The sequence below is a fragment of the Granulicatella sp. 20925_1_45 genome (assembly GCF_041433555.1).
In the GTDB taxonomy this organism is placed as follows: domain Bacteria; phylum Bacillota; class Bacilli; order Lactobacillales; family Aerococcaceae; genus Granulicatella.
The window spans coordinates 1-57,671 of the sequence record NZ_JAPWBR010000007.1; the positions used below are offsets into that span (position 1 = coordinate 1).

Here is a 57,671-nt window from a genome sequence, read left to right on the forward strand (position 1 = left end):
TGTTCAATTAGACGGCTCTTTAGTGAGTGAATCTATTGTTGGCGGCTATATTGAGTTTACTTATCCTACAGAATATATCGAGAAATTTACAGTTGCGACTGGTGGACCAGTGATGAGCGTAGATAATTCGACACCAGGTCTATTAAAAGTATACTTGTCAGACATTACGCAAACAACCACAGCAAGTTTTCCTTTTACATTTAAATTTAAGGACCGTGTAACTCCAGAAGGTTATACATTCTCTCCGAAAATCGTGTTAAAAGATAGTACTGGAAACACATTAAAGGAAGTAACGGATTCATTAATTTATAAAGTAAAAGTCGATAAACAGTCATTGTTTAAATATAACGGCACAAATACTACACAAGCGTATACTATTAATAACCGTGAAATTTATGGTGGGAAGGCAACGGGGGAAGCAATTACAAAAGCCTCAGATGTTACTTTCCAATTTAGTTTATCAACGAACACTTTAGGTGGTGGACAAACTCAAAACTGGGGAAATGGAAAAGCACAGACACGTGCTGCAAAAACAATTACAATTACCGACACATTACCAACATATGAAAAAGCTGACGGGACTACAGGAACAGCTGTCTTTGATCCTGCAAAAAATCCAGGATGGACATTAAATGCAGATGGTACTGTTAGTAAAACCATTACTGGTAGCGACACTCTAAATGACACAAATAGTGAAGCGGAACTTGCTTTACGCGAGGAGAGACTTGTTTTAAGTTTTCCAAATGCTAAAACAAAAACGAACATCGTTAATAACGCAAAAACAGAATTGACGTTTATTCAACACGGAGAATCAGAACCAAAATTAACAGTTAGCGATGATATTCAATTTAAACTCATTGGACAATTGATTAGTGATTCTTCTTTCCGTAAATCTAATAACGATAAACAAACTTTAAACGTTGATGCTGGTGCTCCAGATACATCTGTAGCGACATGGATTCTTGGGTTTACGAATACTTCTCCAAGTACAATTTCTAAATTAACATTAGTTGATGAAGACTTAGATGAAAGAATGTATTTCTACTCAGTCGGTTCTCCTGTTTCCAATGCACCATTTGATATGGATGTATATGGGGTAAAAGCAGATGGTACCGAAGTGAAATTAGGAAGTATTGCTAAAGGTAGTAAACAAATTGTGATTGTAGACGAAGATGCCTATAATAAAGTCACAAATCAAGCAAAACAAATTTATGCAGGAACTTTAAAGAAAGATGCCTATCAAAAAGTAAATCGTACTTATGACAGTATAAAAATAAAGCTTCAAGATGGGAAAGTTCTTCAAGCAGGAGAAATTACATCTACATTTATCCAAACGAAATTATTAAATCCATTTGACGAGACTGAACGTAAAGAACCTGTTAGATACAATAATAGTATGCATGCAGAAGGTTTAGTGGATGGCTATGGGGAAGACGGAAAATTCTCTACAAACAAGAGTGAATCATACGAAGATGTAAAAGTGAAAGAAGAAGAAATTCGTATTTCTAAGATTACTCGTTCAAATCCTACAGGTGATTTAGGAGAAGTTGTTGAATATAGTGTTACTGCTGATTTTAGTAACTTATCAGTCAACCGTCGTGTAAATGGAGCTCAAGTGATTGATGTCTTACCTGAGGGAATCACTTATGAAGGGTACTATATTGATAAAAAAGAGCATAGAAACATAGTGAAGGGTGAACCAAGAGTCGTTGAAAATTACAATGGAAGCGGTCGCCAAGCAGTAATTTTTGAGTTGAAGGATCTCGATTTCTACAATGACAAAACGATTGGTCGTGACTTTACAGCAATTGTTTCAGCAACAATTACGAAAGAGGCAATGCCAACAGCCATTCAGAAAGCTGATGATTATAAGAAAAATACAGATAACCATGTATTTCTAGTTGCAAAAGAGTTTTCTCCTTTAGCAAGTAATGTAACGTCTCAAACAATGTTAGACAATGTGTTTAAGATTAAGACACCAGATGGAAAAGTTCCAGATAAAATTGTAGCAGCAAAATCTTCTACGATTGTAAACTTACCGACTGAAATTCGTTCTGAGAAATTTATTTCGACAAAAGATGGAAGTTGGACGCAAGAGTTAGTTCAACACAACTATGGTCAAGAGTATAAATATCAGTTACAAACGAAAAACTATAGTACGTATGATATTGAAACATTTACGTTGTATGATCGTCTTCCGTACGCAGAAGATCAAAATGGTTCTGGATTCACTCCGGTTCTCACAAAAGCTTTAAACGTTGAAAGTAAATATACCGTTTATTATCATACGTCAACAAGCTTGCCAAATTCTCCATATGATGCAACGCAGGCGAGTGGCTGGGTCACAGCAGATCAAATTGCTGATTTTACAAAAGTAACATCCATCAAGGTTGTATTGAATAAAGGTGAAAAGATTGTTCCAGGAGAAGTTGTGAACTTCCTAGTGGATATGAAAACTCCGGAATATGCTGATGGCGCAACAGATACATTAACAGCAACGAATGTATTTTATACAAACCGTAATGCTGAAAATCCATCTGTTTTTGGTGAAACAAATACTGTCACAAATCAATTGCCACAATACATTCCAGTTGCCAAAATTTGGAATGGGGAAAAAGATGCTTCTATTTCAAGTATTAAAGTAGAACTAAGCCGTGCAAGTAATCCGGATGTTGTTCTTGCAACAATGGTCTTAAATGATGCCAACGAGTGGAAAGGTGTCTTTAAACTTACAATTGACGGTAAGGCACTTGACCCAACAGTAACTGATTATCAAGTGAAAGAAGTCATCGATGAAAACTATGGTAAAGATTATGATACAGTCATTACTGGTGAAGCCACTCAAAAAGAAGGATTTACAATCACAAATACACGTAAAACTACAATGCATACTGTTAAAAAAGTATGGGAAGATAATGACAATAAACTTGGCTTACGTAAAGCGATTAAAGTTCAATTGAAACAAAATGGTGAAAACTATGGTGAAGCCATTGAATTGTCAGAGGCGAATGATTGGACATACACATTCAAAGAATTGCCTGAGTCTAATAATAGTGTCGCTTATAAGTATACAGTTGAAGAAGTGGATATTCCAGAAGGATATACGCATGAAGTGACAACAGAAGGGACAAACTCTGTGATTACAAACCGTATTCTTTCAGGAGTTAAACAAGACCTAACATTCAAGAAAAAATTAGAAGGTCGTGAATTAGTTGAAGGAGAATTCACATTTAATCTATTAGATGAAAATGGAAATGTTATTCAAACGGCCAAGAATGCTGCTGATGGAAGCATTACCTTTAAAGATGTGGCATTCGACAAGGCTGGAACTTACAATTATTCAGTAGTAGAGGTTAGTGGTGATGATGCGCAAATCACTTACGATAAGAGCGTTAAAAAGGTATCAATTGAAGTGAAACAAGAAGATAAAGCGTATGTTGCTACTGTAACATATGATGCAGATACAACGTTTAAAAACAAGTATACGGCACCAGCTGTTCCAACTCCTGAACCATCAAAACCACAAAAAGATTTACCAAACACAGGTACATCACCACAACCATCAAAACCACAAAAAGATTTACCAAACACAGGTACATCACCACAACCATCAAAACCACAAAAAGATTTACCAAACACAGGTACATCACCACTTGTGAGTACAATGCTTATGGCAACTGTTCTTGTAATGATTGCTTTAGGATTTGTTTATACAAGCAAGAAAGAAAATTAATCATTTAATTTTGAAAACATCGATTAGTCATAAGACTAGTCGATGTTTTTATTTCGCTGTTGAAAGCCTTTTGATTTTTTGAAAAAAATTCTTTAAATGAATTGACTTTAGCACGTTTCAAGAATACAATAATATTATGTGTTAAATCACATTTAACCATATAAATTATCAATGCAATTTATTTTGATTAAAAATTAAATAGAGACGGAGGTGACTCAATGGACTCAGTAGTAGTAGGTGGCCTCGCGATCTTAGCTTTAATAATTGGAATTGTTGCTGGATATATTGGTTTCAAATCAAATTACGAGAAAAAGTTAGTAGCAGCTCGCGAATCGGCTGAAATGATTATCAAAGATGCAGAAAAAGATGCTGACCGTTTAAAAAAGGAAGTATTATTAGAAGCAAAAGAAGAAAATCATAAATATCGTGCTGAAGTTGAAAATGAGTTAAAAGAAAGACGAAATGAAGTACTTCTTCAAGAAAAGAGAATGATTCAACGTGAAAAGAATTTAGATCGTAAGGATGAAATTCTAGAAAAACGTGAACAATCAATTGAAGTGAAGGAAACAAAGATCCAAGAAAAACTTGAGAGAGTAACAGAAAAAGAAAATCAAGCTGAAGCTCTCGTTGCTAAGCAACAAGAAGAATTGGAACGTATTTCTACAATCAGTAAAGAAGAAGCACAAGAAATTATCATGAAGGACATGACTGAACAATTAAGTAAGGAACGCGCCATCATGATTAAAGAGTCTGAGCAGCTTGCAAAAGATGAAGCAGATAAAAATGCTAAAAATATTATTCTTCAAGCGATTCAACGTTCTGCAGCAGACTTAGTTTCAGAGAACACAGTAACGGTTATGACGTTACCAAGTGATGAAATGAAAGGTCGTATTATCGGACGTGAGGGACGTAACATTCGTACCCTTGAATCATTAACAGGAATTGATGTGATTATCGATGAAACACCAGAAGCGGTGGTATTAAGTGGTTTTGACCCAATTCGTCGTGAAATCGCGAAAATGACGCTTGAAAAATTAATTTCAGACGGTCGTATTCATCCTGCACGTATTGAAGAAATGGTTGAAAAATCTCGTAAAGAAATGGATGAGCGTATTCGTACAATCGGTGAACAAGCAACGTTCGAAGTTGGAATTCACTCATTACATCCTGATTTGATTAAGATTTTAGGTCGTTTATACTTTAGAGCTAGTTACGGTCAAAACGTATTGAACCACAGTATCGAAGTAGCTAAACTTGCTGGTGTAATGGCTGGTGAGTTAGGTGAAGATGTGAACCTTGCAAAACGTGCTGGTTTACTTCACGATATCGGTAAAGCACTCGATCATGAGATTGAAGGTTCTCACGTTGAAATCGGAGCAGAAATCGCTCAGAAATATAAAGAGAATAAGATTGTTGTTAATGCGATTGCCTCTCACCACGGTGATGTAGAAGCAACTTCAACAATCGCGGTACTTGTTGCAGCAGCCGATGCCTTATCAGCAGCTCGCCCAGGTGCTAGACGTGAATCAATCGAAAACTATATTCGTCGATTAGAAAGATTAGAAGCCATTGCAACAGAACACGAAGGTGTTGAACGAAGCTTTGCGATTCAAGCTGGACGTGAAGTTCGTGTAATGGTACAACCTGACAAGATTAGTGATGAAAAAGCGATTATTTTAGCGCATGACATCAAAAATCAAATTGAGGAAGAACTCCAATATCCAGGACATATTAAAGTTACAGTTATTCGTGAGACAAGAGCAGTCGAATATGCTAAGTAATCATTGATTGACTTTGACTCTACTGAAAGAGTAGATGTAAAACTGGAAACCCCATGACTAGCTGTCATGGGGTTTTATTTTACTTTTTATAGATATAAACAAGGCATTCTCTAGTAGAGAATGCCTTGTTTGTTTGAACTATTGATTACGAACTTCTTGAGTCGTTTGTTCATTGTTATTGTTGCTATTATTGTTGTTTTGCTGACGATTATTTTGTTGCTGGTTTTGCTGAGTCGTACGTTCCTCAGCTGTTGTTGGTTGTTCTAGTTGGAACTCGTTTGTAATCGGGTCAGAACTATCTTTACCAACAGTTACAACTAGAGTTACCGATACGCTAGGACCGCTGACGTTTTGGAATGTCACTTTATTTGTTGATACAGTTTGTGTTTGTCCGTTTACAGTGACTTTGTATTGTGGCTTGTCTTTGGAGTTTGTTTGATAATTATCCCACGTTACAGTCAGCGTCTTTTTACTCTTATCGTAAGTAGCTTTCATACCAGTTGGCCCTTCAATCTTCGTTCCATAGTTCTTAGATTGTTGAGTAGGGACGTGACCTTTAACAAATAACTCAGTTGCAATCATGTTCGCTGGAGTTCTTGGTCCAGGTAAGCTTAATGGATCTGAACCGATTTCGATTTGTTGTTTTACAACGCTGTCTGGTTGTACCCAATCTTCTCCGCTAGAAGATTCAGCCATATATTTCATTAAGTAATAGTAAATCAGTCTTGAGTATTCTTGTTCAGTAGTATCTACGCCACCGCCTTGTTCATAGGGGTTATCATAACCAGTCCATGCAGAAATGGTATAGTCGGTAGAGTATCCAATAAACCATGAGTCAGGAATGATATCTTCATAATCACTAGCTCCCATTGCACGTTTTTGTTCAACTGTGTAGTTCGATGAACCAGTTTTGGCAGCTGTAGGTAGTCCAGGAATAGCCGCTTGTGTTGCGAAACCATATTTGAAAGAGTCTTTTAGTACATCCGTAATCATATATGCTGTTGAATCTTTCATCGCTTGTTTTTGTTCAGGTTTAAATTCAGTCACTTGACCATCACGAGTTGTGACTTTTCTTACCGTATATGGTTTTGAATATGTACCATAATTACCAAATGTGGCATATGCTGCTGCCATCTTGATTGGAGAAATATCTGCACCAATCGAGTTGCTTTCTACTAAATAGTCTTGACCATCATTTTTAATTTGAATATCTAGATTGTTCAAGAATGACTTGATATTTGTTTCACCAACAGCTTTAAAGGTTTGTAAAGCTGTTGTATTTCTTGAGTAAACGAGGGCAGTACGTAATGTCATTGCACCTTTGTGACTGAAATCCCAGTTGTTTAATTCAACACCATTTGAATATGTTGTCCTTTGGTCCATGATGGTTTGACCAGTTGAATAGTTGAGGTATTCGATGGCAGGACCGTAGTCGATGACTGGTTTAATCGTTGAACCAGTACTACGTGTATTGTCAGTTGCACGGTTATAACCAAGTAGAGTCGTTTGCTTACGACCACCGTTGACGGCGCGAACTGCACCAGTTTTTGTATCGAGCATAACAACGGCATTTTGAATTTTTTCATTTACATATTGAATGTAATCATTTGTATTCACGATATCGTATAAACGTTGTTGTGCTTTAGAGTCGATAGTTGTTTCAATGGTAAGTCCATCGTTATAAGGGTCGAGGCCTGTTTTTTCTTGAACTTCTTTAAGAACCATTGTTACGAACGAATCGTAAACAAGTGCTTTATCATTACTGTTTACATTATTATCATGTGCGATTAAACCATCAGTGACTGGAGTAGCAACTGCTTGGTCATATTGTTCTTTTGTAATCTTTCCATTTTCTTTCATGGAATAGAGTACTAAGTCACGTCGTTCTTTTGCTTGATCCGCATTGGCATATGGATCGTATGAGTTTGGTGCTTGTGGCAATCCGGCAAGTAGAGCTACTTGAGGTAAGCTTAATTCAGATAATTCTTTATTGAAGTAGTAGTGTGAAGCAGTACCAAATCCGTATACATTATTTGCCATGTACACTTTATTTAAGTAGTACGTCAGAATTTGTTCTTTAGAGTAATTTCGCTCTAATTGAAGGGCTAGCATGATTTCTTGAATTTTACGTTTATAGGTTTGGTCTTCTTTTTTAGTAGAGAAGACCGCTAATTTCACTAACTGTTGAGTAATCGTACTACCACCTTGAGTGATTTGACCAGCTTTTGCGTTTCGTAGGAATGAACCAGCGATACGGATTGGGTCAATCCCCATATGAGAGTAGAAACGTTTATCCTCGATTGAGGTGATGGCATCTTTTAGTAATTGAGGGACTTGTTCACTAGTGATAATATCTCGTTTTTCACCACCAAGTGAATAAATCAGTTCGCCATCTTTATCAAGGATTTTAGTTTCAGTAGCTCCTTCTAAATCACTAGCTTGAATGGTAGGAGCAGTCGCACCGTAGTAAGCGAAGATTGCAACGATAGCAATAATAGCCACAGTCACAAAAGCAGCTATACCAATTAAAATTTTCTTCCACAATTTCTTTTTATTAGTAGAACTTGGGTGCTTCTTCCTTGAATTTCGATGCTGAGATGAACGACTTTGTTCAGTATTGTTTTCAGTCATAGATTGACCTCCTTTATAATAGAGCATCTACTGCGTCTAAATAATTTAGAGTCATTTGCAGCGATAGCTCGATTGGTTGACCGTGTTCTTTGATATAGGTCAACGGAATAGATTGACGTTTCGTGCTTGAATCGTGAATGAATTGTTCAATCATTTTGGATTCAAGTAAGTAATATTCTTTCAAACTAGAAAAATAAAAAATAACAAAAGCGATACCGCCTTGTTCACAGCACTCTTTCATATGTTCTAGTTGATGCGTATGAATATTTTTTAGTGGGAAAGAAGTTTTGTTCTTCGTTTCCTTTGCTTCAAAGTCGATGTATCTTCCTTTATACACACCGTTATAGTCGGTTGTAGACGCCTGACGAAAATAGGCTTCCGTAATCTGCGCTGCGCTTCTTGCAGGGTAGTTTACTTTAACGACTTGAATCGGTGTCGGTTTCTTGTGGATAACTGCTCGTTTTTGAAGGCGATAGAGTTCATTGGTTTGATTCAATATGTTCTCTAAACCCATACCGCGACTACTATAATTTGTTTGCATTGTTTGAGACCGAGTAGCTCGTGATAATTGTTTTTGACCTTTTGGATATTGAATCATTTTATCCCTCCTATGGCGTCTATTATAACATTTTGGCCGAAAAATGAGAAAAACTATTGCTTTTGTTACATTTTCTTAATCTCTATTCAAAATTCTTGTTAAATAACTGGCGTTTAAGTCAATTATGTTTTACAAAAGAGGAAGAGTATTGTAAAATAAATGAGTATGTAAATCCATTCATCTTTAAGGTGAATAATGAATTTATGGAGGAATAATATGACAGCAAAATTCGAAAAAGTTGAAACAAATAAAGTTGTTTTAACATTTGAAATCTCACAAGAAGATATTAAAAAAGGTTTGGACCAAGCGTTTAACCGCGTTAAAAAGAACGTGAATGTACCTGGTTTCCGTAAAGGTAAAGTAAGCCGTCAAGTATTTGAAAAAATGTACGGTGAAGAAGCTTTATACCAAGATGCATTAAACATTCTTTTACCAGATGCATATGATAATGCAGTTGAAGAAACTGATATTTTCCCAGTAACTCAACCAACAATCGATATCGAATCAATCGAAAAAGGTAAACCATGGGTTATTAAAGCAGAAGTAATTGTTAAACCTGAAGTTAAATTAGGTGAATACAAAGGCTTAACTGTTGAAAAACAAGATCGTACAGTATCTGAACAAGATGTTGAAAATCGCCTATTACAAGAACAAGCTCGTGCAGCTGAATTAGTTGTAAAAGAAGATGCAGCTGAATTAGGAGACACAGTTGTAATCGACTTCGAAGGTTTCTTAGGTGACGAAGCTTTTGAAGGCGGAAAAGGTGAAAACCACTCATTAGAATTAGGTTCAGGTTCATTCATCCCAGGTTTCGAAGACCAATTAGTTGGCGCTAAAGAAGGCGATGAAGTAGAAGTAAAAGTGACTTTCCCAGAAGAATACCATGCTGAAAACTTAAAAGGTCAAGAAGCAGTATTCAAAGTTAAAGTTCACGAAGTAAAAACTAAAGAATTACCTGAATTAACAGATGAATTCGCTAAAGATGTTGATGATTCAGTTGAAACATTAGCAGAATTAAAAGAAAAATTCCGTAAAGAATTAGAAGAAGCTAAAGCAGCAGCTGCTGATGAAGCAGTAGCAGACGAAGCTTTACGTAAAGCAGTAGAAAACGCTGCAATCGTTGAATTACCACACGAAATGGTTCACGACGAAGTTCACCGTCAAATGGAACACTACTTAAACGATATGCGTCGTAACGGAATCTCTCCTGAAATGTACTACCAAATCACTGGTACAACAGAAGCAGATTTACACAAAATGATGGAAAAAGACGCTGATGTTCGTACTAAGACAAACTTAGTATTAGAACAAATCGTTAAAGAAGAAGGCATCGAAGCAACTGATGAAGATGTAGCTAACGAAGTGAAAGAATTAGCTGCTCAATACGGTATGGAAGAAGATGCAGTTCGTGCTGCTGTTTCAGTAGATATGTTGAAAAACGATATCTCAATGAAGAAAGCATTAGCTGTAATTACTGATTCTGCTAAAGAAGCTTAATTTTATAAAATTAAATAGAAAAGCGCCGGTTTCGCTAGAGACCGGCGCTTTTTGAAACAACATTTCTTGTTGAATATAGTGACTTATGGTACTCTTAAATTGAGAAATCAGGAAAAGAATGGAGGTTTCAGATTGTATAAAGATGAAACAAAACAAGTAAGATGTTCATTTTGTGGAAAATCACAAGAACAAGTAAAGAAAATTATCGCTGGTCCTGATGTATTTATTTGTAATGAATGTGTTGATTTATGTAAAGAAATTATCGATGAAGAGTTTTCTTCTATGACAATGGATGAAATGATAGAGGTATTAAAGCCTCAAGAAATCCTAAAGGTATTAAACGATTACGTCGTTGGTCAAGATCATGCAAAGAAATCATTAGCAGTAGCGGTTTACAATCACTATAAACGTATTAATCACTTATTTAGTGAAGATGACGACGTTGAATTACAAAAGAGCAACATTTGTTTAATTGGACCAACTGGGTCTGGTAAAACTTATTTAGCTCAGTCATTAGCGCGTATTTTAAATGTTCCATTTGCGATAGCGGATGCGACTACGTTAACGGAAGCTGGTTACGTTGGTGAGGATGTTGAAAATATTCTTCTAAAACTATTACAAGCGACAGACTATGATATTGAACGTGCTGAAAAAGGGATTATTTATATTGATGAGATTGATAAGATTGCCCGTAAGAGCGAGAATGTATCTATTACTCGTGATGTAAGTGGTGAAGGGGTTCAACAAGCCTTACTGAAAATTTTAGAAGGGACTGTTGCGTCTGTTCCACCTCAAGGAGGACGCAAGCATCCACATCAAGAACTCATTCAAATCGACACTACGAATATTTTATTTATCGTTGGTGGAGCGTTTGATGGAATTGAAACAATTGTGAAAGAACGTCTTGGTGCTAAAGTAATCGGATTTGGATCTTCTAATAAAAACTTATCGAGTCACGAAAGTTTAATGCAGTTGATTATTCCAGAAGATTTACAAAAATTCGGACTTATTCCAGAGTTTATTGGACGTCTTCCAATCACTGCAGCGTTAGAACCGTTGAGTAAAGACGATTTAGTCGATATTTTAACGAAACCAAAGAATGCATTAGTGAAGCAGTATCAAAAACTCTTTGCCATGGATAACGTGGAATTAGAGTTTGAACCAGCAGCGCTTCAAGCAATTGCTGCTAAAGCGATTGAACGTCGCACGGGTGCGCGTGGTTTAAGAAGTATTATTGAATCTGTCATGATGGATTTAATGTTTGAAATTCCAAGTCGTGAAGATATTACAAAAGTGGTCGTTACAGAAGCTATTGTGAACGGAACTGGCGAACCTGATTTGTATGATGAAGAAAATCGATTGATTTCCTAGGGATTTTCAACAAAATATGTTAGGATAGAATGTGGTATAATGGGTGCATTATATTGCATTCTATTTTTATTTAAGAATATATGATTAAGGGAGATAACAGCATGAAAGGATTGAAATCCTTAATATCGAAACATTACACAAAAGAAGAATTCGCTTGGATTATGCAGGACTGGGCCAATTCAGTTTATTCTTTAATGATTACTACGGCCATTTTTCCGTTGTATTTTAAAACCGTATCTTCTAATGCTGGCCTTAGTGCGGCTGATTCTACTGCATTTTTAGGATATGCAAACTCGATTGCGACATTTGCCGTTTCTATTATGGCGCCGGTTCTTGGAGCTTTAGCGGATTATAAAGGTTATCGAAATCCGATGTTCACCTGGAGTACATTGCTTGGAGTATTTTCAGTTATTGGAATGATGTTTGCTGAAACAGATCAATGGATTTTATTATTAGCATTGTATACTTTATCGGCAATCGGATATTCAGCTTCGAACATTTTCTATGATAGTTCGATTATGGATGTAACCACTTATGATCGTATGGATAGAATTTCCGCAGCTGGATACGGGTATGGATATATCGGAAGTGTATTCCCGTTTGTATTATTTATGATGATTATGCAGTTTAGTGGATTGAATTCAAACGCAATCGTTATGGCTGGTTTCTTCATTACAGCCGCATGGTGGTTTATCTTTACGGTTCCGTACTGGTTGCATGTAACTCAAAAATCATTTATTGAAAAACCCGAGAAACCTATTAAAGAAAGTTTCATGCGTTTATGGGGAACGATTAAACGTATTGGAGAACATAAACAAGTATTCTTATTCTTACTCGCTTATTTCTTCTACATCGACGGAGTAGGTACGATTATTAAAATGGCAACAGCAATCGGTTCGGATATGGGACTCGATAGCAATAGCTTAATTGTTATCTTATTAATTGTTCAAATCGTGGCGTTTCCATTTAGTTTACTTTATGGATACTTATCAAAACGCTTTGGTAACAAGAAAACATTATTCCTAGGAATTGGTACGTATATTTTAATTTGTGTGATGGCTTTATGGTTAAATTCATACACAGATTTCCTTATCTTAGCGATTCTAATCGGTACTGCTCAAGGTGGGGTACAATCGCTCAGCCGATCATTATTCGGTCAATTGATTCCAGCCAACAGAGCAAATGAATTCTTTGGATTCTATAATATTTTTGGTAAATTCTCATCAATTTTAGGAACTACATTACTTGGGATTACCGCTCAAATGACTGGTAATTCATTAGATGGTGTCTTCTCATTAATTATCTTGTTCGTAATTGGTTCAGTCTTACTATTCTTCGTGAAGTTGCCAACTCAGAAAGGATTAGAAAATGAAGGTTAATAAAGCCGAATTTACAATTAGTGCTGTAGGACCAGCGCAATATCCTTCTGGAAACCTTCCAGAAATTGCATTATCAGGTCGTTCAAACGTTGGAAAATCATCTTTTATTAATAAGTTGATTCAACGTAAAAGCTTAGCACGTACCTCAAGTAAACCAGGTAAAACCCAAACATTGAACTTCTATCATATTAATGAACAGTTCTATTTCGTGGATGTACCAGGATATGGATATGCTAAAGTGTCTAAGAAGGAACGCGAAAAATGGGGGAAGATGATTGAGGAGTACATTACGACTCGCGAACCTCTTCGTTTAGTACTTATCTTAGTGGACTTTAGACATGAACCAAGTCAAGAAGATGTTCAAATGCGTGAATTTTTAGAGTATTACAATATTCCATATCGAATTGTGATGACGAAATGTGATAAGATTCCTCGTGGAAAATGGAATAAACATGTCAGCGTGATTCGAAAAGCATTTGGCAAACCACCAGAAGACTTATTCTTAACATTCTCATCTGAAACTGGTGAAGGAGTAGAGAAAGCTTGGGCGTGGATTGAAGAATTTATTGCCGACTAAAAAACAAGAGATACCGTATACGGTATCTCTTGTTTTGTTTAAAAGAAAAAGAAGGTCACTTGTAAGGAAAATAAAACTTGCTCCATTGCATTAAATCGCGAATTATGATATATTATATGCTGTATCATTAGGCGTAGTGTATGGAGGGAGTTTTTTTATGAGTCAACGATTATCAAAAGAAACGATTCAAAGTATACAATCGCAAGTGAATATTCTCGATATTGTAGGGCAGTTTGTCCAATTGAGAAAGCAAGGAAAGAGTCTTTTTGGCCGTTGTCCTTTCCATGATGAAAGAACACCTTCATTTACCGTCACAGAAGAAAAACAGTTATTTCACTGTTTTAGTTGTGGACGCGGTGGAAATGTTTTTAACTTCATGCAGGAATTGGAAAGTTTATCTTTCCCAGAATCGGTTGTTAGGGTAGCAGAACTTGCACATATTCCTCTCGATGTAGAAATTCCTTCTAGTCAACAAGCAATTCCTCAAAAAGAGAGAAAGTTGTTTGCGGCACATGAAAAAGCGAGTGAGTTTTACTCGCACGTCTTATTTAATACAAAAGGTGGACAAGAAGCACTTCATTACTTAACTGATCGTGGTTATACGATTGATACGTTAAAAGAATTTGGATTTGGGTTCTCGTTAAAAGACCGCACGCAGCTGACACAGCTCTTACAAGATTTAGAGCTAACAGAACAAGAAATGGAAGCGACAGGTCTATTCGTTGAAAGTCAAACTGGATTCTTTGATCGTTTTAATCAGCGGATTATGATTCCTCTTCGTAATGAACATGGGCAAATTGTCGGATTTTCTGGACGCGTGTTGCCAGGTTATTCGGATGAGTTCGCTTCTCAGGCTAAATATTTAAATAGTCCTGAAACACCGCTCTTTGCGAAAAGAAACTTCTTATTTAACTTTGATTTAGCAAAGAAGAATATTCGTAAAGAAAATAAAGTTATCCTTTTTGAAGGATATATGGATGTTATTTCTGCTTGGCAAGCGGGAGTTCAACTAGGAGTAGCTTCAATGGGAACGTCTCTAACACCAGAGCAAATTCAAAAGCTTCGTCATGTGACGGATACGATTTTGATTGCTTATGATGGTGATAGAGCAGGTTTGGAGGCAACAAACCGAGCGATTGAAATGATTCAATCCACGAATGCTTTTAGTATCGGGATTATTCCGTTTGATAATGGTCTAGATCCGGATGAATTTATCAAGCAACGTGGTTCCCAGGCGTTTATCGATTTAGTTGAACACGGGCAAGAAACCATCTATCAATTTAAAAAGAGATTCCTTTCTAAGAAATATCAACTGCAAGTTGAGAGTCAAAAGATTCAGTATATCGAAGAGATGATTATTGAACTGGCGAAGCTCACAAATGATGTTGAAAAGAATCTTGCGATGAAGTCTCTTGCAGATGAGTTTAATCTTGATTACACAACGATTCAAAATCAAGTGAAACAAAAGCAAGTTCAAACTTCACAGAATTTCCAAGCGCCACCTATATCAAGTGTGAAAACGCAACAAGTGCCTGTCGTGAACAGACCGTTTATTAAAAATGAAGGTATTCAAAGGCATTTAATTTACCGCTTGATGCATCATAATGAAGCTTGGACATATCTGAATCGTATTAATCCAGAATTTTCTTTTCCAGACGCATTATATGAGCAATTATATTTACACATTCAGGCGTTTAGAAATGAAGAAGAGGAATTTGATGTTCAAGAATTTATGTTGTTTTTAAACGATAAAGATTTAATGAACAGAAATCTGGTATCTGAAATCGAACTAGGTCAGTTTCCTCCAGAATGTACGGAACAAGAGATTCAAGATTTAGTATATGTACTTTCACAAAAGAATACTCTGAAAGAGCAGTTAGCACAAAAAAAGGAAGAGTTGAATCGAGCTGCTCTTGTGAACGATGATGAAACCAGAAAGAAATTGATGGTCGAAATCATGGAGATTCAACGACAATTAAGGAAAAGATAGAATGGAGGAATGGTGAATGACAGTTCAAAAAAATGAAAAAGGTCAAACACTGAATGAAGCAACTTCAACGCTTCTTGCAGAACGAAAATTATTCGGTCAAATTTTATACGATGATTTATCTGCGCAAATCGCAATCCCATTTGAGTTGGATGCGGAAGGAATGGATAAATTAATTCAAAAGTTTGAGGATGCAGGGGTTAGTGTTGTAGATGCTAACGGTGAACCAACAAGCCAACAATTGTCAGCAGAAAGCCAACGTGAAGCTGAAACTGGCGTTGTTGAAGATGATACTGCCTTATCTTCAAATACGAAGATTAATGACTCCGTTCGTATGTATTTGAAAGAAATCGGACGAGTTCCACTTCTTAGCGCGGATGAAGAAGTTGCATTAGCGCTCCGTATCCAAGAAGGCGATACAGAAGCTAAACAAGAGTTAGCGGAAGCCAACCTTCGTTTAGTAGTATCAATTGCAAAACGTTATGTAGGACGTGGAATGCAATTCTTGGACTTAATCCAAGAAGGAAACATGGGCTTAATGAAAGCCGTTGAGAAATTTGACCATACAAAAGGGTTCAAATTCTCAACTTATGCAACATGGTGGATTCGTCAAGCAATCACTCGTGCCATTGCAGACCAAGCGCGTACAATTCGTATTCCAGTACATATGGTTGAAACAATCAACAAATTAGTACGTGTTCAAAGACAACTATTACAAGATTTAGGACGCGAACCTACACCGGAAGAAATCGGTGCAGAAATGGATTTACCAACTGAAAAAGTTCGTGAAATTCTAAAGATCGCTCAAGAACCTGTATCTCTTGAAACGCCAATTGGGGAAGAGGACGATTCACATTTAGGTGATTTCATTGAAGATGACAATGCAACAAGTCCAGCTGATCATACAGCATATGCATTGTTGAAAGAACAACTAGATGAAGTTCTTGAACAATTAACTGACCGTGAAGAAAACGTACTTCGTTTACGTTTTGGTCTTGATAAAAACGGAGAAATCCGTACATTAGAACAAGTAGGGCAAGTATTCGGGGTAACTCGTGAACGTATTCGTCAAATTGAAGCGAAAGCATTACGTAAATTACGCCATCCAAGCCGTTCTAAACAATTAAAAGACTTCTTAGATTAAGAAATTAGTAAAAGAAGCAATCCTTAGGGGTTGCTTCTTTTGGTTCTATAATTATCTGAAAAGAAAAGAGGTGTACCGCATTGCGGTACACCTCTTTGTTATTTTATTCTAAAGTATCTGCTTCAGTAACTCCTAAAATTACTGGAAGAATCATTGGATGACGCTCGGTTTTCTTGAATAGGAATGGTCCTAAGACATCCGTAATTTTGTTACGTAATACGCGTTCGTTTAAGACTTCTTCAGAATCTGCTAAAAGTTCTTCAAGTTCATCACGAAGAATAGCTTGTGCTTCGTTTAGAAGTTGTCCGGATTCTTTCATGTAGATAAATCCACGAGAGAGCATATCTGGACCTGCAACCAACTCACGGTTTTCGTAATCGACAGTAGCCACACAGATGACTAAACCATCTTGAGAGAGTGTCTTACGATCACGAAGAACGATGTTTCCGATATCTCCGATACCATTTCCGTCGACATATACATCACCTGCAAAGAAGTGACCAGCTCTACGTGCAGAGTCAGCAGTAACGGCAAGAACATCACCATTACTCAAGATAAATGAGTTTTCTTTTGGAATTCCCACTTGAGTCGCAAGGTTTGCTTGAATCTTCTGCATACGATATTCACCGTGAACCGGAACGAAGTATTTAGGCTTCATTAAGCGAAGCATTAATTTTTGTTCTTCTTGAGAACCGTGTCCAGATGTGTGAATATTATTGACTTTACCATGAATAACTTCAGCACCAGCTTCTGAAAGAAGGTTGATAACGCGATTAACGCTTGAAGTATTTCCTGGAATTGGTGAACTAGAGAAGATAACTGTGTCACCAGGTTGAATTGAGATTTGGCGGTGAGTCCCATTTGCGATACGACTTAGTGCCGCCATTGGTTCCCCTTGAGAACCTGTACATAAAATAATGACTTTCTCAGAAGGGTATTGGTTAATTTCACGGCCATCGATAAAAGTATCATCTGGAGCCTTGATATATCCTAATTCACGAGCAGTGCGGAAGCTGGCTTCCATACTACGTCCAAATACAGCTAATTTACGACCAGTTGCTACAGCCACATCTGTTACTTGTTTTAGACGAGAAACGTTTGATGCGAATGTCGCAAAAATGATACGTCCATCCACGCGTTGGATAATTTCTTTAATCGATTTTCCAACGACTTGTTCTGATTGAGTAAATCCAGGAACTTCAGAGTTTGTACTGTCTCCTAAAAGAACAAGAACGCCTTCTGAACCAATTTGTGCCATACGGTGAAGGTTTGCAGGTTCTCCAACTGGAGTAAAGTCAAACTTATAGTCACCTGTAAACACGATATTTCCTGGAGGAGTTTTAATCACAATCCCGAATGCATCTGGAATAGAGTGGGTTGTGCGATAGAAACTCACTTGTGTTTTACGGAATTTAATGACGCTGTCTTCATCAATTTCGTGAAGAATCGCATCTCTTAAAAGACCATGTTCTTCTAATTTATTTCGAATTAAAGACATCGCAAGTTTCGTTGCGTAAATTGGGATGTTCGCTTGTTTAATTAAGAAAGGAATCCCACCAATATGGTCTTCGTGTCCATGCGAAATAAATAGACCTTTTACTTTATTAATATTTTGAACGATATAACTGTAATCGGGAATCACATAATCGATTCCTAGTAAATCATCCTCAGGGAATTTAATACCGGCATCCAAAATGATGAGCTCATCTTGGAATTGAATGCCATATGTGTTTTTACCGATTTCACCTAAACCGCCAAAAGCAAATACGCCCGTTTCGTTATTTTTAATATTTGGTTTCATATTACTTGAACACCGTTAATTTAAATTCAGGGTTTTGTTTTTCGTAAGCTAAGTGTTTTTCATCTAGCTCTTGGATAAACTCAACGTTGTATTCAGTGTTTTCATCTACAAGGCGGCGGGCTTCTACCTTGTCACTAGCTTCGATATATAAAGCTTCTGTATTCTCACGACGTGGAGCTTCCGTTTTAGTTGGTTGGTAAGTAATTTTAAAAATCATGTATGTACTCCTTTAAATTTTTTTCATAATGTTTCTATCATATTTTATCATAGAATGCTTATTTTTTCATAATCTTAAAGGCTGAAGAGAGCCTCTTTTTCCAATTTTTCAAGCAAATCTTTTGGACTTGAGATTGGTTTTGGAGTCAAAGTAGAATCTTCTTCTCCAAATTTGAAATAAATCGTATTCCAATTTCTGTGTTTTGCACCTTCAATATCATTTACTAGGTCATCGCCAATCATCCAGAAGTCATTTTTGCTCACATCTAGAAAAAGTCGTTCCACATTCATAAATGCCTCAGCTTGTGGTTTAGGAACACCTGTCGTCTCAGAAATGAAGATTCTTGAAGCGTCGAACCACTTTGCTAATCCAAGAGATGTAATTTTCTTTGACTGATGACTCGTTGGACCATTTGTAAGAAGAACAAGAGTAGAGTAGTTTGATACTTTGTCAAAAAAGTGATACCAGTCTTTATCTAATTCGATATGATCCATCACATATTGATAGGTTTCCTTAAAACGAGTGACAGATTTTCTTGAAGAATCTAAACCAAGTTCAGTAAGAGCAGATTCAATTCTAAAAAAATGACTCTCTTCTAAAGTCATTTTTTCTTTTACGAAAAAATGAAAAGCAATATCACTATTTCGTTGGTATATTTTATAAGTATTATTAGTGATATGAAATGTTGGATAGCATTTCTTTAAGGCGGTCAAGAAGACTTGCTGTTTAGAGTAGAGTGTATCATCTAAATCGAAGACTAAAATGGGTGTCTTATTCGCCAATGACAACCGCTCCTTTAGGGATATACATTGGTTGTGTTTTATTGATGTGATCATAGAACATCACACCGTTTAAATGGTCGATTTCATGTTGAACAACGATGGCTTCGTAGTCTGTTAATGTACGTACGAATTCGTCTCCGTTCACATCTTGATATTTGACAGTTACACGTTCAGAACGAAGAACAATCCCAGGAACGTCACGTTCAACTGAAAGGCAACCTTCACCTTCTTTTAGGCAGGCTTTTTTCACTGATTCACGCATGACGCGAGGATTAATCCATACTTCGTTTAAGATTGGTTCTTCATCTTCAAAACCTGGAACGAGAAGAGCAATCATTTGAATGGATTTACCAAGTTGAGGTGCAGCGAGACCAACACCTGCACGTAATTCATATTTTTCAGCAATTTCTGGGTTTTGACTATTATGTAAGAACTCTAACATTTCTTTAGCAAGTTCTTGTTGTTCTTCTGTTAGTGGGAAAGTTAGCTTTTCAGCACGTTTTCTGAGTGCAGGATGTCCCTCTAACACGATATCTTTCATTGTAATCATGGTTAACTCCTTTACTGGTTCATAAATCTGTTTCTAAGTATACCATTTTTCGCCCTAGAAACCAATCAGGGCCTTTGTTTTTGTAATTTTTTCATAAGGAAAAAGAGAATACTATAAATGACTTTAAACTTCTGTTACAATAGAAAGGAAATACGTGTAAAGGAATGGGTAATATGCTTTTTTGGAAGAAACAATCAAAACCACAAGAAACAACAGAATCTGTTTCAATTGATCGAGAGAATATCCCACAACATATTGCTGTGATTATGGACGGTAATGGTCGCTGGGCAAAGAAGCGCAATCTTCCTAGAATTGCGGGACATAAAGAAGGAATGAGTACGGTAAAACGAATCGCAATTGCTGCTGATGAATTAGGAGTAAAGGCGATGACCTTATATGCATTTAGTACTGAAAACTGGAAACGTCCAACAGAAGAAGTAAGTTTCTTAATGAAACTACCAGGAGATTTCTTTGGAACGTTTATGCCTGAACTTCAAGAAAGAAATATGAAAATCCAACTAATTGGATTTGTTGATGAATTACCTGAATCAACAAAAAAAGTAGTGTTAAAAGCCGTTGAAGATACAAAAGAGAATACTGGAATGGTTCTAACTTTTGCTCTCAATTATGGCTCACGTGCTGAAATCATCGAAGCAACGAAAGCTTTAGCAAACGAGGTTAAATCTGGAAAAATCTCAGTAGAAGATATTAATGACGAGGCTTTTGCTCGCAAATTACAAACGAGTTTCCTAGGAGAGTTACAAGATCCAGATTTAATGATTCGTACAAGCGGAGAAGTGCGATTGAGTAATTTCTTATTGTGGCAATTGGCGTATAGCGAATATTACTTTACAGATATTTTCTGGCCAGATTTTTCAGAAGAAGATTTACATAAAGCGATTCTAACTTATCAAGGAAGACATCGTCGTTATGGAGGTCTTGCATAGATGAAACAACGAGTGATTACTGCACTTATTGCTTTAGGTATATTCTTGCCAATTCTTTTTGTAGGCGACCTTTGGCTTAGAACACTTTTAGCAATGTTGGCGATTGTTGGGATTTATGAATTCTTCCAAATGAAAAAAATGAATATTTTTTCGATAGAAGGTTCTCTCACGTTACTTGCTACATTGTCATTTCTGTTTTCACAAAAACCATTAGTCGCTTTACCAAGAGGAATTGATTATTTCTTCTTTTATTTCTTAGTCGTAATGCTACTGATGACATTAACTGTATATAAGAGTGATCGCTTTTCTTTTGAAGATGCGGCATTTTGCTCGCTCATTTCTTTATACGTTGGTGGTGGATTCTCTGGAATTTTATTTGTGAGAAGCATTAGTTTTGGAATGGCGATTTTTGTCTTCTTAGTTATTTGGGGTACAGATTCGTTCGCATATTTAGCTGGACGCAGATTTGGAAAACATAAATTAGCTCCGGATATTAGCCCGAATAAAACAATTGAAGGTTCTATTGGCGGAGTTATCGGTTCCGTATTATTAGGATTATTGGTAGTTCCATTTTATAATCCAGTAAAATTCTCAGTATTTGAATTTGTGCTCTTAGTGGTTTGTTTATCCATTTTTGGACAATTAGGAGATTTAGTAGAGTCAGCTTACAAGCGACAATTTAATGTAAAAGATTCTGGAAACTTATTCCCTGGGCATGGAGGGGTTTTGGATCGTTTTGATTCAACTTTCTTCGCGATGTTTATGTTCCAGATCGTATTTAAATTTTTTGGGGAAATTTAAAAGAGGTGAAGTCATTGCAAGGAGTCATTGCATTTTTATTTGTATTTAGTATTATCGTGATTATTCATGAATTTGGGCATTACTATTTTGCCAAAAAAGCAGGGATATTAGTCCGTGAATTTGCAATTGGTATGGGACCAAAAATCTTCCAAGTCCGTAAAGGTGAAACAGTGTATACGCTGCGCTTATTACCGATTGGTGGATATGTTCGTATGGCAGGGCACGATGAAGATGAACAAGAAATTAAACCAGGGATGATGATTACCATCGTCTTAGATAGTGAGAATGTTGTTCAAAAATTAAATTTTGACGATAAATTAATTATCGAGAATTCTTTACCTTTCCAAATCGAAGATGCAGACTTACATAAGGATATGACATTAACTGGATACTTCATTAATTCTGAAGAGAAAGTAACATTAACCGTTTCTAAGACTGCAACTATTGTTGAATCTGATGGAACAGAAGTAGTCGTTGCTCCAGTGGAACGTCAATTTAATTCAGCAACTTTATGGAATCGAATTAAAACGAACGCTGCTGGACCGATGAATAACTTTATTTTATCGATTTTAGTATTTATTATTGTTGGATTCTTGCAAGGTGGAGTTCCATCTAATGATGCGATTATCGGACAAGTAACAGATGATTCTGCAGCGCAAGTAGCAGGGCTAAAAGAAGGCGATAAAGTTCTTTCAATTGACGGTGTTGAGATTCATTCATGGGATGAAATGACAAAGGTGGTTCGTTCTAGTGCGGATAAACCTCTCGAGGTTTCAATTGAACGTGACGGGAAAACTCAGGAAGTTCAAGTGACTCCTAAAGCTATCGAAGCATCAGATGGTTCAAAAGTAGGTCAATTTGGTGTGACAAGAATTCTTAAAAAAGATATTCTTTCCATTCTTGCTTATGGGTTTACGCAAACTGTTTCAGTTGTCGTATTAGTGCTTTCAGCATTAGGTTCACTCTTTACGAGAGGGTTTAATTTAAATCAACTAGGCGGACCAGTTGCGATTTACTCGATGACATCGCAAGTTGCTAAAAATGGGTTCATTGACTTACTAGCGTTTATGGGGATGATTAGTGCCAACCTTGGTGTCATGAACTTGTTACCAATTCCGGCGCTAGATGGTGGAAAACTCGTTCTGAATGTCATTGAAGGGATTCGTAAGAAACCACTCGATCCAGAAAAAGAAGGCTATTTAACAATTGCAGGGGCAATTTTCCTATTTGCATTAATGCTTCTTGTAACATGGAACGATATTATGAAATTATTTAATTAGACAAGAGAGTGTCTCTACGATGGTGGAGCACTCTTCTTATGTAATAAAAAAGGAGGAAACCATGAGTCAATCACAAAAGGATTTAATGAAAAAAGTGATCGAGCAATTTAATCTTGCTGACACTAGTATTTTTTCTCCAGAATTTGATGAAGCGAAATTAGTTCGAATCGACATTTCGAAATTGGATAAAACGTGGACGTTCCATATTCATAATCCAGTAATCTTTATGTATGAGAAATTCAAACTATTCACTGATGCGCTGAACGATACTTACCGTCAATTCGGTGGAAAAGCTGTGATTACAACAGATGATGGGGCAGAAGTGACGGAGGAACTCGTTCAGTCTTATTGGGAATATGTGCTAGAAACATTAAAGGATGAATCTGCAGTTTCTCATCAAATTTTAGCGGATCAAACTCCAAAATATGAGAAAAATCAACTAAAACTTCATTGCCCAAATGAATTAACAAAGACGCACTTAACGAATAATTGCGTTCCAAGAATCCAACAAGCTTATATGGAAGCTGGCTTCCCTAAGCTTGGCGTTCAAATTCATGTGGATGATGAGTTGCAGGACCGCATGGCAGAAGAGTTTGTTCAAAAAGAACAACAAATCGAACAGGAGTTTAACGAAGCTCAAAAAGCGGCTCAACTTGCTGCTTCCCAAGCGCCTCAAAAAAAATCAGGTGCTCCAGCTTCTTCTAAACCAGAAGGTGTTATTTACGGTAAACCGATTAAATCCAATAGTGAAGTTCGTGCTATTGCTGATATTTTCGAAGAAGAGCGCAATGTTGTTATCGAAGGGAAGATTTTTGATATCGAACTTCGTCGTGGTAAAGCAAAAGGAAAGTTGTTCGGAAATGTTAAATTGACGGACTATACTTCTTCCATCAGTGCGACTTTATTCCCATCAACTCCTGAAGATGAACAAGCGCTTGAAGGGTTGAAAAAAGGAACATGGGTTAGAGCGTTCGGTACGATTGAAGTGAATAAATTTTCTCAAGAATTGGGAATGATTATTCGTGATATGAACGCTGTGAATCGTGAAGGTAGAAAAGATAAGGCAGAAGGCGAAAAACGCGTTGAGTTGCATATGCATACGAATATGTCAGTGATGGATGCAACGAATGCTCCAAGCGACTTGATTAGTCAAGCGGCTAAATGGGGACATAAGGCGATTGCGATAACAGACCACGCCAACTTACAAGCTTATCCAGAGGCACACGGGGCTGGTAAGAAAAACGGCATTAAGATTTTATACGGATTAGAAGGAAATATCGTAGATGATCATGTGAACGTTGCCTATAATCCACAGCATATTTTATTAGAAGATGCGACTTATGTGGTCTTCGACGTGGAAACAACCGGTCTTTCTGCGATTTATGATAGCATCATCGAATTAGCCGCCGTGAAAATGAAAAATGGTGTTGTAGTTGACAAGTTTGAAGAATTTATCGATCCAGGTCATCCATTATCAGCAACAACCATTCAATTAACAGGGATTACTGATGAGATGGTAAAAGGCTCAAAATCAGCAGAACAAGTCTTAAAAGAGTTCCATGAATTTTCTAAAGACTGTATTCTTGTAGCGCATAATGCAAGTTTTGATATGGGCTTCTTAAACACAGGATACGAAAATGTGGGAATTCCAAAAACAAATCAACCAGTTATCGATACCTTAGAATTGTCTCGTATGTTGCATCCACAACTGAAGTCTCACCGTTTAAATACTTTAGCGAAACGGTATAATGTTGCACTTGAACAACACCACCGTGCCGTGTATGACTCTGAGACAACGGGTTATTTATGTCATATTTTCTTAAAAGAAGCAGCTACAGAGCATAATCTCTTATATCACGATGAATTAAATACCAATATTCATCCAGAGGAAGTCTTTAAAAACGGGCGTCCATTCCATGCGACGATTTTTGCAAAAGATCAAGCTGGACTAAAAGAATTGTTCAAGGTTGTATCTCAATCCAATATCGAGTATTACTACCGCGTCCCTCGTATTTTAAGAAGTATGCTTTCAAGCCGTCGTGATTCGTTCCTATTAGGTTCAGGATGTGCTGAAGGGGAAGTATTCGAAGCGATGATGCAAAAAGGGTACAACGAGGCAAAAGAAAAGGCTAAATTCTATGACTATATTGAAATTATGCCGAAAGCCATCTATCGACCTTTAATCAAGAAAGAATTAATTCGGAACGAGCATCATTTAGAAGAGATTATTCAAAACTTAGTCCGTCTGGGAGAAGAGTTAGGGAAACCAGTTGTAGCGACTGGGAATGTTCACTACTTAAATCCAGAAGACAAGATTTATCGCGAGATTCTTCTGACATCATTAAACAATGGGGTTCCTCAAGAATATCCGGATGCACACTTGAGAACGACTGATGAGATGTTAAAAGAATTCGCGTTTCTTGGTGAAGAAAAAGCTTATGAAGTTGTCGTGACGAACTCGAATTGGGTTAGCGAACAATTGGAAGAAATTACTCCAGTGAAAGATGATTTATTTACTCCTAAAATTGAAGGCGCCGCTGACGAGATAACTAAATTAAGTTACGATAAAGCACATGAATGGTATGGAAACCCTCTACCTAAAATTGTTGAGGATCGTATTAAAAAAGAGCTAAAGAGTATTATTGGAAATGGTTTTTCGGTAATTTATTTAATTGCTCAAAAACTTGTATTAAAGAGTAATCAGGACGGGTATTTGGTTGGATCACGTGGGTCTGTTGGTTCGTCTCTAGTTGCGACATTAACAGGAATTACCGAAGTGAATCCATTAGCCCCACACTATCGTTGTCCTCAATGTCAATTATCAGAATTCTTTGATGATGGATCAGTAGGCTCAGGTTTTGATTTACCTGAAAAAAATTGTCCAAGATGTAATACGAGGATGGTTAAAGACGGACACGACATTCCGTTTGAAACTTTCCTTGGATTCTACGGAGATAAAGTTCCCGATATCGATTTGAACTTTAGTGGGGAATATCAACCACAAGCGCATAACTATACAAAAGTATTGTTCGGGGAAGATTATGTATATCGTGCAGGAACCATCAGTACGGTTGCTGAAAAGACTGCTTTTGGTTATGTAAAAGGATATGAACGTGACTTGGGACTCGAACTTCGTCAAGCAGAAATTGAACGTCTAGCTAGTGGATGTACAGGGGTTAAACGTAGTACAGGTCAGCACCCGGGTGGGATTATTGTAATTCCTGACTATATGGATGTATACGACTTTACGCCAATTCAATACCCGGCAGATGATTTGAGTGCTGAGTGGAGAACAACCCACTTTGACTTCCATTCAATTCACGATAATGTATTAAAACTCGATATTCTTGGACACGATGATCCTACCGTGATTCGTATGTTACAAGATTTATCAGGAATGGATCCGAAATCGATTCCACCTGATGATCCAGAAGTGATGAAAATCTTTGGTGGTACTGAAGTGTTAGGAGTTACTCCTGAACAAATCGACTCCAATACGGGGACACTTGGTATTCCGGAATTTGGTACGAAATTCGTTCGTGGAATGTTAGAACAAACAAAACCTTCAACATTTACTGAGTTGCTCCAAATTTCAGGATTATCGCATGGTACCGACGTATATCTTGGAAATGCTGAAGAATTAATTCGTCTTCACAATATTCCGCTTGCCGATGTTATCGGTTGTCGTGACGATATCATGGTGTATTTAATCCATAAAGGCGTTGAAGAAGGGATTGCCTTCAAAATCATGGAAGGAGTACGTAAAGGGAAAGGAATCCCTGACGACTTCCAAGCGATTATGAGAGAAAACAATGTCCCAGAATGGTATATTCAATCTTGCTTAAAGATTAAATATATGTTCCCGAAAGCCCATGCGGCAGCGTATGTTTTAATGGCGTTACGTGTAGCTTGGTTTAAAGTTCATAAACCATTGTTATACTACTGTGCTTATTTCTCAGTGCGTGCGCAAGATTTCGATATCGTTGCCATGTCACAAGGGAAAGAGATGATTAAGAAACGTATTAAAGAAATTCGCGAAAAAGGAATGGAAGCAAGTACGAAAGAACAAAACTTGCTAACCGTTCTTGAATTAGCCAACGAGATGGTGGAACGTGGTTTCCACTTCAAGATGGTCGACGTGGATAAATCTGAAGCAAGTAATTTTGTCATCGAAGGTGATTCACTGATTGCTCCATTTAGAGCGATTCAAGGATTAGGCTTGAACGTTGCAAACAAAATCGTTGAAGCAAGACAAGAACAACCATTCCTATCGAAGAAAGATTTGGCGACACGTGGTAAAGTATCGAAGACGCTTATTGACTATATGACAGAAAACAAAGTCTTAGACCACTTACCAGATGAAAACCAATTATCATTATTCGATGATTTGTTCTAATATCACAATAGTTGGTATTTTAACAAAGTATATGGTATACTAACAAAGTAGAATAGTAGTTGAGAGGAGAGTGAGCGGAAACGCTCACTCTTTTTATCGACATGGACTCAAGTAGCAAGGAGGTTGAGGCTATGAGTAAAGTAACTGAGACGGTAACAGAGCTTACTAAAGAAGTAATTGAAAAAGAAGGCTTTGAGTTATTCGACTTAGAATTTGTTAAAGAAGGAAAGAATTGGTTTCTACGTTTTTACTTAGATAAACCGGGCGGTATCGATTTAGATGACTGCGCGTTTATGAGTGAAAAATTTAGTGAAATTCTTGATTCACAAGACCCAGATCCAATTCCACAAGCTTACTTCTTAGAAGTTTCTTCACCAGGTGCAGAGCGCCCGTTAAGAAACGAGGAAGAATTAAAAGCAGCGATTGGTTCATATGTACACTTATCGTTTTATCAAAACGTTGAAGGTGAGAAATTCCTTGAAGGAACTCTTCTTTCAGTCGATGAAGAAACGGTAACATTAAACGTACAAATCAAAACTAGAACAAAAGAATTTACAATTGATCGTAAGAATATTGCGAAAGCACGTCTTGCAATCAAATTCTAAGGAGTAAAGGAGTAAACAAATGAGTAAAGAAATGCTACGAGCATTAACTGTTCTCGAAGAAGAAAAAGGAATCTCTAAAGATGTCGTGATTACAGCTTTAGAAGCAGCGTTAGTGTCTGCATATAAGAAAAACTACGGACAAGCTCAAAACGTTGAAGTGGAGTTTGACCAAAAGAAAGGCAACATGCATGTATATGCAGTTAAAGAAGTTGTTGAATATGTATTCGATTCAACTCTCGAAGTTAGCCTAGAAGAGGCGCATGCGAAAAACAAAGCATATGAAGTTGGCGATAAAATTCGTTTTGAAGTAACACCTAAAGACTTCGGACGTATTGCTGCTCAAACAGCTAAACAAGTGATTATGCAACGTCTTCGCGATGCTGAACGTACAAACATCTACAATGAATTCATCCAATACGAAAATGAAATCATGACAGGTGTTGTTGATCGTCAAGATTTCCGTTACGTGTACGTAAACCTTGGTCGTATCGTTGCTGGTATGGCCAAACAAGACCAAATTCCTACAGAAGAGTACTTACCTGATCAACGTATCAAAGTTTTAGTTTCTAAAGTTGATAACACTACTAAAGGACCTCAAATTTTCGTAAGCCGTACTCATCCAGATTTATTAAAACGTTTATTTGAACAAGAAGTTCCTGAAATTTACGACGGCGTTGTAGAGATCGTTTCTATCGCTCGTGAAGCAGGAGACCGTGCTAAAGTAGCTGTTCGTTCAAACGATGCTAATTTAGACCCAGTTGGAACATGCGTAGGACCTCGCGGACAACGTGTTCATAACATTGTTGAAGAATTAAACGGTGAAAACATGGATATCGTGGAATGGAACGAAGATCCAGCAATTTACATCAAAAACGCATTAAACCCAGCTCAAGTACTTAAAGTTGAATTTAATGATGATAGCAATGGTTGTATCGTTGTTGTACCAGATCACCAATTATCTCTTGCAATTGGTAAACGTGGTCAAAACGCACGTCTAGCTGCGAAATTAACAGGATACCGTATTGATATTAAATCTGAAACTGCTTATGAAGAGTATTTAGAAAATTTAGCAAATCCAGTTGTTGAAGAAACAGAAGAAACTTCTTCTGAAGAAGAATAAAATACAGGAGGTGCACGATGAAAAAGAAAAAGATTCCGATGCGCCGTTGTATCGCTTCTGGTGAAATGATGCCGAAGAAAGAGTTGGTTCGTATTGTTCGTAATGCTGAAGGCGTTGCACAAATTGACCCAACTGGTAAAGTAAACGGCCGTGGCGCTTATATTACTCTTGAACCTACATTAGTTGAGAAAGCTTGGAAAAACCGTCTATTTGAAAAACAATTAGAAATTGAAATTCCAGATGCATTTTACGAAGAACTTCTCGCTTATGTAGAACATCAAAAAGCAAGAAAAGAGTTGTTTAGTGATGGAAGAGCTCGTTAAACAAAGAGCTTTGAATTTACTTGGAATGGCAACAGCTGCTCGTAAACTGATTAGTGGTGAGGAGCAAGTTATCCAAAGTATTCAAAGACAAAAAGGAAATTTAGTGATTTGTACCAAAGATTGTAGTGCAAACACGGTTAAAAAAATCAAAAACAAATGTGAATATTATGAAATTCCTTTTGTTCAGCAATTTGAAACGGATGAATTGTCTTTAGCAATTGGCAAAAGACGTTCCATCGTTTTAGTTGATGATCGAGGGTTTACAAAGAGTCTACTGAAGATGAAGGGATTTAACGATATGAACGAATAGGAAGGTGAGACTATGTCGAAAACTCGCGTATACGAATTAGCGAAAGAATTAAACGTGGCTAGTAAAGAAATTATTGAAAAAGCAAAAGAAGTAGGTATTTCATACAATAGCCATATGTCTACTATGGAAGAAGCTGAAATCTCAAAAATTAAAGGAGCTTGGAATTCTAAGCCAGCTGCTAAATCAGCACCAAAAGCTGAGAAGAAAGAGGCAAAACCTGCTCCAAAACAAGAAGTGAAAAAAGCTGAACCTAAAAAAGAAGTAGAAAAAGGTCACGCTCCTAAGAAAGAATTTACAAAGAGAGAAGACCACAGCCCAAAACAAGGACAACACAAACAAAATCAAGAACGTAACCATTCTCAAAATCAAAGACGTCATGAGCAAAACGATAAGAGAAATCAAGAACGTCCAAACCAAAAACCACAAAACGCGAATGGAAACCGTCCTTCATTTAAGAAAGAACCAGCACGTAATGAAGCTCGTTCAAACCAACAAGGACAAGTAGAACGTCCACGTAACAATCAAAAACCAAACAACAATAACGATCGTTTCGAATCACCAAGAAACAATCGCAATAACGACAGAAAAAACCAACAACGTTTTAACGATTTTAACAATGATGGTTTTAGCAAGAAAAACCGTAACCAAAAAGGTAAAAAAGGAAACCGTCGTGATGAACAAAAAGCTAAACCAGCTGTTCCAGCACGTAAATTCCACGAATTACCAGAAGTTTTAGTGTATACAGATGGCATGACAGTTGCTGAATTAGCGAAGAAAATCAAACGCGAACCAGCAGAAATCATCAAAAAATTATTCCTATTAGGAGTAATGGCGACTTTAAACCAAGGTCTATCTAAAGACGCAATTGAATTATTAGCAGCAGACTATGGTATGGATGCTGAAGAAAAAATCGAAAAAGATATTTCTGATTTAGATGTGTACTTTGAAGAAGCAGCTGCAGAAGGTGCTGAAAGCACTGTACGTCCTCCAGTTGTAACAATCATGGGACACGTTGACCATGGTAAAACAACATTGCTTGACCAATTACGTAACTCTTCAGTTGTAGCGGGTGAAGCAGGTGGTATCACTCAACATATCGGTGCGTACCAAATCAAAATTGATGGCAAACCAATTACATTCTTAGATACTCCAGGACACGCGGCCTTCACAACAATGCGTGCGCGTGGAGCGGATATCACTGATATTACAGTTATCGTAGTAGCAGCCGATGACGGTGTAATGCCACAAACAATCGAAGCGATTAACCATGCGAAAGCAGCAGATGTTCCAATTATTGTTGCTGTGAACAAAATCGATAAACCAGCAGCGAACCCTGGACGTGTAATGCAAGAACTTTCTGATTTAGGACTTGTTCCTGAAGCATGGGGTGGAGACACAATTTTCGTTGAGATTTCAGCGAAATTCAACCAAAACATTGAAGAGTTATTAGAAATGATTCTTTTAGTAGCTGAAGTTCAAGAGTTGAAAGCAAATCCTAACCGTTTAGCTTTAGGTACTGTAATCGAAGCTCGTTTAGATAAAACAAAAGGACCTATCGCAACATTATTAGTTCAAGAAGGAACTCTTAAAGTTGGGGACCCAATCGTTGTTGGTAATACATTTGGACGTGTCCGTGTAATGGTGAATGACCAAGGACGTCGTGTGAAAACTGCTTTACCAGCGACTCCAGTTGAGATTACTGGTCTTAACGCTTCACCTCAAGCCGGTGACCGCTTCGTAGTATTCGAAGACGAAAAGACTGCGCGTTCAGCTGGTGAAGAACGTGCGAAACGTGCCTTAATCGAACAACGTAACGCTTCAAGCCGTATTACATTAGATAACTTATTCTCTACATTAAAAGAAGGAGAATTGAAAGAAGTTAATGTCATCATCAAGGCTGACGTACAAGGTTCTGTAGAAGCATTAGCATCAAGCTTACAAAAGATTGAAGTAGAAGGCGTGCGCGTGAAGATTATCCATACAGCTGTAGGGGCAATCAATGAGAGTGATATTACTCTTGCTACTGCAAGTAACGCGATTATCATTGGATTTAACGTAAGACCTACGCCGCAAGCGAAGATTCAAGCTGAATCTGATCAAGTAGATATTCGTTTACACCGTATCATTTATAACGTAATCGATGAAATTGAAACAGCGATGAAAGGTATGTTAGATCCAGAATTCGAAGAGAAAATCACTGGTCAAGCTATCGTCCGTGAAACATACACTGTATCTAAACTTGGAACAATTGCTGGTTCATACGTATTAGAAGGTGTTGTTAAACGCTCAAGCTCAGTTCGTTTAATCCGTGATAACATTGTTATTTACGAAGGTGAATTAGCAAGCTTGAAACGATTCAAAGACGACGCTAAAGAAGTTAAACTTGGATTCGAATGCGGTATCATGATTGAAGGCTACAACGATATTAAAGTAGACGATATCATCGAAGCATACGAAATGGTCGAGATTAAAAGAAAATAGTGTGAGACCGACTGTTTAGCTTTGGAACACTGGAGTTAAGGAGAGGAAAATCGCAAAGATTTTACGAAGCTTAACGAAGTGGACGCCAAAGCTAGGAGGTCAAGCCGTTATATAAATAGTGCGAGAAAATTCGGGTTGAATCGAACCGTTGGACCGGAACACCGTAAGCGACTAGAATAGTCGTGCGGATGTTTCGGGAAACGCACGTCGATTCAGAATTTTCAAGCCGTTATCCAAATAGTGTGAGACCGACTGTTTAGCTTTTGCGAGAAAATTCGCTTTGAATCGACCAAATTTAAGAAGAAATTTATGATTTAACTAGAACAAAGAGGGACTGATTGCAGTGCCTCTTTCGTTGGAAAGGAGACAAAATGGCAAACTTTAGAGTTGGACGTGTGTCACAAGAAATTTTACGAGAAGTAAATGATATCCTATCTAAAAAAGTGCGTGACCCACGTGTACAAGAAATTACAATTACTGAAGTAGAAGTAACTGGTGATTTGCAAATTGCAACTATCTACTATACAACACTTCAAAAATTAGCTAGTGAACGTCAAGCGACTGAACGTGGTTTAGAAAAATCAAAAGGCTTAATCCGTCGTGAATTAGGCAAACGTCTTTCATTGTACAAGACTCCAGAATTGATTTTTAAACGTGATGAATCAGTGGATTACGGTAATCATATCGATGAGCTTTTAAAATCAATTCAAGAAGAAGACGAACAAAGATAATAATTTTAAGGGCAAAAGGACATCAAACAGAAACAACTCTTTTGCCTTTTTAGTAAAAAATTATCATATATGATAATTTTCGTGTGTATTTAAAAAGCCAGAAGAGGTGTTTTATGATTGATGCAAATAATACATGGGTATTGTGGTCTATTATCGTTGGGATTGCGACTATCAGTATCTTTTTAGAAAATCGATATAAATGGGCTGCAAAGATTAGTGGAGCGATTATAGGTCTGTTAATGGCAGCGACATTAAGTAATTTAGGAGTAATTCCTACAGAATCGCCTGTATATGATCAAGTTTGGGGAGTTGTTGTTCCTTTAGCCATCCCAATGCTTTTATTCCAATGCGATTTAAAACAAATTTGGAAAGAGAGTGGACGATTATTAGCTATCTTCCTAATCAGTTCTGTAGGGACTGTTCTTGGGGCAGTACTAGGGTATTTAGCCTTATCTAAAGCTATTCCAGTACTAAACCATATCGCTGGAATGATGGTTGGAAGTTATATCGGTGGAGGAGTAAACTTTGTTGCTGTTTCATCCGCTTTTGAGATTCCAAAAGAATTGATTTCTGCTGCAACAGTTGCGGATAACTTATTAATGGTATTCTATTTCTTAATCTTACTGATGATTCCTTCAATTGGATTCTTCAAAAAGCATTTTAAATTTGCTTATACAGAAGGTGTCAAAGAGGAAGAAGAAAAAGCTTATGGCAAAGATACAATTATCACTGTTCAAGATGTAGCGTTTGTTTTTGCGATTTCTGTTATTATCGTAACAATTAGCTTTACTTTATCTGAATTTATTTCCGGTCTAGGGGATAACAGCTTTATTCAACTAGTTTCGAATAAATATTTAATTCTAACTACTTTAACAGTAGCTTGCTCAACGATTTTTGCAAAATACTTCAAGAAGATTAGTGGAGCAAATGAAATTGGAACTTTCTTGATATACTTATTCTTCGTGGTTATCGGAATTCCAGCTTCAATCGGAGCAATCATTGAAAAGTCTCCATTGTTATTAGTGTTCTGTGCTATCATGGTTTTTGTGAACATGGCAGTGACATTTGCTGGTGCAAAAATTTTCGGATTCACAGTGGAAGAAGCCATTCTTGCTTCAAACGCAAATATCGGTGGACCAACAACAGCTGCAGCGATGGCTATCTCTAAAGGATGGCATCGTTTCGTAGCTCCTACAATGCTTGTAGGGACGCTTGGATACATTATTGGTACTTATGTTGGTATCTTTATTGGACAAATATTAAACTAACAAAAAAGCAACTAATTCTCGCTTTGAGAGTTAGTTGCTTATTTTTTTATTTATTTTCTAAGTAAGTAATGGCCATTGCATCTACGCCTGTATGGCTCATGATGATTGGTGAAGTTGTTACAATTGTTAGTGGTACATCAGGGAATAACTCACGTACACGAGCGATATTTCCTTCGTTAAAGTCACTTAAGCCTGCATGCATAATTCCGATTTCTTGAATCCCCTTTGGAGCTGATTTCATCTGTTCAAAGATTTCATCATATTTCTTTTGAAGCGATTTTAAGCCTCGTCCTTTTTGGATGATTTCAATTTTCCCGTTAATGACTTGAAGGAATAATTTGATATTCAGTAAGTTAGAGAACATTCCCATTAGTTGGCTAATACGGCCACCTTTAATTAAATTGTCTAAGTTAACAACTGTTAAATAAAGAGTAGTGCGTTTCTTAGCATCTTCAATAATCTCAAAAATTTCTTCAACTGTTTTTCCATCCTGAGCTGCTTTAGCGGCCTCTTTAACAATCATCCCCATGGATCTGGAAGTGAAGTCCGAATCAACAACAGTGACATTTGTTTCTGTGATGTCAGCTGCTTGGCGAGCAGCGTCGACAGTACCGCTTATTGAACGCATCATCTGAATTGAAATCACAGAATCTCCGTTTTTGCCAAGTTCATCATATACTTCTACAAAACGTCCAATAGAAGGTTGAGCTGTTTTTGGAAGCTCAGCACTTGCAATCATTTTTTCTTTAAATTCTTCTTTAGTAATTGTTACGCCATCGATATAATTTTCATCATCGATTGAGATGTTCATTGGAACGATAGAGATTTCAAATTGTTTTACTTCTTCTTCAGTTAAATCTGCTGTTGAGTCCGTTACAATATATACTTTAGACATTAAAGTCACTCCTATCAAATAAGTTTACTTATTTATAATACCATATTTTTCGCATAAAAAGCTATATTCATAATCTATGTGGAAAAGGGTGAATTATGATACAATAGGTTAGCAAATGTAAAGTCTGAGGTGATGAATGGGATGGACGGAATCCTTCCGTTATGGAAAGAAAAAGGCATGACGTCATTTGACTGTGTCTATAAGGTCAGAAAATTATTAAAAACAAAAAAAGTCGGCCATTCTGGAACGCTCGATCCTGAAGTAGATGGAGTGTTACCAATTTGTATTGGAAAAGCGACTAAGGTTGTTGAGAATCTTCACGAAGCCAATAAAGTTTATCAAGGTGAAATTACATTAGGATTTTCAACCGAGACCGAAGATGCACATGGGGAAATTGTTGCTTCATCTCCAATTGAATATCCTTTCTCTATTCCAGAAATAGATGAAAAAATGCAAAGTTTCATTGGAGAAATTACTCAGATTCCACCGATGTATTCTGCGGTTAAAGTGAACGGGAAGCGTCTTTACGAATATGCAAGAGCTGGAGAAGAGGTAGAACGTCCCATCAGAAAAGCAATGATTTATGATTTCAGACGAATTTCAGAACCTGTTTATAATGAGGAATCGAAGACGCAATCATGGAAGTTTGAAGTGAGTTGTAGTAAAGGGACTTACGTTCGAACCCTTTCTGTTGATTTAGGAAGAGCGCTGGGGGTTGAAGCGCATATGTCTCAATTAACCCGAGTGAAAAGCGGACCTTTTCAAACGGATGATTGCATAACGTTAGAAGACCTAAATAGACTTGCTCAAAAAGATAAAGCGCAAGAAGTCCTAAAACCAGTTGATTTAGTTTTTAAAGACTATCCACGAATGGATTTGACCCAAGATGAATTCATTCGTTTTAAAAATGGTGCGCTATTATTACAATCTGAATTTCCTCAAATTGAATCGCCGACAGCTTGTTATTATGAAGGGCAACTCGTTTCAATTTATGCTCCTCATCCGATAAAAAAAGGCTTATTAAAACCAATAAAAATGTTATAGAAAGGAGAGAAGAATGCAAACAATAGAGTTAACACACCCTTATAAAAAAGAGTGGGTACTTCAAGAACCGATTGTCCTTGCTTTAGGTTTCTTTGATGGAATCCACTTAGGGCATAGAGAAGTGATTACTACTGCCAAAAGAGTCGGACAGGAACGCGGCTTTAAAGTTGCAGTGATGTCTTTTAATCAGCATCCATCTGTTATTTTTCAAAACGTGGATCCTGAGAGCATTCAATATGTCTCCCCACTAGGACGTAAGAAGGAATTATTAGAAGAACTAGGTGTTGATATTTTCTATTTAGTTGATTTTACTAAGGAATTTGGAGCTCTCACTCCGCAAGAATTTGTCGAACAATATATTGTTGGATTAAATGCAAAAGTCATTGTAGCTGGTTTTGATTACACTTATGGCAAGAGAGACATTGCGAACATGGAATTATTACCAAAGTATGCTTCGAATCGTTTTGAGATTATTACCATCTCTGAACAAAAGAACGATAGTGGGAAGATTAGTTCGACAGCTGTGAGAGATTTATTGCAAGAAGGGCGTATTGAAGAAGCAAATAAATTGTTAGGATATGACTACATGATGGATGGAGTCGTTGTTCATGGCTTTGGACGAGGCAGTAAAATGCTTGGGTTCCCAACTGCGAATATTGAAGTGTCAAATGATACATTCCTATTAAAAAATGGTGTTTATGTCGTTGAAATGCTAGTAGAAGGTCAATGGCTTCCAGGAATGGCATCGATTGGCATTAATCCAACTTTTGATGATGTCCATAAAGTAACGATCGAAGTAAACATACTCGATTTTGACAAAGATATTTATCACTTACCAGTTCGTGTGAAATGGTTGAAGTATTTAAGACCAGAATTGAAATTTGACGGTATTGAGGCTTTGATTGACCAATTGAAACAAGATGAGGAAAATACAAGAAATTATTTCAAAGCGAAGAGAGGTTGATTCTCTATGTGGTATTTAAAGAATTACCATGAATTAACAAAAGAAGAGATTGTAGCCATTTATAAAGCTAGAATTGAAACCTTTATTGTGGGTCAAAAGTTGAATTATCAAGAAATCGATGATACCGATACAATTTCCTGGCATCTATTTGAGATGAATGATGCTAATGAAGTGATTTCTTATTTACGCATTATTCCTGAAAAAGAGAAGATCCTTCTTGGTCGAGTATTAATAGATAATAGATACCGAGGCAAAGGAAAAGGTCGTGCATTGTTAGAACGCGCTAAAGAAGTATGCAAAGAGTGGTTTGTGGATACTGTCATTGAAGTCCATGCACAAGCACATTTAGTAAAATTATATGAATCACTTGGATTTGAAGTAGTTTCAGATCCGTATGATATAGTTGGAATCACGCATGTTACTATGGAGTTGTATTAGGAGGAAATCATGATTACACGTTACACACGTCCAGAAATGGCAAAAATTTGGTCTGATGAAAATCGTTATAACTGTTGGCTAGAAGTTGAAATTTTAGCGGATGAAGCTTGGGCTGAATTAGGAGAAATCCCAAAAGAAGATGTAGAAAAGATTCGTAAAAACGCAAAATTTACGGTAGAACGTATTTTGGAAATTGAAGAAGAAACAAGACATGATGTTGTTGCATTTACAAGATGTGTCTCTGAAAGTCTTGGTGAAGAAAAGAAATGGGTTCACTACGGATTAACGAGTACAGATGTGGTGGATACAGCTTATGGTTATCAGTTGAAACAAGCCAACGATATTTTACGTAAAGACTTAGCAGACTTCCTAGAAATCATTAAAGAAAAAGCCTTAGCTTATAAAGATACGGTTTGTATGGGTAGAACGCATGGAGTTCATGCTGAACCAACCACGTTTGGTTTAAAATTAGCGTTATGGTATTCAGAAATGAAACGGAATATTGAACGCTTCGAACGTGCAGCCCAAGGGGTTGAAGCTGGTAAAATTAGTGGAGCAGTTGGAACATTTGCCAATATTTCTCCTGAAGTGGAAGCATATGTATGTCGTAAATTAGGGATTCGTCCTCAAGAAATCTCTACACAGATTTTATCTCGTGACTTACATGCGGATTACCTTTCTACAATCGCTTTAATTGCGACAAGTATCGAAAAATTCGCGACAGAAATCCGTGGGCTACAAAAATCTGAAACACGTGAAGTAGAAGAGTTCTTTGCAAAAGGGCAAAAAGGATCTTCAGCAATGCCACATAAACGAAATCCAATTGGTTCTGAAAATATGGCTGGACTGGCTCGTGTGATCAGAGGACATATGGTGACTGCGTATGAGAACGTGAACTTATGGCATGAACGCGATATTTCGCATTCTTCAGCAGAACGTATTATTATTCCAGATAGCACGATTTTATTGAACTATATGCTTCGTCGTTTCGGTAATATCGTTAAGAACTTGACGGTATTCCCAGAAAATATGTTACGCAATATGGATGCGACTTTTGGCTTAATTTACAGTCAAAGAGTATTATTGAAGCTGATCGACAAAGGAATGAGTCGTGAAAAAGCTTATGATTTAGTACAACCATGTACAGCTAAAGCTTGGGATGAAAAATTACCATTCCGTTCTGTTTTAGAAGAGCAACCTGAAATTACGGCTACTCTAAGTAAAGAAGATCTAGATGATGCGTTCGATTATCACTACCATATCAAGAATGTAGATTTAATCTTTAAACGTGTTGGAATCTTGTAGATTAAAAAATTACTGAAAAGAGTGCATTTTTTAAGAAAATGTGGTATAAATAGAAAGTAAAATTTTAACTAAAGGAGTCAGAAAATGATTAACGTAAGTGATTTAAAAGCTGGAATGACATTCATTCTTGATGGAAAATTAATTAAAGTGTTGGAAATCAGCCACCACAAACCAGGTAAAGGGAACACTGTAATGCGTATGAAAATCCGTGACGTTCGTAACGGTTCAACAGTAGACACAACAATGCGTCCTGATGAAAAAGTAGAACGTGCACATATCGATACTAAAGATGTTCAATACTTATACAGCCAAGATGGCGTTGGAGTATTCATGGACTTAGAAACATACGAACAATACGAAATTCCTGAAGAAACAATCGAACAAGAATTAAAATATATCTTAGAAAACATGGAAGTTAAAATCCAATTCTACGGTTCTGAAGTAATCGGGGTTTCATTACCATCAACAGTTGTACTACAAGTTACTGAAACTCAACCATCAATCAAAGGTGCTACAGTTACAGGTTCTGGTAAACCAGCTACAATGGAAACAGGTTTAGTAGTTAACGTTCCAGACTTCATCGAAGCAGGAGAGTACTTAGAAGTTAACACTGCAGAAGGTACATACGTACGTCGTGCAACTAAATAATGATGAATCGAAATAAGGGTGAGCCAAGTGTTCATCCTTATTTTTTATAAAGGAGTAATGTAAATGCGGATTGCTGTAATGGCAGGAACACCAATGGACACGAAGTTAGGTGTCGATTTATTAAAGAAAAATGGATTCACTCGAACAATCTCTGTTCCTATTTCTAATAATCCAGTCGAACAAACAACTTTTCAATCCTTAGAGGAAGAAGAAAGAGATCAGTATATTAGAAGTGTGATTGATGGGATGAAAAATGACATCGATGCTATTTTTGTTTATTGTAATTCACTCAGTTCTGTTGTAAATTTTGATAAATTGCAAGACGAATATAAACTCCCAATGATTACTCCGATGCAAATGTATCGAACACTTGGAGTAGAACATGATTATTTAGCTGTAATGGCAGCTAATTCTCATGGGTTAACTGGGGTAGAAAACAATCTATATATTGCCAATCCTAATCTTAAGGTTTTTGGTGTGACGATGTTAGAACTTGTTAAAGCGATTGAAACTGGCAAACCCCAAGAGGAGATTATTAAGCAATTTGATTTTCAAAGTCTTTTCCATTATTTTGAGAGTACAGAAATCGAAGCTGTCGTATTAGGGTGTACACATTTTCCATATGTAAAGAGAGAATTAGAACAGCTCTCAAATATTCCAATTATAGATGTGGGTGTCTATATGATTGACCGATTGAAGAGCCATATTCAGGAGGAAAATCATGATTTCAATTGAAAAGATGAGTTATTTCTTTCGGTATGACAAAGTTAAATATAAAAATCCAGTAAAATTTCCAGAAATTGCAGTAGAAATGGAACAGTTGAAGAAAGCTGGCCAAGATGCAAGACAGGAATTCACGAAGTTAACAGAAGTGTTTCAGAAGAACTTTAAGTCATTTCGCATGGACCGAGTTAGTCAATGGATGAATCAAGCTCAAGTGGCAAGACCCGCTTTTTGGAGATACTTTATCGAAGAGGGGCAAGATGAAGGAAATCCATCCTTTGCATTACGGTTGTTTTATAATGACGATAAATTGGGCGTATATGTAGAATTGAGTTTTATCGAACGTAAAATGAACGAACGCTCTCTGAGGTTACAAAACAAAGTGTTGGAATGTGAACCTAATCGTGACATTCTATACGTAGCATCTGATTTTCAAAAGAATGCAACAGCATACGAAGGAAACGTATCTAATAGAGATGAACTAATAGAAGCTGTCAAAGAAGGAGAAATACGTAAAGTCATTTTAAGAAGGCCAGTATTTCTTGAAAGTACCAAAGATGGAATTGAAGAAGAACTTGCGGACGCATTGAAGGAATTAATTCCGTTTTATGAAACCATTTATATGAATGAAGTAAATTAAAAGAGGTAGATGTAAAATCTACCTCTTATTGTATTTATAGAGTTCTTTAAGCTGGAGCAGGAGTACCTGGCTTTATAGTTACTTCTTCTTCAGATTCAGTTTGCTCTGTAGTTGTTTCTTCTGTAGTTTCCTCAGTGGTTGTTTCACCAGTTGTTGGACCTTCAGTAGTAGGTGTCTCTGTTGTAGGTGTTTCAGTTGTTGTTACTTTAGTAGTTCCACTTTCAGTAGTAACCGTTGTTGTTTCATCACCTCTAACAATGATATATCCAACATATTCATAACAGTCAATTTCATCTACAGTAATTTCTTCTAATTGCGAAATAGAGACTACTTTAGTTTCACCGTTTAAGGTCACTTGCGAAGCGTCTACAGATCCGACAAGAATGCTACCAGCTCCAACCACAAATAAAATAGTAATTAACTTTTTACCTTTATTTGATTTTAATAGAGCATAGGCTGCACCTAATACTAAAAGTCCAGCTCCAAGTGTCACTAAACTTGTTGATGTTCCAGTGTTAGGAAGAGAAGGTTTGTCAATTGGACAAGCCACTTTCTTGTAAACTAATTTTACAGAAGTAGTAGAGTTTACTGCTCCCGAAGGGTTCCCAGAGATGATTAATTCTTTTTCAGAATTAGAAAGTGAAGCAATATCAACATTCGTGATGTTCACTTTAGTCGTACTATCTGCATATGCAGAAGTAAAATTAGAAGCGAAAATTGCTGTTAAAAACGCTAAAGAAATTAGGGCTACTAATTTTTTGAATGATTTCATAATAAATCCTTTCTTTTTTCATTCTTTTTATTTATGAAATTATAATGGAAATAATGAAAATTTGCAAAGAAATGTGAAATCATTATTTTTCCTTTCAAAGGAAAATATAGAAATAAAAACGGACAGCTAGAACAGCTGTCCCTTGTCTTTTGATTAAGGTGGAGATGGTGTTCCCGGGAGAACAGTTACCTCTGTCTCTGTTTGAGCGGTTGTCGTTTCCGCTTCGGTAGTTGTTGTTACAATTGTTGTATCTTCAGTTGTTTCAGTAGTCTCAGTTGATACAGTTTCTGAAGTTGTTGACTCAACAGTTGTCGTTTCTACAGTAGGTATAATGTAACCAACATACTCGTAGCACTCAATTTCTGGAATAGTAATATCATTCAAAGCTGAAATAGAAAACAGTTTAGTTTCACCAATTACTTCAATTGTCGAAGCAATTGCAGGAGTTGCTAGCGCAATACTTGTTCCACCTAATACGAAGAGTATGATTAATTTTCTTCCTTTAGAAGACTTAACTAAAAGTAAGCTAGAAACTAATAGCAGTGAACCGAAAATGATTGCTGCTAAGTTACTTGTAACCCCAGTATTTGGTAATGTTGGCTTATCAACAGGACATGCTTTCTTCTTATAAACTAGTTTTACAGTAGCGTTCGAAGAAACTGATCCCGAAGGAGTACCATTTATCATATTGCTTAATTCAGTTGGGGTTAATGTATCTATATCCACCGTAGTTACATTAACAGTTTGACTTTCAGCAGCTTTTATAGAGCTGTTATAGAAAAAGAAGCCAAATAGGAAAACTGAAAGAAAAGCAAGTGTGAAATGTTTAAGCTTCATTTTGATGTTCCTTTCTATAAACTTATAGATTATTCTATAAAAAAATTATAAAGGAAAACCAAAAGACATTCAATATATAGTAGAAATGCCTTATCTACGGCAATAGTTGTAGTACAAAACCTTCAAAAAATCAGTCTAAAGTCCTAGTATTTTTATATTGACTTAATTTGACCAATGTGTTAAATTATAAATGTGGTTAGCACTCGTCTTAGTCAAGTGCTAAAGAGAGGTGACTATGATGTTAACCAATAGACAATTGCTAATCTTACAATTAATCATACAATTATATACGGAAACTTTGGAGCCGGTCGGGTCGAAGAAGTTGATGGAAGTTGCTGAATTACCATTTAGTTCAGCGACGATTCGTAACGAGATGATGAAGCTAGAAGAGATGGGCTATCTTGAAAAGAACCATACTTCTTCTGGGCGAGTTCCTTCTAATAAAGGATATCGTTACTATATCGACAACATTCTACCTAGACAAAAGCAACCTGTTTCTTTAAGCGTTCGAAATCAAATTCGTGAAGTTTTCCAACAGTCAACATTAGAGATTCAAGATGTATTTCGTTTATCTGCTGACATACTAGCAACATTAACGAACTACACAGCAATTTCTTTTGGACCGGAAGTGAAAACAGCAACCTTATCGGGATTTAGACTTGTTCGTTTAAATCCAAATCAAGTGATGGCAATCATAGTCATCAGTAATGGTTTGGTTGAAAATAAAGTATATACGGTTCCGGGAGCTATTGACGATAGTGATTTAGAGAAAGTGGTTCGCATTATCAATGATGAATTAATTGGAGTACCGCTAGATATCGTTGCTAAACGATTAAAGACGGATCTTCCAATCCTTATGAACCGCTACATGAACTCACAAATTCAAATCGTCAAAGTGATTCAAGAAATGATGAATCGTTTCGAAAATGATCGAATGCATGTTGCAGGAAGAAGATATTTGTTAAATTACTTTGATCATCACGCTAATGTGGATCAACTCAAAGGAATTTATCAATTGATGGATGATCAGTCGAAGTTACATCAACTTGTGACAAATGATCATCAAGATATTCAAATTAGGCTCGGATCAGAAATGGATCATCCGTTACTTGGTGACTTTAGTTTGGTAACAGCTAGTTACGAAACTCCAAACCAAGATACAGGACTGATTGCGCTTCTTGGACCAAAGAATATGCCGTATTCGAATGTATTATCAATTGTAAAAGGACTCAGGGAAGAGTTAGCAACCACGATAGAAGATTATTATCGTAACTTATAGAGTAAGGAGATGAAATCTTGGAAACAAATGAACAAAACAATAAAGAAGAATTAAAAGAAGAAAAAATTGTTGCAGATGAAGCTCCTCAAGAAGAAGTTACTGAAGAAACCAAAACAGAACTTACGAATGAAGAGAAATTACAACAAGAAGTAGAGAAGTTGAACGATCAAGTATATCGACTCTCTGCTGAAATCTCGAATATCCAAAAGAGAAACGCAAAAGAAAGACAAGATGCTGCAAAATATCGCAGTCAAAGTCTTGCGCAAAACTTATTAAATGTGATTGATAACCTTGAGAGAGCCATCGCTTCTCCAAGTGAATCAGAAGAAGCTCAAAACCTTAAAAAAGGTGTTGAGATGGTGTATGAAGGTTTCCTTTATGCACTAAAAGAAGAAGGTATCGAAGAAATCGATGCCTTAAACCAACCTTTTGATCCTACTTTACATCACGCTGTTCAAACCGTTCCTGTTGAGGAAGGGCAAGAAGCAGACCGCGTGGTACAAGTGTATCAAAAAGGATACAAATTAAAAGATCGTGTATTACGACCAGCAATGGTCATCGTCTCACAATAAGAAGACGAATCATAAAATAAATAATAAATTTCATTAATAGGAGTGAATTAAATATGAGTAAAATTATTGGTATTGACTTAGGAACAACAAACTCAGCAGTAGCTGTTTTAGAAGGTAACGAAGCAAAAATTATTGCAAACCCAGAAGGAAACCGTACAACACCATCTGTTGTAGCGTTCAAAAATGGAGAAATCCAAGTAGGTGAAGTTGCAAAACGTCAAGCTGTAACAAACCCAAATACAATTGCATCTATCAAACGTCATATGGGCGAAACAGGATATAAAGTAGAAATCGAAGGTAAATCTTATACACCTCAAGAAATTTCAGCAATGATCCTACAATACTTAAAAGGATATGCTGAAGAATATCTTGGAGAACAAGTAGACAAAGCAGTTATTACAGTACCTGCATACTTCAACGACGCACAACGTCAAGCAACTAAAGATGCTGGTCGTATCGCTGGTTTAGAAGTAGAACGTATCGTTAATGAACCAACTGCAGCAGCTCTTGCATATGGTCTTGATAAAGTTGACCACGAAGAAAAAATCTTAGTATTCGACCTTGGTGGTGGTACATTCGACGTATCTATCCTTGAATTAGGAGATGGCGTATTCGACGTATTATCAACAGCTGGTGACAACCATCTTGGTGGGGATGACTTCGACCAAAAAATCATTGATTTCTTAGTAGAAGAATTCCAACGTGATAACGGTATTGATTTATCAAGCGATAAAATGGCAATGCAACGTTTGAAAGATGCTGCTGAAAAAGCTAAGAAAGACTTATCAGGTGTATCTCAAACACAAATCAGCTTACCATTCATTTCTGCTGGTGCAGCTGGCCCATTACACTTAGAAGTAACATTAACTCGTGCTAAATTTGATCAATTAACTCAAGATTTAGTAGAACGTACAAAAGAACCAGTTCGTCGTGCTTTAGCTGACGCAGGTTTATCAGCTTCAGATATCGACCAAGTATTATTAGTTGGTGGCTCAACTCGTATTCCAGCAGTTGTTGAAGCTGTTCGTAACGAAACTGGAAAAGAACCTAACAAATCAGTAAACCCAGACGAAGTAGTAGCGATGGGTGCTGCAATCCAAGGTGGGGTTATCTCTGGTGACGTTAAAGATATCGTATTATTAGACGTAACACCATTATCACTTGGTATTGAAACAATGGGTGGCGTGTTCACAAAATTAATCGATCGTAACACTACAATCCCAACAAGCAAATCACAAGTATTCTCAACTGCAGCGGATAACCAACCAGCAGTAGACGTACACGTATTACAAGGTGAACGTCCAATGGCAGCGGACAACAAGACTTTAGGTCGCTTCCAATTAACAGATATTCCAGCTGCTCCTCGTGGTGTGCCTCAAATCGAAGTAACATTCGATATCGATAAAAACGGTATTGTAAATGTTCGTGCTAAAGATTTAGGAACTGGTAAAGAACAAGCTATTACAATCAAATCTTCTTCAGGTTTATCTGATGAAGAAATCGAACGTATGGTGAAAGATGCAGAAGCAAATGCTGAAGCAGATAAAAAACGTAAAGAAGAAGTAGATTTACGTAACGAAGTTGACCAATTAATCTTCACTGTTGATAAAACATTGAAAGAATTAGACGGTAAAGTAGATGCTAGTGACGTTCAAAAAGCTGAAGCAGCTCGTGATGAATTAAAAGCAGCTGTAGAAGCAAACGACTTAGAAGCTATGAAAGTAAAACGTGACGCTTTAAATGAAGTGGTACAAAATTTAACTGTTAAACTTTATGAACAAGCTGCCGCAGCTCAACAAGCAGCTGGTGCTTCACAAGAAGGAGCAACTGAACAAGCATCTTCAAATAACGATGGCGTTGTAGACGCTGACTTCGAAGAAGTAGACTAATATTTGCTAAAACGATAGGGTGTAAGACTACTTAGTGGCCTTACGCCCATATCCTTTGTAAACTATGAAAGAAAAGGAGAGCAATTCAGTGGCCAAAAGAGATTTATATGAAATTTTAGGCGTATCCAAAGATGCCTCTGAAGCAGATATTAAGAAAGCTTATCGTAAACTATCTAAAAAATACCATCCAGATATTAATAAAGAACCTGGAGCGGATGAAAAGTTTAAAGAAATCGCTGAAGCTTATGAAATCTTAGGAGATGCACAAAAGCGTGCAGCGTATGACCAATACGGACATGCTTCTTACGATCCAAACTCTGGATTTAGTGGAGGCGGATTCGGTGGTGGATTTGAAGGTTTCGGAGGATTCGGCGGTAGTGGAAACTTTACTGGTGGATTCGAAGATATCTTTAGTAGTTTCTTCGGTGGCGGAGGTAGTCGTGCAGACCGTGCAAACATGCCGCGTCAAGGGGCTGACCTTCAATATGTCATGGATTTAACATTTGAAGAAGCTATCTTTGGTAAAGAAGAAACCATTCATTATCACCGCAGCGATGAATGTCAAACCTGTCATGGTACTGGTGCAAAACCTGGTACGCATCCTACAACATGTTCAAAATGTCATGGTGCTGGTGTGATTAACGTTGAAAGAAATACACCATTCGGTCGTATGATGAGCCAAACAACCTGCGATGTGTGTCATGGTACAGGACAAGAAATTAAAGAAAAATGTTCAACGTGTCACGGTCATGGTCAAGTAGATGAAACGCATAAAGTGAAAGTAAAAGTCCCTGCTGGGGTTGAAGATGGAAATCAAATGCGTCTTCAAGGCCAAGGGGAAGTTGGTTTCAATGGTGGTCCATATGGTGACCTCTATGTCATCTTCCGTGTTGGACAAAGTAAGACATTTAAACGTCAAGGAGCAGATATTTACTATCAACTCCATGTAAACTTTGCTCAAGCAGCTCTTGGAGACGAAGTAGATGTACCAACTGTTCACGGTAAAGTGAAATTAAAAGTTCCTGCTGGAACACAATCAGGAACAATTTTACGATTACGTGGAAAAGGTGCTCCAAAACTTCGCGGAACAGGAAACGGTGACCAACATGTAGAAGTCATCGTAGATACTCCTAAGAAACTGACAGATAAGCAAAGACAAGCGTTACAAGTATTTGCTAGTGAGGAAGGAACGGACCTTCATAATGGAGAAGAGAACTTCTTCGACAAAATGAAGAACGCCTTTAAAGATACATTTGAATAAATTGAAAAAGAACTTAGCATTTGGTTGCTAAGTTCTTTTTGTTTATTTAGAAATAACAGCAAGGCGACGAATAATTTTCTCGTGCTCAGGATACTTTTCTAATAATTCATCTCGAGTATAAAGTATGAAGTCTTCGTATTCAAAACCAGGAGTAACGCTGCAACTCACAATCGCAAAGTCTTCTTCGTTGTCCGATTCAATGGTAGATCCAAAGACGACACCAGCAGGAACTGTAAATTGGAGCTTTTGTCCGTTTCCAGGCCCAATTTCAACAGCTTCGTATGTACCATCTGGATGAATCATATGCACGGTAAGCGCATGACCGAAGTGATAGTACCAAATCTCATCAGAAGAAAGTAAATGGAAATGAGATGGGTTTTGATTCGTTAATAAAAACAGAATGGAGGTGGAGAGTGCACGGATGCGTTTATCTGGTAATTCTACCGTTTCAATCGCTTTATAAGTCTGACGGAAATAACCACCTTCCACATGTGGTTCTAAGTCTAATTCTTTAATCCATTCTTCTTTCGTTTTCATAGGAGACCTCCAAGCATTATTTTCTATTATTATAGCGCAACTTTTTCTACTTGTGAATTGTTGATAGAACGGTAATTATGCTATACTAGTACTATTGGAAAAGAAAGGAGAAGAGTCATGAAAGATAATATTGCTTTAATTGTGTCGAATAAAGACGTAAAGAAAATTAGAGAGCTTTTTAATGAGAATTATCCGATTGATATCGCCTTGGCGTTAGAAGAAGTCGATGATGATGTTTTAAAGAATTTCATGTTCTCTATCTCAAATACCAGATTAGCTTCAATCTTAGAAGTTGCTGAACCTGAATTCCAATTACGAATGCTTGAGAAACTCCCATTTAGACGTGTAGCTTTACTATTCCAACAAATGTCAAACGATGATGTCGTGGATATTTTAGGGAATTTACCAGTTGGAATCCGTAAACGTTACATCAAAATGATGAAACAAAGTTCTCAAGATGATATTCAAACCATGTTGAATTATGCTCCGGATACTGCCGGAGGGATTATGACCACTGAGTACATCACAGTGAAGGAACATTTAACGGTAGAAGAGACCCTCTCTAAATTAAGAGAGATTTCACCAAACTCAGAAGTCATTAACATTATTTTTGTGACGAGTTTACAACGCAAATTAATTGGTTGGATTGATATTCGCGATTTATTTACACATGATTTAGACGAGAGTTTGCATGACGTGATGCATACGAATATCATCTCTGTTTTACCAGAAGAAGACCAAGAAGAAGTGGCTCGTATCTCAACGAAGTATGACTTATCTGTTGTACCTGTAGTCAATAAGCAAAATGTGTTACTTGGGATCATCACAATCGATGATATCGTTCACGTCTTGCAAGAAGAGCACCACGAAGATATGTTATTAATCAGCGGGGTTGAAGGAACAGAACGAATCGGTGGACCTTTCAAAGAATCGATTAAAAAACGGACGCCTTGGCTCTTAATTAACTTAATAACAGCTTTTATGGCAAGTGCGGTTGTCGGTTTATTCCAAGGCACGATTGAACAAGTAGTAGTTCTTGCTGTAGCAATGCCAATTATTACCGGGATGGGTGGAAACTCAGCTTCTCAAACATTAGCGCTCGTTATCCAAGAGGTAGCGATTGGACAATTAACGTGGGAAAAAGACAAGAAGTATGTATTAAATGAAATTTGGCTTGGATTAGTCAACGGAATTATCACAGGGATTTTTGCAGCGATTGCTCTCTACATCCCATATCAAAACTTTTTCTTATCGATTATCGTTATTTTAGCGATGGCAATGAACTTAATGGTAGGGGCATTCTTCGGTTTCTTCGTACCTTTACTTTTGAAGAAACTAAATCTAGACCCAGCCATTTCATCAACGATTTTTGTAACAACAGCTACAGACGTATTAGGATTCTTTATTTTCTTATACTTAGCTGAATTGTTCTTGCCATTATTATTGTAGTTTGATAGAATGATTTGAATTTTAATGTAGTAGTGTATTAAGGAGTTATTCATGAATTTAGAAGAAATGAAAGAAAGACAGAAGCGCATTCGAAACTTCTCGATTATTGCGCATATTGACCACGGAAAGTCAACGTTGGCCGATCGTATTTTGCAAGCGACTGATACTATTGCCGACCGTGAAATGCAAGACCAACTATTAGACTCAATGGATCTTGAAAGAGAACGTGGGATTACGATTAAATTAAATGCCGTTGAATTAACATATGATGCAAAAGACGGTACGGAATGTATTTTCCACTTAATCGACACTCCAGGTCACGTGGACTTCTCTTATGAGGTATCACGAAGCTTAGCGGCCTGCGAAGGTGCAATTCTTGTCGTAGATGCGGCTCAAGGGATTGAAGCACAAACATTAGCGAATGTGTATTTAGCGATCGATAATGACTTAGAAATCTTACCAGTCATCAATAAAATTGACCTGCCTGCAGCAGACCCTGAACGTGTTCGTACAGAAATAGAAGATGTCATTGGGATTGATGCCAGTGAAGCTGTTCTTGCCAGTGCTAAAGTTGGGATTGGGATTCCAGAAATCTTAGAACAAATCGTAGAAAAAGTCCCAGCTCCAACTGGGGACCTTGAAGCGCCTCTTCAAGCATTGATTTTTGACTCAGTCTATGATGCGTATCGTGGGGTTGTCTTAAATGTTCGTATTCAAAACGGAATTGTAAAACCTGGTGATAAAATTCAATTAATGAGTAATGGAAAGACTTTTGATGTAGTGGATGTAGGTATTTTTTCTCCAAAACCAATTAGTCGTGATTACTTAATGGTTGGGGATGTTGGTTATATCACTGCTTCCATTAAGACTATCCAAGATACTCGTGTAGGGGATACTGTTACTTTAGCAAACAACCCAGCAGCTGAACCGTTAGACGGATACCGTAAAATGAATCCGATGGTGTACTGTGGTTTATATCCAATTGATTCATCGAAATATAATGATTTACGTGATGCATTAGAAAAATTACAGTTAAATGACGCTGCGCTTCAATTCGAAGCAGAAACATCACAAGCACTTGGATTTGGTTTCCGTTGTGGATTCTTAGGATTACTCCATATGGACGTTATTCAAGAACGTTTAGAGCGTGAATTTGACTTAGACTTGATTACAACAGCTCCGTCTGTAATTTATCATGTACAAAAGACTGACGGTACAGAAGTGGTGGTTTCAAACCCTGCTGAAATGCCAGACCAATCAAGTGTACAATCCATCGAAGAGCCTTACGTAAAAGCATCTATCATGGTACCAAATGAATACGTTGGTAGCGTAATGGATATTTGCCAACGTAAACGTGGAACGTTTGTGACAATGGATTATCTAGATGAGTACCGTGTTAACGTCATTTACGAAATGCCACTGTCTGAAATCATCTTTGATTTCTTTGATTCATTAAAATCAAGCACAAAAGGGTATGCTTCTCTTGATTACGATTTAATCGGATACCGTGCAAGCAACCTTGTGAAGATGGATATCATGTTAAATGGTGAAGTAGTCGATGCCTTAAGTATTATCGTGCATAAGGAATTTGCTTATAATCGTGGTAAGGCAATCACTGAAAAACTTAGAAAACTTATTCCTCGTCAACAATTCGAAGTTCCAATTCAAGCAGCGATTGGGAATAAGATTTTATCTCGTACAAACATTAAAGCATTGCGTAAAAACGTACTTGCAAAATGTTATGGTGGGGATATTTCTCGTAAACGTAAACTGTTAGAGAAACAAAAAGAAGGGAAGAAACGTATGAAGCAAGTGGGTTCAGTTGAAGTTCCACAAGAAGCCTTCATGTCAGTTCTAAACCTTAACGAAGAAGAAAAATAATGAGTTGTAAAAGGGCGTTAATAGCGCCCTTTTAATTTCAAAGAAAGGAGATAGTAATGGAAAAAGAAAACAAACATTTTTATAGACAAATGCTTGCAATCGCAATTCCGGTATCGCTCCAAAGCTTATTAACGTCATTTTTGAATACGTTAGATACAATTATGATTTCCTCTCTTGGAGATGCTAGTATCGCGGGGGTTGGACTTGCAAACCAAGTATTTTTCTTGTTTACATTGATTTGCTTTGGAATTCATACGGGTTCAGCAGTGCTTTTCTCACAATATTGGGGAATTAAAAATACGCACAAGGTTCAAGAAGTCAATCAAATGTCACTGATTTTATCAACAGTTGTCAGCGTAGTGTTCATGCTTCTTGGGGTATTATTCCCATATGAAATTCTACATATTTTTACAAAAGATCCACTGGTGATTCAGTCCGGCGGGGATTACTTACGTGTGGCTGCTTTAAGTTATGTATTTACAGCGTGGAGTTTTGCGATGACAAACGCTCTTCGTACGACAGGAAGTCCTAAGGTTCCTCTTATTGCAACAATTTGTAGCTTCGTCACAAATGCCGTCTTCAACTATGTATTTATTTTCGGGAAATTCGGTGCACCTGCTCTTGGTGTTGTCGGGGCAGCAGTAGCGACATTAATCGCTCGTGTTGTAGAAGTGAGTGTTCTTTTTGGTGTGGTATTTTCATACAGTGGACCAATCAGACTACCAATCGGTCGATACTGGCATCATATATCAAAGGGCCTGTGGATGAATTATTGGATTACAACTTATCCAGTTATTATTAATGAAACGTTCTGGGCTCTTGGACAAGTGTTCTACAATGCAGCATACGCTATGGTTGGAACACAGGCGACAGCAGCGATTCAAGTGGCTGTAGCTGTTCAAAATCTATCCTTTATTCTTGTTCGAGGAATTGGTAGTAGCTGTAGTATTATGCTTGGAAACCGAGTCGGACGTAACGAAGTCGAACAAGCGCAAAAAGAAGCAAAACGCTTTGTTACAATTTCCCTTGTTCTTGGAGTGGTCATTGGTGGTATTCAAAGCCTAACACCACATTGGACACTATTGATGTTTGCTCATCTAAGTCCTGAAGTGTTCCTTATCGGTCAACAATTACTCCAAATTATGGGTGTGATTTTCGTATTTAAAACATTAAACTCAATTATCTTGGTGGGGATTCTTCGAGGTGGTGGAGATACGCAGTACGGCATGAAACTCGAGATGGCTTGTGTTTGGCTAATAGGAGTGCCTTTAGCGTTACTTGCTGCCGCAGTATGGCACTTCCCAGTACAATTAGTTGTTATCTGTGCTGGTGCTGAAGAGTTATGTAAAGCCTTTATTGGATTACGAAGAGTCTTTTCTGGAAAATGGATTCACCGATTAGTTGAAGCATAAAAAAAGAAGATCCTATCGGATCTTCTTTTTTTAGTTTGGATTTGTAAATGAAAGCAGTGGATAATAGACTCCTGTTGGTTCGCCTTGTAAGATCGAAATATGTGTTTGATCCGCGCGAGGGAAGACACGACCAGAAAAGACCATTTCTCCATCATTAATAAAGATTTCAAAGACAGAATTATCAATAAAAATACGCGCTGTAGTGTCTGCTGGAGCAATTGGTGCTGTACGAACACTACTATATTCTGTAGCAAAGGCTTCTCCAACTTTACTACGGTCAACTACAACCTCACCATCTACAAGATTAAAGATGAGGGATAGTCCATTGTCATCCTTGTCTGAGAATAGAACAAGTTCATAAATCATATCGCCTTCTAATTTAAGGTTTAACTCGTAGCAATTTGATGTGTTTTTAATATACTTATTAAACGGAAGTGAAGATTGACGAAGTTTTTCGATTCCTTTTACTGGAGTTTGATATAACTTACCATCTTTAATGGAAAGTTCTTTCACTAATGATAAGATCCCTTGGTGTTCGTATACATCGCTAGGATAAGAAACATCAGGTAATCCAAGCCAGCTAATGCAAAGCGCACGACCGTCCGGTGCGTTAAATGCTTGAGTAGCATAGACGTCAAAACCGTAATCTAATTGATGGAGCTCAGAAACGGGTGTGATTGTCGCATTTTCTGGGTTGAATGTTTCACCGATTTTATATAAGTTTGGATAAATATTATCGTAGTGGAATACGTCTTTATCTAATCCTTGAGGGCAGTAAATGAGTACGGGTTTGTCATCTACGAATACTAAATTCGGACATTCCATCATATAAGCGGTATTGTCATTCTTAAAATCTAGATTTCCAATTTCTTCCCAATTTGTATAGTCGTTATTAACAGCTCGGTAGAGTCGAACGAACCCTTTTTTATCTAGATTTTGACCACCTACAATCGCATAATAATGATCTTTATATTGGAAAATTTGAGGGTCTCTAAAGTGACCAGTAGCATCACTAGGCTGAGGGATCAAATCTTTTCCAAGTTTTTCAATATGGCCGTCTTTATCCATCAGTGCCCCTAATTGGTAAGGGTGGCGAACCCAATTTTCATCTCTCACATTTCCTGTATAAAATAAAAACAATCTATCACCAAATTGCATTGCGCTTCCTGAATACGCACCATGACTATCGAGTGGAGTATCTGGTAGTACCTTGACTCCAGTTTCTTTAAAGGTCACAAGATTATCACTTTCTAGTTGAACCCATGATTTTAATCCATGAGCAGCGCCAAAAGGAAAGTTTTGGTAGAATAAAATCCATTTACCATCAAAATAAGAAAATCCGTTTGGGTCATTTAATAAACCGCTAGATGGTTCTACGTGGTATTTCGCTCTCCAAGGGGACTTTTCCATTGTAGAGTTTAATTGATTTTTTTCAGCCTCTGACCAATCATCATAGCGTTTATATCTCAGTTCTGTTGTCCATTTCATGATGGATTCCTCCTCTAAAATTGTATCTTTACAATACGTGTTTTTTCGCATAAATGCAAGCTTTTTTGGATGAAGTGTTCTTTTTGTGATTCATTATCAGATGTAACTTGACTTATAACGGTATAATGATACAATTCGAAATGAAATAAATGTGCTATTATTAGTAACAATTTTTATAAAGGAGAGTGTAATGGATGAATAATACTGAAATTGCAAAAAGTGTTATCGAAGCCATTGGTGGCAAAGACAACGTGAGTAGTGTAGCGCACTGTGCAACGCGTCTTCGTATCATGGTAAAAGATAAAGAAAAAATCGATACAAATAGAGTCGAGAATATTGAGAAAGTTCAAGGGGCATTCTTCAACGCAGGGCAATTCCAAATTATTTTTGGTACAGGAACTGTAAATCGTATTTATGATGAAGTGGTATCTCTTGGTTTACCAACTTCAACAACAAGCGAAATGAAAGCTGAAGCAGCAAAACAAGGTAACTGGTTCCAACGTGCTGTTCGTACATTCGGGGATGTATTCGTTCCAATCATTCCAGCGATTGTTGCGACAGGTCTTTTCATGGGTCTGCGTGGATTATTAGAGGCTTTTGGTGTTGTATTACCATCTGATTTCTTAATCTATTCTAAAATCTTAACAGACACTGCCTTTATTGCATTGCCAGCCTTAGTAGTTTGGTCTACGTTTAAAGTGTTTGGTGGAAATCAAACAATCGGGATTGTACTAGGACTGATGTTGATTTCTGGTTCTCTTCCTAACGCTTGGGAGGTTGCTCAAGGTGGGGAAATTGTTCCTATCAAATTCTTCGGCCTTGTGGATGTCGTTGGTTTACAAGGTTCTGTTTTACCAGCGTTTATTATCGGGGTTGTAGGTGCTAATTTTGAAAAATGGGTTAGAAAATATGTACCAGAAGTATTGGACTTATTAGTAACACCATTTATTACATTATTTGTAATGTCAATTTTAGGATTATTTGTATTAGGACCAATCTTCCATCAAGTAGAGAAAGTGATTCTTTCACTTACAACAACTGTATTGTATTTACCATTTGGTCTTGGTGGATTAATCATCGGTGGTACACACCAATTAATCGTTGTGTCTGGTGTTCACCATATCTTCAATTTATTAGAAATTAACTTATTATCAGCGACTGGACAAAACCCATTTAATGCTATTATTACGGCTGCGATGACGGCTCAAGGGGCTGCAGCGGTTGCGATTGGTGTTAAAACGAAGAGTCCAAAATTAAAAGCATTAACATTCCCAGCGGCTTTATCAGCATTCCTAGGAATTACTGAACCTGTTATCTTCGGGGTAAACTTACGATTCCGTAAACCATTCGTTCTTTCATTGTTAGCAGGTGCGTTAGGTGGAGCTCTTTCAGCTTTACTAGGATTAGCGGGTACAAGTAACGGAATTACAATCATTCCTGGTTCAATGCTTTATGTCGGAAACGGGCAATTACCACAATACTTATTCATGGTTGCAGTATCATTTGCATTAGGATTTACGTTTACTTATTTATTCGGTTACGACGATTCTATGTTAGATACACCTGTTGAAGCAGAAGGACCTTCTTCACAAGAAACTCAAGAGGAAGAACCTGTTGTAGCAACGTCTGAACGTGCTGATGAAAAATTACGTTCACCAATCGTTGGCGGAGTTGTGGCTTTAAGCGAAGTAAATGATCCAGTATTCTCTAGCGGAGTTATGGGTCAAGGTATCGCAGTGAAGCCATCTAAAGGAGTTGTATACGCTCCAGCAGATGCCGAAATCGCGATTGCGTTCCCAACAGGCCATGCCTATGGATTAAAAACAGATAATGGGGCTGAAATTCTTATTCACGTCGGAATCGATACTGTTTCATTGAATGGTGAAGGATTTGAAGCAAAAGTATCTCAAGGAGACAGAGTAAGAGCAGGAGATATCATCGGAACATTTGATTCTGAAGTGATTGCTGCAAATGGGTTAGATGACACAACAATGGTCATTATCACTAACACAATGGATTATGCAGAAGTGACTCCAATCGCAACTGGTTCTGTTACGAATAAAACTCGAGTATTAGAATTACATGTATAATTTTTTAGAAGACGAATTCTATTACAGGATTCGTCTTCTTTTTTTAGGTAAAAATATGATACAATAATAAAAAATAACTGAGGAGCTAAAGGCTTATGACAAACTTATATGGAAGCTTAGAAGCTGGGGGTACAAAGTTTATTTGTGCAGTAGCGGATGAAGAATTTAACACAGTCGAGGAACTTCAATTTCCGACAACCACTCCAAAAGAGACATTAAAAAAGACTGCAGATTTTTTTGCTAAATTCAAAAATCTAAAAGCAATTGGAATTGGGTCGTTTGGACCAATTGATGTGGATCCAAAATCTAAGACTTACGGATACATTACAACAACGCCAAAACCAAATTGGGCAAATGTGGATGTTGTTGGAGCATTAAAGAAGAGAGTAGATGTACCTATTTACTTCACAACAGACGTAAACAGTTCTGCTTACGGAGAAGTTTATGCGCGTAACAATCGTGGAGAAAATATTGAAACGCTTGTTTATTACACAATCGGTACTGGAATTGGTGCAGGTGTAATTCAACGTGGTGAATTTATTGGAGGCACTAGTCATCCTGAAATGGGACATGTTTATGTAAGTAAGCATCCGATTGATGTGGCAAATAACTTTGATGGCGTTTGTCCTTTCCACAAAGGCTGTCTTGAAGGTTTAGCTGCTGGACCAAGTTTAGAAGCACGTACTGGAGTGCGTGGGGAACATATCGATATCGCTAGTGATGTGTGGGATGTTCAGGCTAGCTACATTGCTCAAGCAGCCATCCAAGCAACACTAACTTTCCGTCCTGAAAAAATTGTTTTTGGCGGAGGAGTAATGGCTCAAAATCATATGTTGGAACGAGTTCATCGTATGTTTGAAGAATTATTAAATGGATATGTACCAACACCGCCAGTGAAGGACTTTATCGTAACGCCTGCTGTTGATAATAACGGTTCTGCTACTTTAGGAAACTATGTTTTGGCAAAAAGCTTAGTAAAATAATTTTCCGATGTGTAATTGCTTTGCAAAATTAACAAATGAAAACTTTACCGCAAGGCTTTTCATTTCTTTAATAATTTAGTACAATAGACAAGGATACACATATTGAAGGGAGAGAAAGCCAAATGTCAACAGGAGCATGGATTTTAATCGTGATTCTTGCTGCAGTCGCAGGTGCGATCGGTGGTTTCTTTATCGCACGTCGTACAATGATGAACTACTTTGTAGAAAACCCACCATTTGATGAAGATATGATT

Annotated in this window: 47 protein-coding genes (1 of these 47 running past the window's edge); 36 read left to right on the plus strand and 11 right to left on the minus strand. The window is 37.2% G+C overall.

Translation table 11 applies throughout. From position 1 onward, the window contains the following. Together O3798_RS03495 and rny are read left to right on the plus strand one after the other, a co-directional pair. A partial coding sequence (locus tag O3798_RS03495; protein ID WP_371463315.1) for a Cna B-type domain-containing protein occupies positions 1-3,733 on the plus strand: 3,733 nt, incomplete at its 5' end. A gap of 218 nt (positions 3,734-3,951) precedes the next feature. Next, positions 3,952-5,514 carry a ribonuclease Y gene (gene rny / locus O3798_RS03500; RefSeq protein ID WP_285251911.1) on the plus strand — a complete coding sequence of 521 codons (1,563 nt, stop codon included), beginning with the start codon at positions 3,952-3,954 and terminating at the stop codon, positions 5,512-5,514. Positions 5,515-5,652: 138 nt separating this feature from the next. Here rny and O3798_RS03505 read toward each other — a convergent pair whose 3' ends face one another. After that, positions 5,653-8,145: a transglycosylase domain-containing protein gene (locus O3798_RS03505; RefSeq protein ID WP_371463319.1), complete on the minus strand. Its 2,493-nt coding sequence runs from the start codon at positions 8,143-8,145 to the stop codon at positions 5,653-5,655. Positions 8,146-8,158: 13 nt separating this feature from the next. Beyond that, positions 8,159-8,743 carry a Holliday junction resolvase RecU gene (gene recU, locus O3798_RS03510; protein WP_371463321.1) on the minus strand — a complete coding sequence of 195 codons (585 nt, stop codon included), beginning with the start codon at positions 8,741-8,743 and terminating at the stop codon, positions 8,159-8,161. A 216-nt stretch (positions 8,744-8,959) separates the two neighbouring features. Between recU and tig the strand changes: the two genes are divergently transcribed. The 6 genes from tig (at position 8,960) to rpoD (ending at position 16,698) form a co-directional block, all read left to right on the plus strand. Beyond that, positions 8,960-10,240, plus strand: a complete 1,281-nt coding sequence (tig, locus tag O3798_RS03515) for a trigger factor (protein WP_371463323.1) — start codon at positions 8,960-8,962, stop codon at positions 10,238-10,240. Between the two features lie 132 nt (positions 10,241-10,372). Further along, positions 10,373-11,611 (plus strand): ATP-dependent Clp protease ATP-binding subunit ClpX, encoded by a 1,239-nt coding sequence (gene clpX, locus O3798_RS03520; RefSeq protein WP_285252061.1) that lies wholly within the window; start codon positions 10,373-10,375, stop codon positions 11,609-11,611. 101 nt (positions 11,612-11,712) lie between these two features. After that, a complete protein-coding gene (locus O3798_RS03525) occupies positions 11,713-12,990 on the plus strand; it encodes an MFS transporter (protein ID WP_371463325.1) in 1,278 nt (425 codons plus the stop codon). Next, the gene (gene yihA, locus O3798_RS03530) at positions 12,980-13,567 is read left to right on the plus strand and encodes a ribosome biogenesis GTP-binding protein YihA/YsxC (RefSeq protein ID WP_048714065.1); all 588 of its coding nucleotides are present in this window, start codon (positions 12,980-12,982) and stop codon (positions 13,565-13,567) included. The genes O3798_RS03525 and yihA overlap by 11 nt, the downstream gene beginning before the upstream one ends. A gap of 157 nt (positions 13,568-13,724) precedes the next feature. Then, positions 13,725-15,557, plus strand: coding sequence for a DNA primase (gene dnaG, locus O3798_RS03535; protein WP_371463327.1), 1,833 nt, complete (start codon positions 13,725-13,727; stop codon positions 15,555-15,557). A 49-nt stretch (positions 15,558-15,606) separates the two neighbouring features. Further along, positions 15,607-16,698: an RNA polymerase sigma factor RpoD gene (gene rpoD, locus O3798_RS03540; protein WP_371445092.1), complete on the plus strand. Its 1,092-nt coding sequence runs from the start codon at positions 15,607-15,609 to the stop codon at positions 16,696-16,698. 103 nt (positions 16,699-16,801) lie between these two features. On the opposite strand, the gene rnjA is transcribed toward rpoD, so the two are convergent. From rnjA to def, 4 genes are all read right to left on the minus strand, one after another. Beyond that, positions 16,802-18,499: a ribonuclease J1 gene (gene rnjA, locus O3798_RS03545; RefSeq protein WP_371463329.1), complete on the minus strand. Its 1,698-nt coding sequence runs from the start codon at positions 18,497-18,499 to the stop codon at positions 16,802-16,804. Between the two features lies 1 nt (position 18,500). Beyond that, positions 18,501-18,716: a DNA-directed RNA polymerase subunit epsilon gene (locus O3798_RS03550; RefSeq protein ID WP_005605573.1), complete on the minus strand. Its 216-nt coding sequence runs from the start codon at positions 18,714-18,716 to the stop codon at positions 18,501-18,503. Positions 18,717-18,790: 74 nt separating this feature from the next. Further along, positions 18,791-19,498: an HAD family hydrolase gene (locus tag O3798_RS03555; protein WP_371463331.1), complete on the minus strand. Its 708-nt coding sequence runs from the start codon at positions 19,496-19,498 to the stop codon at positions 18,791-18,793. Further along, positions 19,488-20,048: a peptide deformylase gene (gene def, locus O3798_RS03560; RefSeq protein ID WP_371463333.1), complete on the minus strand. Its 561-nt coding sequence runs from the start codon at positions 20,046-20,048 to the stop codon at positions 19,488-19,490. The genes O3798_RS03555 and def overlap by 11 nt, the downstream gene beginning before the upstream one ends. Positions 20,049-20,212: 164 nt before the next feature. On the opposite strand from def, the gene O3798_RS03565 reads away from it, so the two are divergent. From O3798_RS03565 to O3798_RS03615, 11 genes are all read left to right on the plus strand, one after another. Next, a complete protein-coding gene (locus O3798_RS03565) occupies positions 20,213-20,995 on the plus strand; it encodes an isoprenyl transferase (protein ID WP_371463335.1) in 783 nt (260 codons plus the stop codon). After that, entirely contained in the window at positions 20,996-21,796 is an 801-nt protein-coding gene (locus O3798_RS03570; RefSeq protein ID WP_371463337.1) for a phosphatidate cytidylyltransferase, read from the plus strand. Positions 21,797-21,810: 14 nt separating this feature from the next. Then, entirely contained in the window at positions 21,811-23,076 is a 1,266-nt protein-coding gene (gene rseP / locus O3798_RS03575; protein ID WP_371463339.1) for an RIP metalloprotease RseP, read from the plus strand. Between the two features lie 61 nt (positions 23,077-23,137). Beyond that, entirely contained in the window at positions 23,138-27,472 is a 4,335-nt protein-coding gene (locus tag O3798_RS03580; protein ID WP_371463340.1) for a PolC-type DNA polymerase III, read from the plus strand. A gap of 131 nt (positions 27,473-27,603) precedes the next feature. Beyond that, complete coding sequence (gene rimP, locus O3798_RS03585) at positions 27,604-28,077, plus strand: ribosome maturation factor RimP (protein ID WP_371463342.1); 474 nt, start codon at positions 27,604-27,606, stop codon at positions 28,075-28,077. Between the two features lie 19 nt (positions 28,078-28,096). Next, positions 28,097-29,197: a transcription termination factor NusA gene (nusA, locus tag O3798_RS03590; RefSeq protein ID WP_048712072.1), complete on the plus strand. Its 1,101-nt coding sequence runs from the start codon at positions 28,097-28,099 to the stop codon at positions 29,195-29,197. Between the two features lie 17 nt (positions 29,198-29,214). After that, on the plus strand, positions 29,215-29,520 hold the full coding sequence (rnpM, locus tag O3798_RS03595; protein WP_048712070.1) for an RNase P modulator RnpM: 306 nt from the start codon (positions 29,215-29,217) through the stop codon (positions 29,518-29,520). Further along, entirely contained in the window at positions 29,504-29,830 is a 327-nt protein-coding gene (locus tag O3798_RS03600) for a ribosomal L7Ae/L30e/S12e/Gadd45 family protein (RefSeq protein ID WP_263089572.1), read from the plus strand. Before rnpM ends, O3798_RS03600 begins: the two co-directional genes overlap by 17 nt. A 12-nt stretch (positions 29,831-29,842) precedes the next feature. Next, entirely contained in the window at positions 29,843-32,311 is a 2,469-nt protein-coding gene (gene infB / locus O3798_RS03605; protein ID WP_371463345.1) for a translation initiation factor IF-2, read from the plus strand. Between the two features lie 371 nt (positions 32,312-32,682). Then, on the plus strand, positions 32,683-33,042 hold the full coding sequence (rbfA, locus tag O3798_RS03610; RefSeq protein WP_263089569.1) for a 30S ribosome-binding factor RbfA: 360 nt from the start codon (positions 32,683-32,685) through the stop codon (positions 33,040-33,042). 113 nt (positions 33,043-33,155) lie between these two features. Then, positions 33,156-34,310, plus strand: a complete 1,155-nt coding sequence (locus O3798_RS03615; protein WP_371463346.1) for a DUF819 domain-containing protein — start codon at positions 33,156-33,158, stop codon at positions 34,308-34,310. A gap of 46 nt (positions 34,311-34,356) precedes the next feature. Here the strand turns inward: O3798_RS03615 and O3798_RS03620 are convergent, their stop codons facing one another. Beyond that, positions 34,357-35,205 (minus strand): DegV family protein, encoded by an 849-nt coding sequence (locus tag O3798_RS03620; protein ID WP_371463348.1) that lies wholly within the window; start codon positions 35,203-35,205, stop codon positions 34,357-34,359. Between the two features lie 141 nt (positions 35,206-35,346). Here O3798_RS03620 and truB point away from each other — a divergent pair, with 141 nt between their 5' ends. The 7 genes from truB to O3798_RS03655 all read left to right on the plus strand — a co-directional run bounded on the left by truB (position 35,347) and on the right by O3798_RS03655 (position 40,967). Continuing rightward, positions 35,347-36,249 (plus strand): tRNA pseudouridine(55) synthase TruB, encoded by a 903-nt coding sequence (gene truB, locus O3798_RS03625; protein ID WP_371463350.1) that lies wholly within the window; start codon positions 35,347-35,349, stop codon positions 36,247-36,249. Between the two features lie 13 nt (positions 36,250-36,262). Continuing rightward, positions 36,263-37,213 (plus strand): riboflavin biosynthesis protein RibF, encoded by a 951-nt coding sequence (gene ribF, locus O3798_RS03630; RefSeq protein ID WP_371463352.1) that lies wholly within the window; start codon positions 36,263-36,265, stop codon positions 37,211-37,213. 6 nt (positions 37,214-37,219) lie between these two features. Then, positions 37,220-37,651, plus strand: coding sequence for a GNAT family N-acetyltransferase (locus tag O3798_RS03635; protein WP_371463354.1), 432 nt, complete (start codon positions 37,220-37,222; stop codon positions 37,649-37,651). A 9-nt stretch (positions 37,652-37,660) separates the two neighbouring features. Next, complete coding sequence (purB, locus tag O3798_RS03640; protein WP_371463356.1) at positions 37,661-38,956, plus strand: adenylosuccinate lyase; 1,296 nt, start codon at positions 37,661-37,663, stop codon at positions 38,954-38,956. 84 nt (positions 38,957-39,040) lie between these two features. Continuing rightward, entirely contained in the window at positions 39,041-39,604 is a 564-nt protein-coding gene (gene efp / locus O3798_RS03645) for an elongation factor P (RefSeq protein ID WP_005605540.1), read from the plus strand. A 63-nt stretch (positions 39,605-39,667) separates the two neighbouring features. Then, positions 39,668-40,339 (plus strand): glutamate racemase, encoded by a 672-nt coding sequence (locus O3798_RS03650; protein WP_371463358.1) that lies wholly within the window; start codon positions 39,668-39,670, stop codon positions 40,337-40,339. After that, the gene (locus O3798_RS03655; RefSeq protein ID WP_371463360.1) at positions 40,326-40,967 is read left to right on the plus strand and encodes an HI_0552 family protein; all 642 of its coding nucleotides are present in this window, start codon (positions 40,326-40,328) and stop codon (positions 40,965-40,967) included. Before O3798_RS03650 ends, O3798_RS03655 begins: the two co-directional genes overlap by 14 nt. 46 nt (positions 40,968-41,013) lie before the next feature. Here O3798_RS03655 and O3798_RS03660 read toward each other — a convergent pair whose 3' ends face one another. Both O3798_RS03660 and O3798_RS03665 read right to left on the minus strand, forming a co-directional pair. After that, a complete protein-coding gene (locus O3798_RS03660; protein ID WP_371463361.1) occupies positions 41,014-41,739 on the minus strand; it encodes an LPXTG cell wall anchor domain-containing protein in 726 nt (241 codons plus the stop codon). Between the two features lie 153 nt (positions 41,740-41,892). Further along, positions 41,893-42,465 (minus strand): LPXTG cell wall anchor domain-containing protein, encoded by a 573-nt coding sequence (locus O3798_RS03665; RefSeq protein WP_371463362.1) that lies wholly within the window; start codon positions 42,463-42,465, stop codon positions 41,893-41,895. Between the two features lie 346 nt (positions 42,466-42,811). Between O3798_RS03665 and hrcA the strand changes: the two genes are divergently transcribed. The 4 genes from hrcA (at position 42,812) to dnaJ (ending at position 47,577) form a co-directional block, all read left to right on the plus strand. After that, positions 42,812-43,855 carry a heat-inducible transcriptional repressor HrcA gene (gene hrcA / locus O3798_RS03670; protein ID WP_371463364.1) on the plus strand — a complete coding sequence of 348 codons (1,044 nt, stop codon included), beginning with the start codon at positions 42,812-42,814 and terminating at the stop codon, positions 43,853-43,855. Positions 43,856-43,872: 17 nt separating this feature from the next. Continuing rightward, the gene (gene grpE, locus O3798_RS03675; protein ID WP_371463366.1) at positions 43,873-44,427 is read left to right on the plus strand and encodes a nucleotide exchange factor GrpE; all 555 of its coding nucleotides are present in this window, start codon (positions 43,873-43,875) and stop codon (positions 44,425-44,427) included. Positions 44,428-44,480: 53 nt separating this feature from the next. Next, positions 44,481-46,316, plus strand: a complete 1,836-nt coding sequence (gene dnaK, locus O3798_RS03680; protein WP_371463368.1) for a molecular chaperone DnaK — start codon at positions 44,481-44,483, stop codon at positions 46,314-46,316. Positions 46,317-46,380: 64 nt separating this feature from the next. Next, entirely contained in the window at positions 46,381-47,577 is a 1,197-nt protein-coding gene (dnaJ, locus tag O3798_RS03685; RefSeq protein ID WP_371463370.1) for a molecular chaperone DnaJ, read from the plus strand. Between the two features lie 42 nt (positions 47,578-47,619). Here dnaJ and O3798_RS03690 read toward each other — a convergent pair whose 3' ends face one another. Next, entirely contained in the window at positions 47,620-48,114 is a 495-nt protein-coding gene (locus O3798_RS03690; protein WP_371463372.1) for a cupin domain-containing protein, read from the minus strand. A 117-nt stretch (positions 48,115-48,231) separates the two neighbouring features. Here O3798_RS03690 and mgtE point away from each other — a divergent pair, with 117 nt between their 5' ends. The 3 genes from mgtE to O3798_RS03705 are packed head-to-tail and all read left to right on the plus strand — an operon-like array spanning position 48,232 to position 52,856. Continuing rightward, on the plus strand, positions 48,232-49,563 hold the full coding sequence (gene mgtE / locus O3798_RS03695) for a magnesium transporter (RefSeq protein WP_371463375.1): 1,332 nt from the start codon (positions 48,232-48,234) through the stop codon (positions 49,561-49,563). A 51-nt stretch (positions 49,564-49,614) separates the two neighbouring features. Then, positions 49,615-51,444 (plus strand): translation elongation factor 4, encoded by a 1,830-nt coding sequence (gene lepA, locus O3798_RS03700; RefSeq protein WP_371463377.1) that lies wholly within the window; start codon positions 49,615-49,617, stop codon positions 51,442-51,444. Between the two features lie 56 nt (positions 51,445-51,500). After that, the gene (locus O3798_RS03705; RefSeq protein ID WP_371463379.1) at positions 51,501-52,856 is read left to right on the plus strand and encodes an MATE family efflux transporter; all 1,356 of its coding nucleotides are present in this window, start codon (positions 51,501-51,503) and stop codon (positions 52,854-52,856) included. A 30-nt stretch (positions 52,857-52,886) separates the two neighbouring features. On the opposite strand, the gene O3798_RS03710 is transcribed toward O3798_RS03705, so the two are convergent. Continuing rightward, positions 52,887-54,344, minus strand: a complete 1,458-nt coding sequence (locus O3798_RS03710; protein ID WP_371463381.1) for a sucrose-6-phosphate hydrolase — start codon at positions 54,342-54,344, stop codon at positions 52,887-52,889. Positions 54,345-54,538: 194 nt separating this feature from the next. Between O3798_RS03710 and O3798_RS03715 the strand changes: the two genes are divergently transcribed. The 3 genes from O3798_RS03715 to O3798_RS03725 all read left to right on the plus strand — a co-directional run. Beyond that, complete coding sequence (locus O3798_RS03715; protein WP_371463383.1) at positions 54,539-56,434, plus strand: glucose PTS transporter subunit IIA; 1,896 nt, start codon at positions 54,539-54,541, stop codon at positions 56,432-56,434. A gap of 95 nt (positions 56,435-56,529) precedes the next feature. Beyond that, positions 56,530-57,417 carry a fructokinase ScrK gene (gene scrK, locus O3798_RS03720; protein WP_371463385.1) on the plus strand — a complete coding sequence of 296 codons (888 nt, stop codon included), beginning with the start codon at positions 56,530-56,532 and terminating at the stop codon, positions 57,415-57,417. 122 nt (positions 57,418-57,539) lie between these two features. Then, on the plus strand, positions 57,540-57,671 hold the 5' portion of the coding sequence (locus O3798_RS03725; RefSeq protein WP_048712477.1) for a YneF family protein. 102 nt of this gene lie beyond the right edge of the window; 132 of the gene's 234 nt are visible here — the first part of the coding sequence; it begins with the start codon at positions 57,540-57,542; its stop codon lies beyond the right edge, outside the window.

Bases quoted from the DNA above. Each gene is read 5' to 3' on its own strand.
- lepA (WP_371463377.1), top strand. From the start codon at position 49,615: ATGAATTTAGAAGAAATGAAAGAAAGACAGAAGCGCATTCGAAACTTC.
- O3798_RS03635 (WP_371463354.1), top strand. From the start codon at position 37,220: ATGTGGTATTTAAAGAATTACCATGAATTAACAAAAGAAGAGATTGTA.
- O3798_RS03655 (WP_371463360.1), top strand. From the start codon at position 40,326: ATGATTTCAATTGAAAAGATGAGTTATTTCTTTCGGTATGACAAAGTT.
- dnaJ (WP_371463370.1), top strand. From the start codon at position 46,381: ATGAAAGAAAAGGAGAGCAATTCAGTGGCCAAAAGAGATTTATATGAA.
- O3798_RS03650 (WP_371463358.1), top strand. From the start codon at position 39,668: ATGCGGATTGCTGTAATGGCAGGAACACCAATGGACACGAAGTTAGGT.
- purB (WP_371463356.1), top strand. From the start codon at position 37,661: ATGATTACACGTTACACACGTCCAGAAATGGCAAAAATTTGGTCTGAT.
- O3798_RS03580 (WP_371463340.1), top strand. From the start codon at position 23,138: ATGAGTCAATCACAAAAGGATTTAATGAAAAAAGTGATCGAGCAATTT.
- rimP (WP_371463342.1), top strand. From the start codon at position 27,604: ATGAGTAAAGTAACTGAGACGGTAACAGAGCTTACTAAAGAAGTAATT.
- O3798_RS03570 (WP_371463337.1), top strand. From the start codon at position 20,996: ATGAAACAACGAGTGATTACTGCACTTATTGCTTTAGGTATATTCTTG.
- O3798_RS03705 (WP_371463379.1), top strand. From the start codon at position 51,501: ATGGAAAAAGAAAACAAACATTTTTATAGACAAATGCTTGCAATCGCA.
- rnjA (WP_371463329.1), bottom strand. From the start codon at position 18,499: ATGAAACCAAATATTAAAAATAACGAAACGGGCGTATTTGCTTTTGGC.
- nusA (WP_048712072.1), top strand. From the start codon at position 28,097: ATGAGTAAAGAAATGCTACGAGCATTAACTGTTCTCGAAGAAGAAAAA.
- infB (WP_371463345.1), top strand. From the start codon at position 29,843: ATGTCGAAAACTCGCGTATACGAATTAGCGAAAGAATTAAACGTGGCT.
- dnaG (WP_371463327.1), top strand. From the start codon at position 13,725: ATGAGTCAACGATTATCAAAAGAAACGATTCAAAGTATACAATCGCAA.
- dnaK (WP_371463368.1), top strand. From the start codon at position 44,481: ATGAGTAAAATTATTGGTATTGACTTAGGAACAACAAACTCAGCAGTA.
- O3798_RS03525 (WP_371463325.1), top strand. From the start codon at position 11,713: ATGAAAGGATTGAAATCCTTAATATCGAAACATTACACAAAAGAAGAA.
- O3798_RS03565 (WP_371463335.1), top strand. From the start codon at position 20,213: ATGGGTAATATGCTTTTTTGGAAGAAACAATCAAAACCACAAGAAACA.
- O3798_RS03715 (WP_371463383.1), top strand. From the start codon at position 54,539: ATGAATAATACTGAAATTGCAAAAAGTGTTATCGAAGCCATTGGTGGC.
- truB (WP_371463350.1), top strand. From the start codon at position 35,347: ATGGACGGAATCCTTCCGTTATGGAAAGAAAAAGGCATGACGTCATTT.
- hrcA (WP_371463364.1), top strand. From the start codon at position 42,812: ATGATGTTAACCAATAGACAATTGCTAATCTTACAATTAATCATACAA.
- efp (WP_005605540.1), top strand. From the start codon at position 39,041: ATGATTAACGTAAGTGATTTAAAAGCTGGAATGACATTCATTCTTGAT.
- O3798_RS03550 (WP_005605573.1), bottom strand. From the start codon at position 18,716: ATGATTTTTAAAATTACTTACCAACCAACTAAAACGGAAGCTCCACGT.
- tig (WP_371463323.1), top strand. From the start codon at position 8,960: ATGACAGCAAAATTCGAAAAAGTTGAAACAAATAAAGTTGTTTTAACA.
- mgtE (WP_371463375.1), top strand. From the start codon at position 48,232: ATGAAAGATAATATTGCTTTAATTGTGTCGAATAAAGACGTAAAGAAA.
- recU (WP_371463321.1), bottom strand. From the start codon at position 8,743: ATGATTCAATATCCAAAAGGTCAAAAACAATTATCACGAGCTACTCGG.
- yihA (WP_048714065.1), top strand. From the start codon at position 12,980: ATGAAGGTTAATAAAGCCGAATTTACAATTAGTGCTGTAGGACCAGCG.
- O3798_RS03505 (WP_371463319.1), bottom strand. From the start codon at position 8,145: ATGACTGAAAACAATACTGAACAAAGTCGTTCATCTCAGCATCGAAAT.
- rnpM (WP_048712070.1), top strand. From the start codon at position 29,215: ATGAAAAAGAAAAAGATTCCGATGCGCCGTTGTATCGCTTCTGGTGAA.
- def (WP_371463333.1), bottom strand. From the start codon at position 20,048: ATGATTACAATGAAAGATATCGTGTTAGAGGGACATCCTGCACTCAGA.
- O3798_RS03600 (WP_263089572.1), top strand. From the start codon at position 29,504: ATGGAAGAGCTCGTTAAACAAAGAGCTTTGAATTTACTTGGAATGGCA.
- O3798_RS03620 (WP_371463348.1), bottom strand. From the start codon at position 35,205: ATGTCTAAAGTATATATTGTAACGGACTCAACAGCAGATTTAACTGAA.
- O3798_RS03710 (WP_371463381.1), bottom strand. From the start codon at position 54,344: ATGAAATGGACAACAGAACTGAGATATAAACGCTATGATGATTGGTCA.
- rbfA (WP_263089569.1), top strand. From the start codon at position 32,683: ATGGCAAACTTTAGAGTTGGACGTGTGTCACAAGAAATTTTACGAGAA.
- O3798_RS03660 (WP_371463361.1), bottom strand. From the start codon at position 41,739: ATGAAATCATTCAAAAAATTAGTAGCCCTAATTTCTTTAGCGTTTTTA.
- scrK (WP_371463385.1), top strand. From the start codon at position 56,530: ATGACAAACTTATATGGAAGCTTAGAAGCTGGGGGTACAAAGTTTATT.
- ribF (WP_371463352.1), top strand. From the start codon at position 36,263: ATGCAAACAATAGAGTTAACACACCCTTATAAAAAAGAGTGGGTACTT.
- rny (WP_285251911.1), top strand. From the start codon at position 3,952: ATGGACTCAGTAGTAGTAGGTGGCCTCGCGATCTTAGCTTTAATAATT.
- O3798_RS03615 (WP_371463346.1), top strand. From the start codon at position 33,156: ATGATTGATGCAAATAATACATGGGTATTGTGGTCTATTATCGTTGGG.
- O3798_RS03690 (WP_371463372.1), bottom strand. From the start codon at position 48,114: ATGAAAACGAAAGAAGAATGGATTAAAGAATTAGACTTAGAACCACAT.